Raw genomic sequence first — 57,671 nt, 5'->3', positions numbered from 1 at the left:
CTCCTACACCCATATCATCCGTAATATCGTGAATGACCCGTCAGTGGTGTTCGACGATATCGTGGTTAACGAAGAGATTTTGAAGCGCGCCACCGATATTTCATCGTTCTACGATAAGCTGATCCACGACAGCAACCTGTACCATTTGCTGGGTGAAGGTACCCACACCATTAATGGCGTGACCCATACCGTCAGCCTGCGCGCGCTGAAAAAGACCCTGTATTTGTGCCTGATGAGCGTGAACGCGCTGGAAGCGATCCGCTTCTATGTCAGCTTTGCCTGCTCGTTTGCGTTCGCTGAGCGCGAGCTGATGGAAGGTAATGCCAAGATCATTAAGATGATTGCCCGCGATGAAGCACTGCACCTGACCGGTACCCAGCACATCATTAACCTGATGCGCAGTGGCCGTGATGATCCTGAGATGGCGGAGATTGCTGCAGAATGTGAAGCGGAGTGCTTTAACCTGTTCTTGGAAGCCGCGGAGCAAGAAAAACGTTGGGCCGAGTACCTGTTCAAAGACGGCTCGATGATTGGCCTGAACAAAGACATCCTGTGCCAGTACGTTGAGTACATCACCAACATTCGTATGCAAGCGGTTGGTTTGATCATGCCATTCCCAGCGCGTTCAAACCCGATCCCATGGATCAACAGCTGGTTAGTATCCGACAACGTGCAAGTAGCGCCACAAGAAGTGGAAGTTAGCTCGTACTTAGTTGGTCAGATTGACTCCGAAGTCAGCGATGAAGACTTAGGTGGCTTCGAGCTGTGATCGCATGCTGAAACTGCACATTGTCCTGCGCCCACGGGCGCAGGACTCTCACCCATCGGAACGCTCAGCAAACCAGTCTGCACATCCGGCAGGTCATGCCCTCTTCTCGATCCCGCATCAAGGTAATATGACCTTGCTAGAAACCTTGGCATTGCACCGTCAGCCGGTGGAATCGCAGTGCCGCGCAGGGTTTTGCGGCGCATGTCGAACTCGGTTATATCAAGGCCAAGTGCGCTATCTCACAACGCCACTGGCGTTCATCGGCGAAGATGAAATTCTGCCATGCTGCTGCGTACCACAAACCGACCTTCACATCGGCCTTTACGCGGATGCCGAGAGCACCGCAGACAGCGAACTGCCAGCCACTGAGCTCAACACATTATCCGTGCACGGTTAGAGCCGTTCATCGCCAGATTTGTGTACAGTGAGTCACGCCTAGCATCCAGACGTTTGATGTTAAGCCTGAACATCCCCTTTGGGGATTGTCAGCACTTCTTGCGGCTCAATCCATTCATAGGTGCCGAAAATTTCGCGCGCTTCCAAATAGCGACGCAGCATATCCAGCAACAAGGTAGTCACCACGACACGCTGCTCTGACGCATGACGCACCCGCAGCCGGACGCGCTGTCCGTACTCGTTGCGTTTATCGGCCAGTGCGACCGCCACTTCGATATGGTTATCCACCACCAAAATGCGTGAGGTTGCTAGCCCGACATCCGCGCCAGTGCGTTCACGGCACGCTTCGGCCATCGCAATCGCATGCCCCAGCAGTTTCTGGTTATCCGGCAGACGCTGATCGGTTTGCCCAATCACCCAGCCCTGCCGTAAAGCCAGTGCCGTGCGTTTATCATCTTGCAACGTGGCAGCGACCACGCCACCAGTAAAGGTTTCTGACAGCGATAGGGTGATTTTGCTTAAAGCGAGGAAATCCCCTAACTGCTCGGGTAACGAGCCTTCACCAGAAAAAACAATGTTGTCATCCAGAATGTCGGAAATTTGGTTCATCAAACGCAGCATATGGTTATGCCGCGTGGCGGGACCGGAGACTTTGATTTCGATAAACGGCATCGCCGAGCGATAACCAAGCATCACATCGGGCGGAACATCCAAGTGTTGCAGGCGATCGGCGATCCCACTTTCACTGAGGCCAAATGAGGTGACACGCAGGCAAATCGGCGCAGGCGGCAGATTAAAGCGTTGCTGAATAATCGGCAGAATTTGCTGCTCGACCATCACTTTAAATTCTTGCGGGACACCGGGAGTAAAGAACATGACGCATTGCGGCAACGTCAGCATAAAGCCACAGGCCGTGCCCACCGGATTATCCACCAACAGCGCATGTTGCGGTAACAATGCCTGCTTGCGGTTGGAATCAGGCATCGGACGGCCCGATTTTTCGTAGCGTTGACGCAAACGCTCCAGCCAAGGGTGATTGAGCACCAAGGGTTGATTAAAGGCACGTGCTGCCGCTTCAGCACTGAGATCGTCGCACGTCGGCCCTAAACCGCCGTTGACAATCACAATATCGGCTTCATGGCTACGCGCTAAAAAACAACTTACCAGCGCATTGATATCATCACCCACTGTACTGCGGTAAGCCAAAGGCAAACCGGCTTGGTACAGCGTTTGCGCCAGCCACGCCGCGTTACTGTCTATAATTTCGCCGTGCAACACTTCGTTGCCGGTACTGATCATTTCAACTCTCAACGGCGTGCTCATGCTTTGCTCGCTTCCCTTAGACTAGGCATCCTGACATGTTTCAGCCCATTTTTGTCAGAGTTCTATCTTAACCGCCTAATAAAAAACAAAAAATTCACTTTAGTTCTGTTAACTCGGCTAAATAATAGCGTATTTATCTAACTAAGCATGGCTTTATGGCTTTTCATTAGCAATAGCCAAATTTGTATTGTTTTATTTACACTGAAATTTTTTACTGCGCGAAAATTTTCCTCAAATCCTGCCTAAAAACACCAACATGTAAACATATAATTACACTGCAAACCGGATTTGACAGCGGCGCGCTTCTTATTTAATCTGCAGAACATTAGTTTGCCATTAATCCAGACAGGCAGATTAAATTTAGCCTTTTAATGTTAAATAGCAGTTAAAACACATATACAAAAACATTTTGTCTGTTTTTTAACCTACCGTTCAATTGACATCCATACGGAGTTGCCAGTGAAAAGCCGGGTTTTAGGTAGCGTTCTTATTGTCGCAGGGATTACGATTGGGGCTGGCATGCTGGCCATGCCGTTAGCTTCCGCCGGGATCGGCTTTATCCCTACTCTGTTTATGATGTTCGCTCTGTGGGCATTGATGTGCTATAGCGCCTTGATGTTGGTGGAAGTGCATTTGTCAGCGCCGGACATTCCTGCGCTGAGTGTGTTAGCCGAGCGTTATCTGGGTAAGCCAGGGCGCTGGTTAATCAGTTTCAGCATGTTGTTTTTAATGTATGCCCTGACCGCAGCCTATGTGACTGGCGGTGGTGGCCAGTTGATGCACAACTTAGAGCGCTGGTTTGGCCTGCAATTAACACCGGTGCAAGGTGCGCTGCTGTTTACGCTACTGTTAGGTGGCGCGGTGTGTATCAGCACCCGTTTGGTCGACTCGTTTAACCGCATCTTGTTCAGCATCAAATTGGTGGCGCTGGCGCTGGTACTGCTGCTGCTGATCCCGCACGTAGAAGGCCAAAACCTGACGGCGATGCCGGTACAAAATCTGCTTCTGCTGTCTGCTTTGCCGGTCTTTTTCACCTCGTTCGGTTTTCATATCTGCACCACTACCTTGGTGCGCTACTTAGACGGTGATGCTGCGAAACTGCGGTTTGTATTTATTACTGGTAGCGCCATTCCGCTGGTGATTTATATTCTGTGGCAACTGGCTACACACGGCGCCATCAGCCAAGAAGCGTTCACCCACATCCTTGAGGTTAATCCGACGCTGAGCGGTTTGATGCAAACCGTCGACTCGGTGGTGCAAAACCGCAGTGTGGATATGGCAGTGCGCATTTTTGCCGATATGGCACTGGCGACCTCATTCCTTGGCGTGTCACTAGCACTGTTTGATTTTCTGGCTGATGCCACGCGCCGCAACAACCGCCCTTCCGGTCGGATGCAAACTGGTTTACTGACCTTTATTCCACCGGTGCTGTTTGCCCTGTTTTATCCGCAAGGCTTCATTATGGCGCTGGGTTACGCGGCAATTCCGCTGGCCATTCTGGCGCTGCTGCTGCCGGCTGCGATGGTTTGGAAAGCGCGTCGCGCGGGCAACAGTACCTACCGTGTGATGGGGGGAACCGCCGGTCTGATTTTAGTCGCTACGCTGGGTGTCTTTGTGATTGTGGTACAGCTTGCTACCGCCAGCGGATGGCTACCGGCAGTCGCCGGTTAAATATGAAAACGAGAATAACTAACGGAGTTTTACAGTGAAAAGTCGCTTGTTGGGCAGCATTTTGATTGTTGCCGGAACAACCATCGGCGCCGGTATGTTGGCTATGCCGCTGGCGTCCGCGGGGATTGGATTTGGTGCCACCTTTATTATGATGGTGGCCCTGTGGGCATTGATGTGTTACAGCGCGTTAATGTTGCTGGAAGTGCATCAATATTCCGCAGCCAATGCCGGTCTGGGATCGCTGGCGGAGCAGTGCTTTGGCGCTGCTGGTCGCTGGATTGCCAGTGGCAGCATGGCCTTTCTGATGTATGCGTTGATTGCGGCTTATATCACCGGTGGCGGCGGTCAGCTGTCACACAACCTGCAGCGTTGGGCGAGCCTTGAGATCAGCCCACTACAAGGTACTTTGCTGTTTACGCTACTGCTCGGTGGCGCAGTCTGCATCAGCACACGCGCAGTCGATGCGCTGAACCGCGTGCTGTTCTCGATTAAAGTGCTGGCGCTGATCCTGATGCTGGCGCTGATGCTGCCACATGTGGAAGGCCCAAATCTGCTGGCTATGCCCCTGCAACAAGGGCTGGTGCTCTCCGCTATTCCGGTGATTTTCACCTCGTTTGGTTTCCACGGTAGCATTCCGAGTCTGGTGCGTTACTTAGATGGTGATACACGCAAACTGCGTGTGGTGCTGATTATCGGCAGTGCGATCCCGCTGTTTGCCTATATTCTGTGGCAACTGGCGACTCACGGCTCCATCAGCCAATCTGCGATGGGCAGCATTTTGGCGGAGAATCCAAACCTGACCGGTCTGATGCAAGCCGTCGATCGGGTGGTGGCGAATCCGAAAGTGGATGTCGCGGTACGCGTTTTTGCCGATATGGCGCTGGCGACCTCATTCTTGGGCGTGACGCTGGGGATGTTTGATTTTCTGGCCGATGCGTTCCGCCGTACTGATTCCGTCGGTGGCCGTTTACAAACGGGGGTTCTGACCTTTACTCCGCCACTGATTTTTGCCCTGTTCTATCCACAAGGCTTTGTCATGGCGCTGGGTTATGCGGCAATTGCACTGGCGGTACTGGCACTGTTGTTACCAGCGGCGATGGCGTGGAAGACTCGTAGTCAGCATGCGCATGGTTACCGTGTGGTAGGTGGCGTTGCGGGTCTGGTGGTGGTGTTTACTACCGGTATCGTGATTATCGCCGTTCAGCTGGCATCTACCTTCGGTTGGTTGCCTCCGGTCGCGGGCTAATTCAGCGGATAGCGTGAACTCGCATCACGCGGTATTGTTACATTGTGCCCTAGAGGCTATCTCTATAAGCACTGAATCCGGTCATCGGCGCCATGCTGCATAATATTGCATAGTGGTCGATGGCCGGATTTGCTTTTGCTGTGCGGCATCTCATCCCTCTCTTATCGTGCGCTTTGGTCTTTCCCTATTCTTTGCAAGCAACATGCCGCGGCTACTGGCGATGTGGGTGCCTACGGAACCTTCCCTATCCCTGCCAGTATTATCTTGCTGTGTGCTCTGGCTGTTTGTTCTCTTACTCTTTGATGTTGGTATCTCTGTTTTTCTTGCCTTTGTCTCTCATGTTCTTGGCTGCCTTGTTTTTAGTGAGATTGGCTCTGCTCTCTCTTACTTGCTAAATAGCAGCAGAGTGCCGAGACGAAATCATAAGCAAAAAAAACGGCACCCCGTAGGATGCCGTTGTTCACACTGTTCAACTTGCTGACTTCCGAACCACTTTCACAGCAGTGGCGGCAGCCAAAATGCATTAATGGAACAGGGTGTAGAAGATTGCGGAGATAGCCACACAACCGATAAAGGTCACGAAGATGTTGCTTGGCGCGCCAGCATATTTCTTCATGGCTGGTACTTTGCGTACTGCATACATTGGCATGATGAACAGCAGCAGAGCGATTACCGGGCCACCCAGCATTTCAATGATGTGCAGGATGCTTGGGTTCCACGTTGCAACAGCCCAAGTGGTCAGCAGAATGAACACTGCGGTGATGCGGTTCAGAGTATTGATACCTACAGTTTTACCCTTACGACGCGCAGCTTTCAGGATCAGACCGTTCAGACCTTCGCGGGTGCCCAAGTAGTGACCCAGGAAAGATTTGGTGATAGCAACAAAGGCAATCATTGGTGCCAGATACGCGATCAGCGGGTTCTGGAACTTGTTCGCCAAGTAAGACAGGATAGAGATGTTATCTGCCTTCGCTTGCGCCAGCTCAGCTGGAGACAGGCTCAGCACACAGCTGAATACGAAGAACATAACAGTGATCACCATCATGATGTGGCTCATCATCAGGATGCGTGAGCTCTTGGCATCAGCCATTTCACCGTACTGCTGCTTTTGCTCTACGGCAAAAGAAGAGATGATTGGTGAGTGGTTGAAAGAGAACACCATCACTGGGATCACCAGCCACAGGGTTTTCAGCACGTTGCCGATACCGTTACCGCCCGCTGGCACATAATGGAAAATGGCAGTGTTCCACTCTGGGATCAGGAACAGAGACATCAGCACCAGTACTGCCACAAATGGGAATACCAGTACGCTCATAGCTTTGACGATCAGCTTTTCACCACAGGCAACAATCGCCATCAGGCCCACGATCAGGACCAGAGACAGGATCGCACGCGGAGGTGGGGTCATGTGCAGCTGGTTCAGCATGAAGCTTTCAACGGTATTAGTGATCGCCACGCTGTATACCAACAGGATCGGGTAGATCGCGAAGAAATACAGGAAGGTGATCAGGTAACCGGCAGTTGAGCCGAAGTGCTCTTCTACCACTTCAGTGATGTCGTCGCCCTGACGGCCAGAGCCAGACAGTACGAAGCGGCACAGCGCACGGTGTGCAAAGAAGGTCATTGGCAGAGCCAGAATCGCCATCACCAGCAGAGGCCAGATACCACCGATACCGGCTTCGATAGGCAGGAACAATGTACCTGCACCTACCGCCGTACCGTACAGGCCCAGCATCCAAGTGATGTCACTTTTATTCCACTTCATGGTCGCCGCATTGGCGCCTTGAGTCGTTGCTTGTTTCGCTACTGTGTGATCCATAGGTTTATCTTCAAAGTATTTATAAAAAAACGTTATCAGTAGGTTGAAACGATTCAAGCTACAACGTGAGCCAGAGTGCGATAAAAAACACATACAGTTGTGCCCTGCCTAAGCAAGGGGCAGCAAAATAACCATCCATTGGAAAATTGCTCAGAGATGAGCCTGATATTGTCTGCAACCGCTGTTCCAGCAGCTGTTATCGCCGTGTTTCAACCTCTGCGAAAAAGGTTCTTGGTTTCAGCGCTGACTGTCTGATTGATTTTTGATATGGGCTGTCAGACGCTGGAATTACTTTTGTTCACTCTGTCTGGTAGCGCAGCGTTGCGGCTGGTTATCTGCATGCACCCGAAGGAATACAAACAACGAGATGTGCAATAAGTTGCCCTACCAATAAGAGGGCGCCATTATAGCGACTGGCAGCCATTGGTCGAGTCCTAAATCACACTTTTTATAGGGGATAGGGAGATTTATAACGCAATAAAGAGAGATCGATCACATAAATTTATTTTCCCTACGCACGGGATGCGTAAACTTTCAACAGTGAAGTTGCTCACAAAATAGCTGTTGGTTTAATTTTCATCACCGACAAACGCGTCATCACCTTAGAGCGCAACGCCGGATAAGCTGAGTTCTACTGATGCCGGTGATAAAAAACGAAGCGATTGTCTAGCTTAGTGCCCTAATCGGTTCATGCCGATATGCGGAATACCGTCTTCCAAATACCCTTCCCCGCATGCCTCAAACCCGTGCTGACCGTAATAGCCTTGCAGGTGAGCTTGCGCACTCAGGTGGATAGACGCGCCCGGCCAGTGCTGTTCACACAACATGATGCCTTGCTGGATCAAATCATGACCAATGCCTTTGCCACGGTATGGCGCGCGGGTAATCACACGACCAATCACCGGCATGGATGAATCCAACTCACCATGGCCTACCGTACCCGGCGCCATAATGCGCAAGTAAGCGGCCAGTGTTTCACCGTCATAACCCAGCACATGGTAAGTCTGCGGCAGCAAATCCAACCCATCAATATCTTGATAAGCACAGGCTTGCTCCACCACGAAGACTTCCGCTCGTAACTGTAACAACTGGTAGAGTTCAGTGGAGGAGAGCTCGGCAAAGGTGCAGGCTTTCCATTGCAGCGAAGGTGAACACGACGACATTCCACGTTTCCTTATGTTCTGATCAACCATACAGTTTTTCCTGTTTTTAACGGTTTTCTCTGCCGTAGACGAGCGGAGAAATGTAACTTTTCCCTCTGAATATTAAAATTTTCATGCAAGGAAAATGCATAATAGCGCATAAATCGTGCGCCACAACCGGAAAAACATCACGCTCCGTCATGCAGTGATGTTCATATAATCAGCTGAATTCCCTGTAATATTTTGCGATACAGATAAACAAATTTACCCCCTATCCCCCTGTATATCTGCGGTAATTAAGATATGCTCACTCTATAGGCGAACCAGCCCACGGAGTATGAGCATGCAAGAGATACACATTTCCGATCAGCGTAAAGATGTGGATGATGAGCTGGTCTATCAATTTTTGTCTGGCCAAAGTGGTTGGGCGCGCCGTATTCCACGGGAAACCCTGCTGCGCGGATTGGATCACTCGCTATGTTTTACGGCACTAAAAGGTGATGAGCAGGTTGGTTTTTGCCGCGTCATTTCTGACTACGCCACCTTTGCATATCTGTGTGATGTGTTTGTGGTAGAGAGTTGCCGCGGACAAGGTATTGCCGGTTCGATGCTAGAAGCGGTGATGGAGCACCCTGATTTGCAAGGATTACGTCGCTTTGTGCTGACCACCAGCGATGCGCACGCACTGTACAACAAGTACGGTTTTGAGCCACTGGCGCGGCCACAAAGTTTTATGGAAATTCATGACCCGAATATCTATAAACGGGCGGATGACGAATGATAAAAAACGGCAGGAATTCCTGCCGTTTTTTTCGGTATTGTTCGCTACAGTTGCAGCCATACTCCGCTCACTGTTTTAGCCGGATACACCACGTATTACAGCGGCGGTGGACCACTTGCTAGCCAATCAGCAACCGCTTTACGCGCAATTTTAATGCCGCCGCCGCCAAAGCCGTCGGGTAAGCAAAAATAGTGCAGCGGACGCTGAAATCCCGCCAGATGCATTTTCGCCCACGACCGTAGCTCATCTGCCACCGCGCTGGCATCACACGCCGTATCCGACGAAGGATTAAGTTGCAACACCGCCACCGGTCGCTGCCCAAACTCCGCATCCGCAACCGGCAGAACAAACGCCTGCAGCACCTGCGGATGCAGCGCCAATCCACGCTCGATTTGCTCTGGCTGGATATTTTCGCCGCCACTGATAAACAAGTTATCAAGGCGACCTAAAATTACCAACTCGCCGTCGCGCATACAGCCGCGATCGCGAGTGGCAAACCAGCCTTGGTCGTTCGTCAGTGGCTGCAAAGCCCCATCGCGCCAGTACCCCAGCGCCAGTGGCGCACCACGCACCCACACTTCTTCGTCGCGCAAACACAGCTCACGGCGTGGCAGGCATAGCCCCACGCCAGAGCGACTGTCTGCTGCTTTCGCCGTCACCGTCGAGGCCATTTCGGTCATGCCGTAACCGCACCAGCAGTGGATCCCCGCCGCTTGCGCTTGCTGCGTCAATGCTACGGGGATCACCGCGCCGCCCAGCAACACTTGCCGCAACGATGGCAGCGACTGCGGTTGCTGCAACAAGCGGTACAGTTGGGTCGGCACTAAAGAGGCATGGCTACAGCCCTGTAGCGCCTGCGCTAAATCACGCAGTGGACGACACACCAAGGTCGCGCCACGCAGCAACCAGCGCCAGACAATCCCCTGCCCGGAGACATGGAACAGCGGCAAACTGAGCAACCAGCTGTCATGCGCGGTAAATGGCAACATCTGCAGCAGCCCATCGGCACTGGCCAAATGGCACGCCGCCGAATGCACCACGCCTTTCGGTAGGCCGCCAGAGCCGGAGGTCAAGGTCACGGTCGCCGGACGCGTCGCGTCCCACGCCACTGGGGCAGCAGCGACAAAAGGGCTGACTTCCAACGCGTTATTAGCCGCTGACGAAGCTCTGTGCTCTGCATCAACGCTAAACAGCTGCACGCTAAAGAGCAGCGGAGCCGTCAACATCTCCACGCCGGCAGAGTCAAAAGCATCGACGACCGCCGACTCAGCGTTCATCTCACCATCGATAGCGGGCATTGCAATGCCAAATCGGACATCCAACGCCGCGCACAGCGCCACTTGTCGCTCACGCGGCAGCTGTGGATTCACCGGCACCACGCGCGCACCGCATTCAATCACGGCCAGATAGTTGAGCAGCAGCGCCGGACTATTACGCCCAATCAGCGCCACCGCGCAGCCTTCTGACACGCCGCATTCAGCCAAATAGGCCGCACGCTGTGCCACACAGTGCGCCAGCTGTTGCCAGCTTAAGGTGTCAGACTCAGTGCGCAGTGCCACCGCCTGTGGCGAGTGTGTTGCCCAGTAGCGCCACGGACACACGTCCATCACCGGCAGATCGCTTAACACGGCCAGACTTTTTCCAGCTGACTCACTGACCACAGCGGTAGCGCGTTGTCTGGCCACGGACGCAACACTTGTGCTTGCATCATCGACAGCGTATCCAAGCCCGGCATGGTGTCCGGCGTCAGCCAAGCGGCCACCCGCGCCAACTGCGTTAAGCCTAAGCTTGACTCAATCGATGAACTGATGACAGCAATCAGACCGGCAGCATGCGCTTGTTCAACCAGCATCTGGCAACGTTGCAGGCTGCCCACCAGCGTAGGCTTGATCACAATCGCCGACACGCCGTCTTGCGCTTGCACCTCAAAGCCTTCATCACGCACAGTTTCATCCCACGCGATATTGATGCCGGTGTACTGCGCATAATCGAGGCTTTCTTGCGGGGTTTTGCATGGCTCTTCCAAGAACTGAATGCGCGGACGGTAATCCGGATTCACATACTTAGCAAAGCCCTCGGCTTTAGCACGAGTCCAAGCACGATTGGCATCTAAACGCAGTTTCAGATCTGGCAGCGCTTCGAGCAGCATATTCACAATCATGCCGTCGCGCACCGATTCATACAGCCCGACTTTGACCTTCGCGATCTTCTCACCCGGCATCGCGTTCAATGCGGCAAACAGATCGTCTGGATCGCCCGAGCACAATGGCACGGTGCGGTAATCACCGGCCTGTGGCAGCGAGCCATCCAGCTCGGCCAGCGCACAGCTAGTGCCAAAGGCAACCGATGGCCACTGTGGCTCAGCCGGTGTTTCACCCGCCAACCACGCAGTCAGCCACGCTTGAGTCTCTTCTTGCGCTTGTGCCAGCGTTTCGGTGCTGAAATACGGTAGCGGGGCGATTTCGCCCCAGCCTTCGCGCTCATCCTGCTGCACATGCAAAATCAAGCCTTCGCGCGTCTTAAGTGGACGGTTGCGAAGGCCGATGCCTGCCTCCATCGGCAGGCTGTAACGGTACAGAGTCGCGGTTCTCATAATAGGAATAATTATTCTAAATTACGGATTACGTTTGAATTTGCTGAAATCTGGCTGACGCTTCTCATTGAAAGCGTTGCGTCCTTCCTGACCTTCTTCAGTCATGTAGAACAGCATAGTGGCATTACCTGCCAGCTCTTGCAGACCCGCTTGGCCATCACAGTCAGCGTTCAACGCCGCTTTCAGGCAACGCAGAGCCATCGGGCTGTTACGCAGCATTTCACGGCACCAGCGCACGGTTTCACGCTCCAGCTGCTCCAGAGGAACAACAGTGTTCACCAGACCCATGTCCAGCGCTTGCTGCGCATCGTACATACGGCACAGGAACCAAATTTCGCGCGCTTTTTTCTGGCCGACGATGCGAGCCATGTAAGACGCACCCCAGCCGCCGTCGAAGGAGCCGACTTTCGGGCCAGTTTGACCAAATTGGGCATTTTCAGCCGCAATCGTCAGGTCACACATCATGTGCAGCACGTGACCGCCACCCACTGCGTAACCGGCTACCATCGCCACCACCGGCTTTGGACAGGTACGGATCTGGCGCTGGAAATCCAGCACGTTCAGGTGATGCACGCCGGAATCATCACGGTAGCCACCGTAGTCGCCACGGATCTTCTGGTCGCCGCCAGCGCAGAACGCTTTGTCGCCCTGACCGGTCAGCACAATCACACCGACGTTGTCGTCATAACGCGCATCAGCCAGTGCTTGCAGCATCTCTTTCACAGTCTGTGGACGGAACGCGTTACGCACTTCTGGGCGGTTGATAGTGATCTTAGCGATCCCGTCAGCAGATTTTTGGTACAGGATGTCAGTGTAGTCTGCGCTGCAGTCCTGCCATTCAATCGGGGCGTACAGTTCTTCTTCGCTCGGATAAAGCATCGGGCTATGTCCTGTAAGTAATGAAAAAATAAGTGGATAAAAGCATAAAAAACCGCACCGTCAGCGTTCAGAGTCGAACAGCTAAAATGGTGCGTGAAATTTCAGTTCAACGGGCGTCAGCGGTTTCTGCTGACGGCGGCGTTGATGCACGCTCGGTCGCAGACGCTTGCGCTAAAATCGCTCGGATCTGCGCCGCATAAGCGGTTGGATTGCCGTAATGAGCATTGTGTCCAGCCTGCGGGATCAGCGCGAGCGGATAACCGTGCTGACGCGCCAAGGTAACGAACTTCAAGTCAGTCTCACCACACAGATAGTGGAATGGCAACGGCAGATCGCGCAGCGGCTGGCCCATTTGTGGCTGACGCCCTAAGGAGGAGCCTTCCAGCATCATGGCTAACGCTCGGCCATCATTGGCCGCACGGCGTTGTTGCAACTCACTGCGTTGCGTTGGATTCAAATCGGCAAACACCGGTTGGCGATACCAGTCGCGCAGCACATCGGCCAACGGTTCACGGCGAAAACGCTCTGCCCAACGCCGGTCGTGGTACCAACGGCCCAGACACTGCTCTTCTTGCGGCAGGCCCGGATGCGCACCTTCCAAAATCAACCCACGCAGACCTTGCGGCGGCTGGCCATTGGCCGTTTGCGTCGCATGGTAGGCCGCAATGCGCCCGCCCATGGAATAGCCAATCAGCCAATAATCGTGAATGCCTTGCGCTGCCAGTGTCGCCGTCAGCAGGCGATTCACTTCGGCCATCGAACGCACGCTAAATCCAGTTGAACCGCCGTGTCCCGGCAGGTCAACAGTCAGCAGCGGATAGTCGGCCAATTGACCTGTCACCGCTTGCCAATCATCACCATTGCCGAGAAAACCATGCAGCCAAACCAGCCACGGTTTGCCTTGTTCACTCAGCGCCGTGTCACCACGGCGGACACAGTGCAAGGTTGATGAATTCTGAGGTGACACTTGCGCTTCAACTGATTGAGTTTTAACTGATAACGGCATCTCGCACCTGTTGCAGTAATGTCCGCAGGGTTTCAGCGCCCTCGCTGTCGGCAACTTTCAGCTCCATCAGCATGGCACCATTTTTCACATACGCCTGACGCAGCGCGGTTCCCACATCAGCCCAGGTGTACGGGCGAGCATACGCCATCCCAAACATGGCGGCAGCATGGGAAAAATCTAGCCCATGCGGCATGCGGTAGAAACGTTCACGCTCTGCTTCCGGCGCAGGTAATAGATCAAAGATAGCCCCACCGTTGTTATTAATCACGATCAGCACAAACGGCACGCCGAGATTACGCAGCAGCGCCATCGAGTTCAGATCGTACAACGCCGAGGTATCACCGACGATCGCCAGTGTTGGCTTACCACCGGCCTTGGCAACGCCTGCCGCGGTTGAGATCAAGCCATCAATGCCACTGGCACCGCGATTGCTGTAGGTCGGGTAATTTTCAGGCAAGGTGCCCAGCGCATCAATCAAACGCACAATCAGGCTGTTACCTAAGAAAACTTGGCCATCTGGCGGCAGAATTTTATTCAAGTGGTGCGCGATCGAGGCTTCACACAGCTTGGAGCCCAAGTGTTTTTGCACTTGGGTATGGGCAAAACGCGCCAACGCCGGCAACTCAATCGCCCACGGCTTACGTTGCCCTTCAGCGGGATGGGCACGAACCCAATCGGCAATACCGGCGCAAATCCGGCGGCTACGGTGATGATACGGATCTAAACGCTCGCTATGCGGCGCTACCACCCAATACTCTTGTACACACAGACTTTCCAGCCACTGGCACACCCGTTTGGAGATAAAGCGGCCACCCAGTTGGATGACAATCTCCGCCTCAGCCAAACGCTCTAGCGCATGCGGGTTACTCAGCCACAAATCGGCATACGGCAGCATCGGCGATACGCCGGATTGCACGTCAGTGATCAACGGCCAGCCCAAACGCTGTGCCCACGCCGCGACGGCGGCCCCTTCTTCGGGCGCCATTTGTCCGGCGACAATCACCCCTTTGCGCTTGCACAGGGTATCCCAATGCGGATCAGTTTCGACGGATGCTTGCGGATGACGGAAAGTTAACCATGGGGCATCACCGCCCAGCCAATCGGCCACCGGCTGCATCCACTCTTGGTACAAGCTGGTGTCATTGCCGTACAGCGGCTCGGCAAACGGGCAGTTCACATGCACTGCGCCGCCCTCTTGCGCCTGACGATGCATCGCGGTATCCAACTCGGATAGCAGCCAACGCACCGGAATATCCGGCGTAGGACGTGGCAAACTCAGGCTGACACACGGATGCTCGGCAAACATACCCGGCTGACGAATCGCTTGATTCGCGCCACAATCCACCAGCTCTGGCGGACGGTCTGCCGTCAGCAACACCAGTTTCTCTTTGGTCAAACCGGCTTCAATCAGAGCCGGATACAAATTGGCCACCGCCGTTCCGGAGGTCACGATAACCGCAACCGGCTGATTTAACGCCTTTGCCATACCGAGCGCCATATGTCCTAAACCACGCTCATCAAAATGGGTGTGGCAAGTCAATTTGGCATGCGCGGCCGCTTCCAGCGTCAGCGGTGTTGAGCGGGAACCAGGGGCAATACAGACATGGCGAACCCCCTGACGGGTAATCGCTTCCAGCACTACCCCCGCCCAGCGACGATTAAAGGCACTTGTTGACATAGTCGGGCTCCAGCAAAGTGCGCAGGCCGGCGGCTTTGCGCTCAATCTCCTGCCACTCAGCTTCTGGGTCAGAGCCGGGGACAATTCCAGCCCCGGCAAATAAATGAACTTGGTTTTGTTGGATCAACGCCGAACGGATAGCCACGGTAAACTCCGCGCGCTCACGGGAGATGTGCCCAACAGAGCCGGCATACCAGCCGCGCTCAAAAGGCTCATGTTCGTGAATAAAGCGCCGCGCCGGCTCACGCGGTAATCCCGCGACCGCGGCGGTTGGATGCAACCAAGTCAAACACTGGGCATCATCGGCTTGCCGTAATTGGGCGGTGATCCGTCGCCGCAGATGCTGCACTTTACGCAGTGCCAACACCTCTGCAGGCAAAACATCTAGATTATCCACATGTCCGCTTAAACGTGAACAGATATCTTCCACTACCAGTAGATTTTCGTGCTGATTTTTCTTATCGGAAAGCAGCCACTGAGCCAGCTGATGATCCTGAATATCATCCCCAGTACGCGACACCGTCCCAGCCAGCGCTTCGGTGTACAGCGTCTGACCACTGCGGCGAAACAAACGCTCGGGGCTGGAGCCAACAAAACCGTGGCTGTCATCCAGCGCCAACATAAAATGGAAACAGCGGTGATTCACACGGCGACTGGCGGCCAGCAATTCAGCTGGCGCCACCGGCTTATCCAGCGTCAGCGTGGTTTTACGCGCTAACACCACTTTATCAAACTCACGCGCCTCAATTGCCGCCAGAGATTTGCGGATCAGCGCAAACCAGCCCGCTTTATCGGGCGCATGGCGCGCTTGCTCCACCGTCACATCCGGCAAATTCAGCGCTCTCGACGCCACCAGCTGACACAGCTGTTGCCACGCTTGCAGGCCATCTTCTCGCAGCGAAGTGTGGCTATGCAGGTTAATGGTTAACCACGCCCCTTTGGTGGTCTGGCGCAGTTCAAAGCGCGGCAAGAAAAACCAGCCGCTCAAACAGCCATGGCTACGCGCTTGCAAGCCATCAAATGCTGTACCGCCCCACACGCGCAGTGGTTCGCTCTGTGCCTGTAAAAACTCACTGACCGCATCAGGGCGATTAAACACGCGCACTTGCCCCAGCGCGGCGACCTCTTCAGAGCCATCACGGTGCAACCAGTAGAATTTGGGAAACAGCGGCTGAGCTGACAACCAGTCAAGTAATTTGCCAGCATCTCGGCGTAGCATGGAGAACGTAAATTGCCGGATACCGGGAGAATCCGGTAACGCCGCAGAGGAAGAATCGGAATGGGTGACATCCGGTACGGCGTTATCCGCCGGGCCACAAAACAGCTGACGCAGTCTGGGCATCAGTTCATCAAGCAGGTTCAAAGTAACCTCACGCGTAAGCAATCCACTTACTCTGGTTATTTTCGCTCTCCTGATTTTCATTTTGATCCATGGAGAGTCATCACAAAACAGCCATATTGTAACGCCAAACGGCCAGTTTCAACGACCGTGGTCACACAGACTTATTCAAAGTCATAATTTTAATCTATTTTATTGCCATTTAGCACAATAAAATACCAATTAGTAACGCTTAATAGTTATCTATGCGCCGCCAGCCGCGCCACATACAGAGCGTTGCTCTGAAATCAACCAGTTAGCTTTCGCCGCTGCCGCCCACAGAGTAAAGTGCTGGAGTATCTCTCTTTATATTTAAAACAGTGGCGCGCCTTACTATGCATACTCTCAATAAGTCTACAAAACTCGATAACGTTTGCTATGACATCCGCGGCCCGGTATTAAAAGAAGCCAAACGCTTAGAAGAAGAAGGCAACAAAATTCTCAAGCTGAATATCGGCAACCCCGCGCCTTTTGGTTTTGAAGCGCCCGATGAAATTTTGGTCGATGTGATTCGCAATCTGCCTACCGCGCAAGGCTACTCAGACTCCAAAGGATTATATTCCGCTCGTAAAGCCATCATGCAGCACTATCAAAAGCGCAACATGATGGACGCCACCGTGGAAGACATCTATATCGGTAACGGGGTTTCCGAGCTGATTGTGATGGCGATGCAGGCCTTGCTGAATAATGGCGACGAAATTCTGGTGCCAGCGCCTGATTATCCGCTGTGGACAGCAGCAGTTTCCCTCTCCGGCGGCTCTGCCGTGCACTACATGTGCGATGAAGAAGCCGGCTGGTTCCCTGATTTAGACGATATCAAACGTAAAATCACCCCGCGCACCAAGGGGATTGTGATCATCAACCCCAATAACCCTACCGGTGCGGTTTACAGCAAAGAATTGCTGCTCGAGGTCGTGGAAATTGCGCGCCAACATAACCTCGTGATCTTTGCCGATGAAATTTACGACAAGATCCTGTACGACCATGCGGTACACCACTCGATCGCAGCCTTAGCGCCGGATCTGCTGACCGTTACCTTTAACGGATTGTCCAAAACCTACCGCGTGGCCGGTTTTCGCCAAGGTTGGATGGTACTGCACGGCCCGAAAAAGCACGCTAAGAGCTATATCGAAGGCTTAGAGATGCTGGCCTCGATGCGTTTGTGTGCGAACGTGCCGATGCAACACGCCATTCAAACCGCTATTGGTGGTTATCAGAGCATCAACGAATTTATCCATCCGGGTGGTCGCCTGTACGAACAGCGTAACCGTGCGTGGGAGCTGATCAACGAGATCCCGGGGATCTCCTGCGTCAAGCCAATGGGCGCGCTGTATATGTTTCCGAAACTGGATCAGAAGAAATTTAATATCCGTAACGACCAAAAAATGGTACTCGACCTGCTGCTGCAAGAAAAAGTGCTGCTGGTTCAGGGAACCGGCTTTAATTGGCCGCATCCCGATCATTTCCGGATCGTCACGCTACCGCGTGTGGATGAGTTGGAGATGGCGATCGGTAAACTGGGGCGTTTCTTCTCTACATACCACCAATAAGTACCATTAATAAGCAGCGCCGTTAATTTTCCCCTGTCACACTCATCCGGCATACATGCCTGCCCAAGCACTCCCTCACCGGAGTGCTTTTTCTTGGCCTTTTTACACCTGAGTCTGATACCAGCGCCGCTTTTGCTTCTTCGCGCCCTTTGCCGCACAATATTGTTCTGGCATCGGTTAAGGAGTAATGGAATGAACCACAGCCACTTTTTCGCCTACCTGTCGCGGATGAAACTGATCAACCGCTGGCCGTTAATGCGCAATGTGCAAACGGAAAATATCTCCGAGCACAGCTTGCAAGTCGCCTTTGTGGCTCACGCATTGGCACTGATTAAAAACAAAAAATTCGCAGGGAATGTTAACCCTGAGCGCATCGCGCTGATTGCCATGTTCCACGATGCTGGCGAAGTGTTAACTGGCGATTTGCCCACCCCAATCAAGTACTACAACCCAGAAATTGCCCGCGAATACAAAAAAATTGAAAAAATCGCCGAGCAAAAACTGGTCGGTATGTTGCCTCCCGAGTTTCAAGACGACTACCGAATGCTGATTGACTCCGATGCGCTGCAACCTGAGGAGCAACACATCGTCAAACAAGCCGACGCCCTGTGTGCCTATCTCAAGTGCATCGAAGAGCTCTCTGCTGGGAATAACGAATTTAAACTGGCCAAAAAACGGCTGAAGAAAACCTTGCGTGACCGCCACAGTGAAGAGATGGACTACTTCATGAACGTGTTTGTACCGAGCTTTCATCTCTCGTTAGATGAAATCAGTCACGATGAGCAAGGCACGCTGTAATCACGCCGAGTGAAGGCAAAAAATACAAAAAAGAACAGGAATCACCATGAAACCAATCGCTGTCCTGATGCTGTTACTGGCCCTGACCGGCTGTAAAGAGAAAGAAAAAGTGCTGAAAGTGACGTTGGATCAACCCACCCTCACCGAAACACAAATGCAAAACGTGGTCAGTGCGTGGCGCAAACTCAAAGAGATGTGCCCCGCGTTAGCCAGCAAAGACATTGTGCATGTTACCGGCGTCTTAGAAGACGAGACCACCATGCCCGGTTGGGGCGCGATGTACCCGCAGTTCAAACAATACCAGTGGGTGGGCGATATTCTGTTTCAAGCCGAAGACGGCACGCGCAAGCAGACCTATAACCTGATGTTCGGTTACGGCCAGCAACCTGCCATTTTGTATAAAGAAACCCAACTGACTGAACTGTGTCAGTGGCAAGGGAAAGTCGAGCGGTTGAACGATCAATACTGGATTTACAAGCAGTAAACGGTGTTTATCACAACAAGCTAACAACAAAAAATCCGGCACAATGGCCGGATTTTTTATGTCTCAGGCATCAAGCCCATTAGTAAGTCAGGAAGATTTCCTGAATCTTAGCTGGGTCTTGCGTTTGCGTCAGCGCCAGCTGCAGCAGAACACGCGCTTTTTGCGGGTTCAACGGGCCAGCAGCCACAAAGCCGTACTTGGCATCATCGATTTCCGCATCCAGCGTTGTGGAGCCCGTAGGCACACGGGATGAACGCACGACTGCGGTACCGTTTTTAGCCGCTTTTTCCAGCACATCAAAGGTGGTGTTGTACAGGTTACCGTTACCCACACCGGCCGTGACGATACCGTCATACTTCGCATCCACCAGCGCTTTCACTGGCTCTACCGCCATGTTGGAGTAACCGTACACGATACCTACTTTCGGCAGCTTATCCAGCTTGCTCACATCGAACTGGCTTTCGCTGGTGTGCTTGCGGGTAGGGGTACGCTGGTAATCAATCTTACCGTTATGGATGTAACCCAGTGGACCAAAGTTTGGCGCTTGGAAGGTGTTCACTTCGGTGGTGTTCATCTTCACCACGTCACGGGCACCCAGTACGGTGTCGTTCATCGCAACCATCACGCCACGGCCTTTCGAGTTGGCGTCAGCTGCCGTCACCACCGCGTTATACAGGTTGAATGGACCGTCTGCACTCATCGCAGTAGAAGGACGCATCGCTCCGACCAATACCACTGGCTTGTCGCTCTTCACGACCAAGTCCAGGAAATACGCGGTCTCTTCCATGGTATCCGTACCGTGAGTAATCACGATGCCATCCACGTCGTCCTTCGCCAGCAGCTCATTGACACGCTTGGCCAGCTTCAGCCAGACTTCGTCATTCATATCCTGAGAGCCGATTTTCACTACCTGCTCACCGGACACATCAGCGACCGATTTCATCTCTGGCACCGCAGCAATCAGAGCATCCACCCCGACTTTACCGGCGGTATAGCTGGAGTCAGTCGCAGAATTGGTGGTACTGGCACCGGCAATGGTTCCGCCTGTAGCCAGAATCGTGATATTAGGTAAATCAGCAGCAAATGCAGCACCGGAAAACCACAAAGCGACAACAGAAGCACTCAGTGTTTTTTGAAAAGTTTTACTGATAGTCATCGTGTTACATCCATTTAGTTATCGACCGCCGCTCATTATGCCGAGCACGGCCGATAAAAATGTGATTAATCGTGAAAAAAGAGGGACGAATGCAGCATAAAAATCTGAGAGTGTTACTTGCCGCACATAAAAATAACCGTCAACAGTGGTTAGCTTAGCGCCTTATCAGAAGGAAGATGTGTGTATGCGTAAAACGATCCTGACCTGTGCAGTACTGGTCAGCTGTTGGGCGGGCACGGCGTTAGCCAATACCGGCCTGCAGCAAGTTGCGGATGACACGGTCAACACCAAACAACGTGCGCAAGCCTTTGCTGCGCTCGAACCGAGCTTACCCCCAGATCCGGGGATGGCGGGCATGGTTTCTTTAGTTGGAGTCGATCTCGATGGCGATGGCGTTCGAGATGACGTTCAGCGTAAAATTGCCGCCCGATATCCGAATGCGCCCAGCAAACGAGCGGCGCTGTTGCAACTGACAAATGCCATCACCACCAGCATGCTGACCTACCATCAGGAGCTGATGGATAAAAAAGATATTAGCGTTACCGGCGAAGAGATCTCACGCGCTGCTGCGTGTGCCACATTCCAGAATGTGACGCCGGGATTTTCGCTCAAAGAACTTGAACAATGGATTGCCAACACCCCAGAGCGTCAACTGGCCTACTCAGCGCTGAATGACTATCTCGCGGTAAACGGTGATTTTTATAACTATGCTGTGGAAGGTGCCGCCAACTGCGATAGCAGTTATTACCAGCAGTTGGTACGCTGACCAAGTAAGACGTGCGTTCAACCTGCCACTGGCAGTGCGAATGCATGACAATAACGACCGGCGCTGTGATGACCGGTGTACTGACTAAACTAAACGGACTCTGTGCACATGCAAACTTTCATTCCGGGCAAAGACGCAGCCCTAGAAGATTCTATCGAGCGTTTCCAGTCCAAACTGAAAGCATTGGGATTTAATATCGAGGAAGCCTCATGGCTGAACCCTGTGCCTAACGTCTGGTCCGTTCACATTCGTGACAAAGACTGTCCGCAATGTTTCACCAACGGTAAAGGTGCCACCAAAAAAGCGGCACTGGCTTCCGCACTGGGTGAATATTTTGAACGTCTGTCCACCAACTATTTCTTTGCCGACTTCTATCTGGGCCAAGACATCGCCGACGGCGATTTTGTCCATTACCCTGATGAAAAATGGTTCCCGCTGCCTGATGACGACAGCCTGCCGGAAGGTGTGCTGGATGAAGGCCTGCGTGATTTCTACGATCCCGAAGGTGACCTGTGTGCATCAGGCCTAATTGACCTGCAATCGGGCAATGAAGAGCGCGGGATCTGCGCCCTGCCGTTTACCCGTCAGTCTGATGGCGAAGTGGTGTACATCCCAATGAACATCATCGCCAACCTGTACGTGTCGAACGGTATGTCCGCCGGTAACACCCGCTATGAAGCGCGTGTACAAGGCTTGTCTGAAGTGTTCGAGCGCTACATCAAAAACCGCATCATCTCTGAAGCCATCAGCCTGCCGCTGATCCCAGAAGAAGTTATGGCGCGCTACCCTCACGTACAAGAAGCGATTGCTACGCTGGAAACCGCCGGCTACCCAATTTTCGCTTACGATGCCTCACTGGGCGGCCAGTATCCGGTGATTTGCGTGGTGCTGTTTAACCCAGAAAATGGCTCTTGCTTCGCCTCTTTCGGTGCCCACCCAATGTTTGGTGTGGCGCTGGAGCGTACCGTAACCGAGCTGCTGCAAGGCCGCAGCCTGAAAGATTTGGATGTGTTCTTACCACCGTCATTCGACAACGACGAAGTGGCTGAGCATGCCAACTTAGAAACTCACTTCATTGATTCGAGCGGTTTGATCTCGTGGGATCTGTTCAAGACCGAAGCCGACTACGAGTTTGCGGACTGGAACTTCGGTGATGATACCGAGCAAGAGTTCGCCGGCTTGATGAGCATCTTTGCCGATGAAGGCGCGGAAGTGTACATCGCCGATTACGAGCACTTAGGCGTGTACGCCTGCCGTATTCTGGTACCGGGCATGTCTGAAATCTATCCGGTTGACGATCTGCTGCTGGCCAACAACAACATGGGCATGCACCTACGTGACATTATCCTGAGCCTGCCAGATTCCGAGTGGGAAAAAGAAGACTACATGGCCTTCTATAACCAGCTGGATGATGAAGGGATGGATGATTTCACCCGCGTACGCGAACTGCTGGGCTTTGTGCCGGGATCTAACAGCCCGTGGCATACCCTGCGTGTGGGCGAGCTGAAGTCGATGCTGGCGATGGCCGCAGGTGAGCTGGATGTGGCTCTGGAGTGGGTAGATTGGACGATGGAGTTCAACGCGTCGGTGTTCCCATCTGAGCGCGCTAACTACTATCGCTGCCTGAAAGCCTCGTTAGAGCTGTTCTTGGATGAAGAACGCCACCCTGAGCAGTATCGTTCGGCCTTCGAGCGCATGTACGGCGCCGAAACCGTTGAAGCCGCGTGGCAAGGCGTGCGTGGTGAACAGCGTTTCTACGGTCTGAATGCCGCCGACAGTACTCTGGAAGCCTTCCCGGCGCACCAAGCACTGCTGGAAGCCTATCAGAAGCTGCAAACGGCTAAGCGCACCTTCTGGAGCTAATTGAGTTAACTGCCGCTTCACTAAACATGTAGCGCAACGCAAATAAAGCAATCATGCCACATCGGCACCGTGGAACGCCTCAAGGCCAGCCTGCGGTGCCGATTTTCGTTACCACTTACAGTATTGGCTAACGATTTTGTTCTCGGCACTCTCAGCGCCATCTGTCTTTCCTGCCTTTTTTGACCTTGCTATTTTTCGGCTTTCCCTGTTTTTCCGTTTTCTATCCACCCACAATGAGCCTGCCCGTGCCCGTTCGCGCTATTTCGACTGTATTTATGCCAATATTTGCCGCAATGCCATGCATGAATGTTACCAAAGTGCTAAAATAAGCTATGCTGCACTGCCAGTATGCTTTGCTTGCCAATCAGCGAATAACGGCGCGGATTATGTCTCATAAATGCGGCAACAGTCTGATTGGAAAACACTTTTTATGACGCTCAGTTATTAAGCATATTGTTGTTTAATTTCGTAATTTAGTTACATTCAATTTTTAGAATAAACTTTCAAAAATATTTTCTTTATGTTTTTCATATAGATAAACAAAAACCCATGTTAATAACCCTGTAAATTGTGTTATATAATTTCACCATTATGATCTAGATCAAGTTTAGCTATCGCTTAATTTGCTAGTATGCTTTCGCCAATTTCATGTCACTGAGTAACCGTGTGTGAAAACAGAAAACTCATCTCATGTTGATGCTTTGCCACCTGCAACGATGGCTAAAACAGCCGAAAACGTTGGTGTCTATAAAGCGACGAAAAATCAAAACCAATCTTTCCTGCTCGCAATCATGGCAGGCGTTTTCATCTCCATCGCATTTGTCTTCTACACTACCGTTATGACCGGCACCGGCTCAGTTGCTTGGGGTCTGGCCAAAATGGTGGGTGGTTTAGCCTTTGCTCTGGGGCTGATTCTGGTCGTACTGTGTGGCGGTGAGTTGTTCACCTCAACAGTGCTGACCCTTGTCGCCAAAGCCAGTAACCGCATTACCTGGAAACAGATGTTCCGTAACTGGGTCGTGGTGTATGTCGGCAACTTCGTTGGCGCTATCTTCTTTGTCGGCCTGATTTGGCTGGCAGGTCAGCACATGGCGGCTGACGGCCAGTGGGGTCTGACCGTACTCAAAACAGCCCAGCATAAGCTGCATCACTCCTTCACTCAGGCCGTTGCGCTGGGTGTGCTGGCGAACCTGATGGTTTGTCTGGCCGTATGGATGACCTATGCAGGTCGCTCGGTTACCGATAAGATTCTGGCTATGCTGTTGCCGGTTGCCATGTTCGTGGCTAGCGGTTTTGAACACAGCATCGCTAACATGTTTATGATCCCAATGGGTATCGTGATTCACTCTTTTGCCAGCCCAGAATTCTGGACTGCAATGAACGTGGATCCCGCTCAGTTTGCGGATCTGACCGTATCTCACTTTGTCTTCAATAATCTGATCCCTGTCACTATCGGTAACATCATCGGTGGTGCCCTGCTGGTCGGAATGATGAACTGGGTTATTTTTCTGCGCGGTGAGAAGGTTTTACCGGCATCGCTGCGTACTGCGCTTTCGCAAGAAACACCACAGAATTAAGGTAGGTGCATAATGGCCGAATTAAATCCAAACTTCGCTAACGCTTGGGAAGGCTTTGCCTCCGGCGAATGGCAACACGCTGTCGACGTTCGTGACTTCATCCAGAAGAACTACACTCCGTATGAAGGTGACGAAGCGTTCCTGGCTGGTGCAACTGAAGCTACCACCAAGCTGTGGGATTCCGTCATGGAAGGCATCAAAGAAGAAAACCGCACTCACGCGCCGGTTGACTTTGATACTGACCTGCCGTCTACCATTACTTCTCACGATGCCGGTTATATCGACCAGTCTCTGGAAACTATCGTTGGTCTGCAGACTGACGCGCCTCTGAAGCGTGCGCTGATCCCATTCGGCGGCATCAAGATGGTTGAGGGTTCCTGCAAAGTTTACGGTCGTGAACTGGACCCAATGGTTAAGAAGATCTTCACCGAATACCGTAAGACTCACAACCAAGGCGTGTTCGACGTTTATACTCCGGACATCCTGCGTTGCCGTAAGTCTGGCGTTCTGACTGGTCTGCCTGATGCCTACGGCCGTGGCCGTATCATCGGTGACTACCGTCGTATCGCGCTGTACGGTATCGACTTCCTGATGGCGGACAAGTTCGCACAGTTCGGTTCCCTGCAATCTCGTCTGGAAAACGGCGAAGATCTGGAAATGACCATCCAGCTGCGTGAAGAAATCGCAGAACAACACCGCGCTCTGGGCCAGATCAAAGAGATGGCTGCTAAGTACGGTTTCGACATCTCCGGTCCTGCTAAGAACGCTAAAGAAGCGATTCAGTGGACTTACTTCGGCTACCTGGCTGCAGTTAAGTCTCAAAACGGCGCGGCAATGTCTCTGGGTCGTACCTCTACTTTCCTGGACATCTTCATTGAGCGTGACCTGAAAGCCGGTCTGATCACTGAACAAGAAGCGCAGGAAATGGTTGACCATTTCGTTATGAAACTGCGTATGGTACGTTTCCTGCGTACTCCAGAATACGATACCCTGTTCTCTGGCGACCCAATCTGGGCAACCGAATCTCTGGCCGGTATGGGTCTGGACGGTCGTACCCTGGTTACCAAGAACAGCTTCCGTTTCCTGAACACCCTGTACACCATGGGTCCATCTCCAGAGCCAAACATGACCATCCTGTGGTCTGAAGCTCTGCCAGAAGGCTTCAAGCGTTATGCGGCGAAAGTATCTATCGATACTTCTTCCCTGCAGTACGAAAACGACGACCTGATGCGTCCAGACTTCAACTCCGACGACTACGCGATCGCATGCTGCGTATCCCCAATGATCGTTGGTAAGCAAATGCAGTTCTTCGGTGCCCGTGCGAACCTGGCTAAGACCATGCTGTACGCAATCAACGGCGGTGTGGACGAAAAACTGAAGATGCAAGTGGGTCCAAAAGAAGCGCCAATGACTGACGCCGTTCTGGATTACGACAAGGTTATGGATCGTCTGGACCACTTCATGGACTGGCTGGCTAAGCAGTACGTGACCGCGCTGAACGTGATCCACTACATGCACGACAAGTACAGCTACGAAGCCTCTCTGATGGCGCTGCACGACCGTGACGTAGTACGTACCATGGCGTGTGGTATCGCAGGTCTGTCTGTAGCTGCTGACTCCCTGTCTGCTATCAAGTACGCTAAAGTTAAGCCAGTACGTGACGAAGACGGTATCGCTATCGACTTCGAAATCGAAGGCGACTATCCGAAGTTCGGTAACAACGATGCGCGTGTAGATGACATCGCTTGTGACCTGGTTGAACGTTTCATGAACAAGATCCGCGCACTGCGTACTTACCGCAACGCGATCCCAACTCAGTCCGTTCTGACCATCACTTCTAACGTAGTTTACGGTAAGAAGACTGGTAACACTCCAGACGGCCGTCGTGCTGGCGCTCCGTTCGGTCCAGGTGCTAACCCAATGCACGGCCGTGACGAGAAAGGTGCTGTTGCATCCCTGACCTCTGTTGCCAAACTGCCATTTGCTCACGCGAAAGACGGTATCTCTTATACCTTCTCTATCGTGCCAAATGCACTGGGTAAAGACATGGAAGCGCAGAAGCGTAACCTGGTTGGTCTGATGGATGGTTACTTCCACCACGAAGCGTCCATCGAAGGTGGTCAGCACCTGAACGTGAACGTAATGAACCGCGAAATGCTGCTGGACGCGATGGAAAATCCTGAGAAATATCCTCAGCTGACCATCCGTGTATCTGGTTACGCAGTGCGTTTCAACTCACTGACCAAAGAACAACAGCAAGACGTTATCACCCGTACTTTCACTCAGTCTCTGTAATCCAGACACTGACGAAAACGAGTAACGCGTTAAGCGAATAAATTAAAGGCCCCGTAAGGGGCCTTTTTTTGTCTCTGGAGCAATATGTAGCTGGCTTACTTTTGTAACAACTGACTGCGGCAGCAACTTACTACGGCAGCAAAAAGACACGACCGAGAAGCAAATCGCTATACTGAGCCTGTCGACAGTACGAAACAGAAACAAACGCATAAAATCCGCACATTTTGTACCAGATTATCCACGATTAGGCGGTTCAATTTCGCTGCCGAAATGGGATAATGAGAAAATCTAATGATGAGCTGAATCCGGCCAGCATCCACCGGAAATGGTAACCCTGTAGCGGTCTGTTGCAATACCAAACGCATCAGCACCGGTTACCCCAGCCAGACACTTTGCGGTTCCCTATTAGGTTTCGCAGTGTGAGACAACGCGAAGCAATACAACGAATTGTTTTATCTCAGTTTGTGTTGCAACGGCTTAGACCCGCGCGCTTTGTGTCACGACGGCGCAAACCTTTTTTACAGTACAGGCTGCTATTGATCAGCCTAACACGGAGTATATCCTGTCTATGTCAGTTAAAGGACGTATCCACTCTTTCGAATCCTGCGGCACCGTTGACGGTCCGGGTATCCGTTTTATCGTGTTCATGCAAGGCTGCCTGATGCGCTGCCTGTATTGCCACAATCGCGATACCTGGGATACCCACGGCGGCAAGGAAGTGACCGTAGAAGAAATCATGAATGATTTACGCTCCTACCGGCATTTCATGAAAGCCTCCGGCGGTGGTATCACGGCGTCCGGCGGTGAAGCCATTTTGCAGGCTGAGTTCGTGCGCGATCTGTTCCGTGCCTGTCAGGCAGAAGGGATCCACACCTGCCTCGATACCAATGGTTTTGTGCGCAAGATGGAGCCGGTGATCGATGAGCTGCTGGATGCCAGCAATCTGGTGATGCTGGATCTCAAGCAGATGAATGACGATGTACACCAGAATCTGGTTGGTGTCTCCAACAAGCGCGTGTTGGACTTTGCCCGCTATCTGGCCAAGCGCAATCAGCCAACGTGGATCCGTTATGTGATTGTACCGGGTTACACCGATGATGACGCCTCCGCCCATCAGTTAGGCGAGTTCACTAAAGATATGCACAATATCGAGAAGATTGAACTGCTGCCATACCACGAGCTGGGCAAGCACAAGTGGGAAGCCATGGGTGAAGAGTACAAGCTAGATGGCGTAAAACCACCGAAGAAAGAAGTGATGGAGCGCATCAAAGGCATTCTGGAAAGCTACGGTCACAAGGTTGCCTACTAACCCGCTGCGTTAACCGAATCAAACACACGAGCGCTACCCTACTACACCGCGGCGCGAGCGTGTAACGGTGACAAAAAAGCCGGTATCAAACGATACCGGCTTTTTTATACACATCGATTACTTACTGAGTATCACTTACGCATTCACAATCTGCGTAATCTCCGCCGCACTTAAGTGATACTGACGCGGGCACGCATGCCAAACTTGCAACATGCGCTGGTACTTCGCCCACATTGGCATCTGGGCATTAAAGCAATGCTCGCAGGCATCAAATTGCGGATAGCGCCCTTCGGTCTCGGTCAGGAAGCGCACATAGCCCAGCAGATGTGACTCGGATGCTGCGTCAAACCCTAAGAAATTGAGGCGACGGCGGTCGATGGTGCTGGCATCCGCCAGATTGTTAAACGACACCTGCAGCGCATGATACATCTCCATCACATCGATGATGGTACGGCAATCATCTTCACTGATCTCACCGAAGTGGCGGTCCAGCTCTCGCAACTGTAAACCGTAGCCACATTCAACAATGGTCTGCAGACGACGATACCGATCGGCCTGTGCCGGATCCAGCATCGCCATCAACTGATATTGGTTGGAGATAATAAGACGCTGCGCGTTGGTCATTTCCATCGTGTGATTCTCCGCACGTTCCGCAATTTATTTCGCGATTAAAAGAGATTTCCTAATAGCTGTATCGATTCAACAAAACAGCAGTGAAGAAATATCTTTGAAATAAAAAGTAACACGCTAGCGAAAATATTTTTTTGATTTAAACCATCTTTTCATTCTCTGCGCGAAAATAACATTCCCTCGCGCAGATCAATATGTCAGATAAGTCATTCTGTTCTGACAAAGTCGCAATAAAAATAATGATGAAAATAGAAACAACTCGTTTATTTTCGCAACGCAATTCTTGAACGTAAGGTCATTTATCGGGCATTTCGGTGCAATAAATAACAGCTGACACGTTACAGCTATTAATCATAAGCAAGACAATAGAAAACACCAACGTGTATTCATACCGTAAAAAGACCTACAGGGAAGTGAAGAGATAAGGGACATGCAGCGCGAAGCGCATAAGTATGCAGTACATTTTGTCTAAACACATAAATCAGGCAGAAAATAAGCAGAAAACAGAACAAAACTGCATAGCGCAGCAAAGTTGCCGTGCTGAACGCCACGACATTTACATAATCCGCATTTTAGTAATCAGCTAAGCCAGCAGCCAAGTCATCAATGCAGCAGCTCAGTACTCGCACGTACTCCCCCTACGGATTAGTACGTGCTTATTTACCGCTTATCAATGACTTAGCACGACTATTCAGCACGCCGCTTGCTCATGTTTGGCTCACATCCGGCAAGGTTACAGCTCATCGAGCAGAATTTGCCACTCCGGCTTTTTAAAGGCGCGGTTTAGGAGATCGGCCAGCTCTTGGTAGCGCGGCTTAGCCACTGCTGGCATCAAGGCCATACCGCCCGAGCGCATCTTGTCATAGATGTCGCGATACCAGCTGGTTAACGCTGGCGGCAACGGCGTATGCGCCCGTTTTCCCAGCCACCATAGCCCTTGAATCGGCAGGCTCAGTGCAAAAAGCCCCACAATCACGGCCATCGCCATGTTGTTTCCGCCGCCTAACGACATCTGCCACGCCACACTGAATACCGCCAGCGCCGGCATAGCACGCTGAGCAAAGCGCGTGGTTTTGATGATGCGTGGCTCAGGGAAAATCAGCCCCAATCGCTTCTCAGCTGGCCACAATTTCATGTACGTTTGCCCGTCCCGGAGCAGCTGCATCCAACCTGGATTCACCTCGTTCATAAGCCCTCCGATTCAACAAAAGTCACAAGCATTAAAATTTTTAAATAAAAATTGATTAAAATTAAGCTTCTTTATTCAATTTATTTTGTGATCTGAGCCAACACTCGGTATCCTATGCGCTCACACAAGCAGGAACAGATCAACTCAACCATAGTCGTATATAAAGAAAGTGTCATCTACTTTCTGTTGCTGAATTTATCGGTAAAAATGTTGTTTGTTTAAGCATACACATTCCTTCCGATATTACACGACGATTACGCACATATGCCTGATCTGTTTATGTAATGATAATCCGTTTAGACGTATAGGTACTTTCTCATGTCGAGCAAGCTGGTTCTGGTTTTAAACTGCGGTAGTTCCTCACTGAAGTTCGCCATCATTGATGCAGCAACAGGTGACGAATATCTGTCCGGTCTGGCCGAGTGTTTTAACCTGCCGGAAGCCCGTATCAAGTGGAAAATGGATGGTGCTAAGCACGAAGCCGAATTGGGCGCCGGTGCTGCACACGCTGAAGCTCTGAGCTACATCGTAAACACCATTCTGCCGCAAAAGCCGGAGCTGTCTGCGAACCTGACCGCCATCGGTCACCGTATCGTTCACGGTGGCGAAAGCTTCACCTCTTCTGCAGTTATCACTCCAGAAGTTATCGAAGGTATCAAGGCTGCGATCCCATTCGCACCTCTGCACAACCCTGCGCACCTGATCGGTATCGAAGAAGCGCTGAAAGAATTCCCTCAACTGGCGGACAAAAACGTAGCGGTATTCGACACTGCGTTCCACCAGACTATGCCACAAGAAGCATACCTGTATGCGCTGCCATATAACCTGTATAAAGAGCAGCACATCCGTCGTTACGGTGCCCACGGTACCAGCCACTTCTACGTAAGCCGTGAAGCTGCGAAGATGCTGAACAAGCCAGTAGAAGAGCTGAACGTGATCACTTGCCACCTGGGTAACGGTGCTTCTGTTGCAGCTATCCGTAACGGTGAGTGCGTAGACACCTCTATGGGTCTGACTCCACTGGAAGGTCTGGTAATGGGTACCCGTTCCGGTGACCTGGATCCAGCGGTGATCTTCCACCTGCACGACGCAATGGGCATGTCTGTTGCTGAAATCAACGAGCTGCTGACCAAGAAGTCTGGCCTGCTGGGTCTGACCGAAGTGACCAACGACTGCCGTTACGTTGAAGACAACTACGCGACCGCTGAAAACGCGAAGCGTGCAATGGACGTATTCTGCTACCGTCTGGCGAAGTATGTTTCTTCTTACGCTGCAGCGATGGATGGCCGTCTGGACGCTATCGTATTCACCGGTGGTATCGGTGAGAACTCTGCACTGGTTCGTGAACTGACCATGAAGAAGCTGGCTGTTCTGGGCTTCGAAATGGATGCAGAAGGTAACCTGAAAGCACGCTTCGGTAAGTCCGGTAACATCGCGACTGCCAACAGCCGTCCTGCGCTGGTTATCCCAACCAACGAAGAGCTGGTGATTGCACAAGACGCTGCACGTCTGACTGCCTAATCAACAACTCCCGCACCGTCAGCCTCGCTGGCGGTGCTTTTTTGTATTCAAGCATAACCGAAAGAGGTTTAGCCCGTGTCCCGTACCATCATGTTAGTTCCAATCGGCACCGGTGTCGGCCTGACAAGCGTCAGTCTGGGTGTTGTACGTGCGATGGAGCGCAAAGGCGTTAACGTCAACTTCTTCAAACCAATCTGCCAGCCACGCCACGGCGGCAACGGTCCTGATCTGACTACCAGCAGCATCCGTGCTAACAGCTCTGTGAAAACGCTGGAGCCGTTCACCCTGAGCTTTGCTGAGAACCTGATCGGTAGCGGCCAGACTGATGTTCTGCTGGAGCAAATCGTTGCTCGTTTCGCGGAAGAAACCAAAGATGCAGACACCGTTCTGATCGAAGGTCTGGTACCAACCCGCAAGCAGTCTTTCGCTAACAATGTGAACTTTGACATTGCTAAAGCGCTGGACGCAGAAATCGTCTTCGTTGTAGCACCAGGTACTGATACCCCAGAAGAGCTGAAAGAGCGTCTGGAAGTAGCCTGCTCCAACTTTGGTGGTCTGAAGAACAAATCCATCGCCGGCGTGATTGTTAACAAGCTGAATGCACCGGTTGACGAGATGGGCCGTACCCGTCCGGATCTGTCTGAAATCTTTGATGACAGCAACAAAGCTAAGTCTGTTAACGTAGAAGTGCTGCAGCTGTTCTCCAACAGCCCACTGCGCATTCTGGGTTGCGTGCCTTGGAACTTTGATCTGATCGCAACACGTGCTATCGACATGGCGAAGCACCTGAATGCAGAAATCATCAACGAAGGTGACATCAACACCCGTCGCATCAAGAATGTGACTTTCTGTGCACGTAGCATCCCGCACATGGTTGAGCACTTCCGCCCAGGCTCTCTGCTGGTGACCTCTGCTGACCGTCCAGACGTTATGGTTGCTGCCTCTCTGGCTGCCATGAACGGCGTGGAAATCGGTGCCCTGCTGCTGACTGGCGGCTACGCTATCGAACCACAAGTTCGCGAACTGTGTGCCCGCGCTTTCGAAACTGGTATGCCAGTATTCGGCGTGAACACCAACACCTGGCAGACTTCCCTGAACCTGCAAAGCTTCAGCCTGGAAGTACCAGTAGACGACAAAGCACGTATCGAAAAAGTACAGGACTTCGTTGCTTCTCACATCGACAGCCAGTGGATCGAATCCATGACTGCCGCATCGACTCGCTCACGTCGTCTGTCTCCACCAGCATTCCGTTACCAGCTGACCGAGCTGGCACGTAAAGCCGGCAAGCGCATCGTGCTGCCAGAAGGTGATGAGCCACGTACTATCAAAGCAGCAGCACTGTGTGCTGAGCGCGGTATCGCGGAATGTATCCTGCTGGGTAACCCAGAAGACATTCAACGCGTTGCGGCTTCTCAGGGCGTTGTTCTGGGCAAAGGTATCCAGATCATCAACCCAACTGACGTAATTGAAACTTACGTTCCACGTCTGGTTGAGCTGCGTAAGAACAAGGGCATGACTGAAGTGGTTGCGCGTGAGCAACTGCAAGACACCGTTGTTCTGGGCACCATGATGCTGGAAGCAAACGAAGTTGACGGTCTGGTATCTGGCGCAGTTCACACTACTGCCAACACCATTCGTCCACCATTGCAGCTGATCAAAACTGCACCGAATGCCTCTCTGGTATCTTCCGTGTTCTTCATGCTGCTGCCGGATCAGGTTCTGGTTTACGGTGACTGCGCGATCAACCCGGATCCAACTGCTGAGCAACTGGCTGAGATCGCAATTCAGTCCGCTGAATCTGCTATCGCTTTCGGTATCGACCCACGCGTTGCAATGATCTCTTACTCTACCGGTACTTCAGGTGCAGGTAGCGATGTAGAGAAAGTTCGTGAAGCGACCCGTATTGCGCAGGAAAAACGTCCTGATCTGATGATCGACGGTCCTCTGCAGTACGATGCCGCGATCATGGCTGACGTTGCGAAGTCTAAAGCGCCAAACTCTAAAGTAGCGGGTAAAGCGACTGTATTCGTGTTCCCGGATCTGAACACCGGTAACACCACATACAAAGCGGTACAGCGTTCTGCGGATCTGGTTTCTATCGGCCCAATGCTGCAAGGCATGCGTAAGCCGGTTAACGACCTGTCTCGTGGTGCTCTGGTTGACGATATCGTCTACACCATCGCTCTGACCGCAATTCAAGCGACTCAGCAGTAATTCGATAACGCGGCATCGCTCGGTGCCGCGTGTTGACTGCTTTTTTCGCTCGCTCAATAGACTGACGCTAAGAGATGTTTACTGCTAACCAGTTAGCATTAACTTTTACTGTTAGCTAAGCGCACAAAAAAACCGGCCTCAACGCCGGTTTTTTTATTTCTTACTGCCCAACCTATGCCGGTATCGCAGCCCAAACTCAAATATCATCTGTACCATTGCGGTTTAACCACAGATCCAGCGCCACGCGGGTATCTGGGGTAATTTCGCGGCGACGCTGATTAATCTCATCCAGCGACATCCACATCACTTCGGTGATCTCTGACTCTTGCAACGCAAATGGCCCACGGCTGATACAGCTGAATAATCCACCCCAGACTTTGCAATCCTCTGACTCATAGTAGAAGCTGCCGTGATCAAGGAATGGAATGCCGGCAATACCCAGCTCTTCTTCCGCTTCGCGCTTCGCGCCCTCGGTCAGGCTTTCCCCGGCGGAGACCACCCCACCAGCCGCCACATCCAACCATCCAGGATAGAAGTCTTTGCTGTCAGTACGGCGCTGCACCAGAATATGCCCCATGCCGTCGTGCACAATAATATAGGTCGCGCGGTGACAGAGGTTTTCCTCTCTAACCTGTTGACGCGAAACGGTATCGATCACTTTGTTATCCGCGTCAACCACGTCTACCCATTCTTGAACATGTGTATCCATCAGGCTTAATCCTTGAATGATGCTGCTCAATCGCCCAGAGTCACTGACAACAGCGGGGCTTGTGTTTCCAATTCGAGAACCTGCAACGTGTGGTCGGCATACAGACCATAACTGGCCGGGAAGCCGCCTTTCGGCAAGCTGGCTGAACCTGGGTTAAAGATCCAATTTGCGTCTTGCTGTTCCGCCAACGGAATATGGGTATGACCATAGGCCAACACATCACCACCAGCTAACGGTGGCAACGTGCTGCGGTTATACTTGTGGCCGTGCGTCAGGAAAAAGCGGCGCTCCGGTAGCAAAATCTGTTGATAGTCCGCCAACACCGGAAACTGCAACAGCATCTGATCCACTTCGCTTTCACAATTCCCGCGTACCGCAATAATTCTATCCTTGTAGGCGTTCAGCCGCTCAGCGACCTGCGCCGGCGCATAATTATCCGGTAACGGATTACGTGGTCCGTGATACATCAGATCGCCCAGCAAAATGAGCCAGTCCGCCTGATGTTGGTCAAAACGCTGCAAAACCTGCTCAGTCGCGCTGAGTGAGCCATGCAGATCAGAGGCAAATAACAGTTTCATGGGATGGGAAAATTAACGGAACAAAACCGTAGGATAGCGTACCACCGCGCCCGACGCCATCGTCAGATAAACAGAAAAGGCCTCCAACGGAGACCTTTTTTATTTCTGCCAACTATCTCAAATTACAGAGATAAAATGGTTTAATCAATCAGCTCGACGGTCATAGCCACACCTTCACCGCCACCGATGCACAGCGCGGCCAATCCACGCTTTTTCCCGTAGCGACGCAGGGCATGGATCAAGCTCACCACCACTCGCGCACCACTGGCGCCCAATGGATGGCCAAGAGCGCACGCTCCGCCATGTACGTTGACTTTATTGCTGTCTAAACCGACATCTTCAATCGCCAGCAAGGTCACCATCGCAAAGGCTTCGTTGACCTCGAACAAGTCGATATCGTCTGGCGTCCAGCCAGCCAGATCAATGGCTTTACGGATCGCGCCCACAGGCGCCACGGTAAACTCTTCTGGCGCCTGCGCATGGGAAGCATAAGAGACAATGCGCGCCAGCGGCTTACAGCCATTTTGCGCGGCATAATCAGCGGTACTCAGCACTAAAGCTGCCGCACCATCAGAAATTGAACTGGAGTTAGCCGCGGTAATGGTACCGTCTTTAGCAAAGGCCGGACGCAGACCCGGAATTTTCTCCGGTTTGGCATTGCCTGGCTGCTCATCGATACACACTTGCGTATTACCGCTACGGGTTACCACGGTGACCGGCACAATCTCTGCTTCAAATGCTCCCTGCGCAATCGCCACATTGGCTTTAGCCAGTGAGTTGATAGCAAAGTTATCCATCGCCTCGCGCGTCACGCCGCGCTTATCGGCCATTTGCTGTGCCAGAACGCCCATCAGCTTGCCGCTGTAGGCATCTTCCAGTCCATCGGTAAACATGTGGTCTTTCACTGCGCCATGCCCCATTCGCAAACCGGTACGGGCCGCAGGCATCAGGTATGGGGCTTGTGACATGCTCTCCATGCCACCCGCTACCACGACATCGGCTTCCCCGAGTTTGAGCGCGGCAGCCCCTTGCATCAAGGTTTTCATGCCGGAGCCACACACTTTGTTCACCGTGGTGCAAGGCACGCTATCCGGTACTCCGGCCGCTAATGCCGCCTGACGCGCAGGTGCCTGGCCCAATCCCGCAGGCAAAACGCAACCTAACAACACTTCATCCACCTGCGCCGGTTGAATGCCTGCACGCTCAATGGCCGCTTTCACCACTTCCGCCCCCAATTGTGGTGCAGTAAATCCGGACAGACTGCCCTGAAAACCACCCATCGGAGTACGCACAGCAGACAACACCACAATCTCTTTCGACATAGTAACCTCTTCCTTGGTTAAACACTCTTCTCTGGATGTATCAGCGCCATGGCTGACTTGTTGTTTATTTTTTATCAGCAAGTTATGACTTATAATTGACAAAAACTCGCACATCCAAAAAAAAGTTACCTACATTCCAAAATGATTGTCTGGTCGCTGGTTTTAATAAAAATTTGCCGTGCTGTGACAGCAGATGTAAACGACAAGTTGCTATTTTGACCACAAAGCACCGGCCATACACGACTCGTTACAAGACTACGTTCTAAACAGATGGGGCTTAACTCACGGCCTGATGTCCACGCGTGCACAGTTTTCTCGATTATTCGCGAGTCGGCAGCAAGATCGGCCGGCAATAGGCCTGCGTTATAACGGCAGCGCGGTGCTGTATTTGATCTGCTCCATGGCAAAACTGGAGGTAACTTCGCTCAAACCGCGCACATTGTTGACCAGCTTTTTATAAAACTCATCGAATGCTTTCATGCCGGAAACTTGCACTCGCAGCAGATAATCGTACTCCCCAGCCATGCGGTAAAACTCCATAACTTCGGGAAATTCGGTAACGTGAGCAACAAATGCTTGATACCACTCACGAGAGTGATCTTGGGTCTTTAACAGCACAAACGCGCTCATGCCGACGCCGATTTTTTCCGCATCCAGCAACGCGACACTGGCGCGGATCACACCCTCTTCTTCTAAGCGCTTCAACCGCTTCCAACAGGGCGTGGTGCTGAGGTTCACCGCTTCAGCCAAGACCTGTAAGGATAAGGTGCAATCCTGCTGCAGCATTGCCAGCAGTGCGCGGTCAGTTTTATCCAATTCCCGCTTCATATAGAAAATTATTCTCCCAATTCGGTTTTATGCGGTAATTATGGCAAGGTTTTTCCCCAACACTCAAGCTAGGATTAAGTCATAAGATCACCACTGACAGGATGATGAGCATGCCACGCCGTACATGGACTAACCGAGCCATTCAGGCCATCGAAGCCGATTTCCAGCGCTCTGCTGACACCCACCTGATTAAGCTGCCGCTGCCGGGATTACCGGGCATAGATATTTACCTTAAAGATGAGAGTACCCATCCAACTGGTAGCCTGAAACACCGTCTGGCGCGTTCGTTGTTCCTGTATGGACTGTGTAATGGCTGGATCCAAGAAGGCACCACCATTATCGAAGCCTCTTCCGGCAGCACCGCGGTTTCAGAAGCCTATTTTGCTCGCCTGTTGGGTTTACCCTTTATCGCGGTAATGCCGCGCAGCACCGCCAAGCGCAAGATTGCCCAAATTGAGTTTTACGGTGGCCGCTGCCATTTCGTGGATAACTCATCGCAAATCTATGCCGAGTCGGAACGTCTAGCTTGTGAGCTGAACGGCCATTACATGGATCAGTTCACCTATGCCGAGCGTGCTACCGACTGGCGCGGTAATAACAACATCGCCAACAGCATTTTCAATCAGATGGCGCTAGAGCCGCATCCAGTGCCGCGTTATGTGGTGATGAGTGCAGGTACCGGCGGCACCTCTGCCACCATTGGCCGCTATCTGCGTTACAAATGCCATCCCACAGAGTTGCTGGTGGTAGACCCACAAAACTCGGTGTTCTTCGATTGCTATATGCAAAATGACCGCAGCCTGACGTGCACTTGCGGCAGTAAGATTGAAGGGATTGGTCGCCCACGCGCTGAGCCATCGTTCATTTGTGATGTGATTGATGAAATGATGCAAGTGCCCGACTCGGCCAGTATCGCCACCATTCACTGGCTTGAAACCATTTTAGGCCGCAAAGCAGGTGCCTCAACCGGCACCAACTTGTGGGGCGCACTGCAACTGGCGCAGTGTATGCACCAGCGCGGTGAACAAGGTTCAATCGTGACCCTGCTGTGTGACAGTGGCGAACGTTATCTGGATACCTACTACAACCCGCAGTGGCTGTCTGAACACATTGGTGATTTGAGCGCGGATTTACACACGCTGCACAGCATTACCGGTACGCAGCCGCAGGCTTAAAATGGATAACAGGCCAGCTAAGAGAGGTATTCGAGCAGTAGAATACGTTATGCGTACTTCCGTTCTTGTCGCGTTTCTTGCCTAGCCAGTAAATCGGCACATAAAAAAACAGGCTCCGATAGCACGTACAGTTAGTCTGTATCGTTGTCATCGGAGCCTGTTTTATTTTGGCCTTTTATCTGGATGTTGCTTTTTATTTAGCCGAGTTAAACCCACCCGCCATCAAACAAAACCATCACAGACAGTACAATCTAAGAACAGCGATCATTTAGGCTCAGCGTTTGGCGAGCTTTGACTATCCGCGCTGTTAGCGATGATCGGCGCTGCCGGTTCACTATCTGCTTCTCGAATCCATGCCACCAGCAGAGTGTAAGCCACCGCCAGTACCACCGGACCGATAAACAGACCAATGATGCCAAACGCCAACAAACCACCGATAACACCGGTCAAAATCAGCATCAGCGGTAAATCTGCGCCACGCTTAATCAGCATCGGGCGCATGAAGTTATCCATGCTGCCCACCAGCAATGACCACACCAGCAAGAAGGTGCCCCAGGTGTTATCACCGGTCCAATAAATCCACGCCACCGCAGGAAATAGCACCAGTGCTGGCCCTAACTGAGCAATCCCCAGCAAGAACATCAACACCGTAAACACCATGGCATAAGGCACACCTGCGATGAACAGCCCTACACCAGCCAAACCGGATTGCACCAGCGCAGTCACCACCACGCCCAGCGCTACCGCGCGGATCGCTTGTGAGGCAAGAATCACCGCAGTATCACCACGCTCACCGGCTAAACGACGGGTAAAGCGACGAATACCCTGCGCCGCCATCTCCCCAGAGCTGTACAGCAAACCACAGATCACCACGGTGACAATGAAATGCACAATCAGCATCCCGAGATTACCGGCTTGCGAAGCCAGCCAGCCCAGCGATTTACCAACATATGGGGTGAGTTTGCTGGCCAGCGTCCGACCACCACTATTTTGAATTTGCGTCCAGAAATCGGCCAGTTTCGGGCCAATCCACGGGATCGCATCCAGGTGCGCCAGCACCGGAATATCCATGGTCGGCAGCTTGCGACTCCAGTCAATCAGCGCAGGCACGTTATCAATGACGGTACTGATGGTGAACAAAATTGGGATCACAAACAGCAGCAACAGCGCAGCCACCATCACAAAGGTCGCCAGCGAGCGTTTACCCCACAAAATCCGCTGTAATAACAGCAAAATAGGCCAGGTGGAAATCACGATCATCGTGGCCCACACCAATGCCGGTAAAAACGGATTCACGACCCAGAATGCCGCAATCAGCAGAATGCCGATAAACAGCACACTGAACACGGTACGCGTAATGTCCGGCCCGACAGGTTTGTTCAACATAAGAAACCTTACTCAGAGTTATCAGTTAACACTAACAAGCATAATACGGTATTAAAAACCATGACACGATTTAAGCGGTGCACAGCCGGTGGAAATTCTCTATCCTTACATTAACTTGTTGCAATTGAGAAACCGATACTATGTCCACAACCGTCGTCATTTTCAGTGGCGGACAGGATTCTACCACCTGTCTGGTTCAGGCGCTGACTCAATATGATCATGTGCACTGCATTACCTTCGATTACGGCCAGCGCCACCGCGCTGAAATCGATGTCGCGCGTAAGTTAGCGCAAAAACTGGGCGTCACCGCCCACAAAGTCATGGATGTCACCTTACTGAACGAACTGGCGATCAGTAGCCTAACCCGCGACAACATTCCGGTTCCCACCGAATGCAGTGACGGCGTGCCTAACACCTTTGTGCCAGGACGCAATATTCTGTTCCTGACACTGGCTGCAATCTATGCCTATCAAATTGGTGCCGAAAGCATTATCACTGGCGTGTGTGAGACAGACTTTTCTGGCTATCCAGATTGTCGTGATGAGTTTGTCAAAGCACTGCATCATGCGGTAAACCTTGGCATGGCGCGCGATATTCGTTTCGATACACCGCTCATGTGGCTGGATAAAGCCGAGACCTGGGCGTTGGCCGATTATTACGGTGCGCTGGAAACAGTGCGCCATGAAACATTGACCTGCTACAACGCCGTACAGGGCGATGGCTGTGGTGAATGTCCGGCCTGTCACCTGCGCGCGCGTGGTTTACACACCTATTTGGCCGATAAAGACGCGATCACTCGCAGCATGCTGCAAAAAACCGGTCTGCGCGCGTAAGCCTTTCTTCGCATCACGCGCAACGCCACTGAACTCAACATCACCGCGCTAAACATCACTGACTGGCGGCCTATCGGCACTCAACGCCAGTCAGTTAATTTCGCGTTTTATCTTATTTATCCACTCAGTTAGCGGCGTGACAACCAACGCAGCAATAGCCGATGCCACCAGCGATACGGTGGATGAATCAATGAGTTGAAATTCATCTTGCCGTATGACAGCACCGATTTCGGTTTCGAGAAGGTGCGAAAACCCTCAGGTCCATGGTATTGCCCCATTCCCGATGCACCCACGCCGCCAAACGGCAAGCTATCAATGGCAGCATGGAATACCGTCTCATTGATACACATCCCTCCGGCATGTGCCGTCTTGATCACCATCTCGGTCAAAAACGGCTCATCGGTCATCAGATACAGCGCCAGTGGACGTGGGTGATGATGGATATAGCGCAGGGCAATCCCTATCACGTCATAGGTTTTAATGGGCAATAGCGGCCCAAAAATCTCCTCCTGCATGACCTGCATGTCTTCGGTCACATGGGTGATCAGGTGAGGCACCATCCGCCGCGTTACAGGATCGATCGCTGGCGTTTGCAACGGAATAATTTGCGCACCCAGCGACTGGGCATCATTGAGCAAGTGCATCAGACGCTGAAAGTGCGCGTCACTGATCACCGAAGTGTAAGCCTCATTTTTTAGCGCATCAGGATACTGGCGGGCAAACGCAGCCTGCATCTCAGCAATCAAGGTGTCTTGCCGCTCTTCTGGGCACAACACATAATCCGGCGCCACGCAGGTCTGGCCGGCATTTAGCGCCTTGCCAAACACAATGGAGGGGGCAATTCGCGCAATATCAATGTCCGGAGCAATCAACACCGGACTCTTACCGCCCAACTCTAAGGTTACTGGCGTCAAATTGGCCGCGGCACTTTGCATTACTTTACGCCCCACTGCCGTAGAGCCGGTGAATAGCAGATGGTTAAACGGCAGCGCAGCAAATTCGGCGGCAATGTCAGGCCCGCCTTCCACAACGCCCACCTCTTCATCGGCAAAAGCATCACTCAGCATCTGTCGTAGCGCTTGGTTGGTTTGCGGGGTCAACTCAGAGAGTTTCAGCAAAACGCGGTTACCCGCCGCCAATGCCGTGATCAACGGTAGCAAAGCCAGATTGACCGGATAGTTCCACGGCACAATGATCCCTACCACACCGAGCGGCTGATATTCCACCCACGCCCGTGCCGGCCAAAAACTCAAGTCTACGTGGCGTTTTTCAGGTCGCATCCAGCGCGATAAATTACGCTGACTGTAACGCAGCAGTGAGTAGCTCGGCATCAGATCGGCCATCCGGCACTCCATTTCCGAGCGCCCACCGAAATCCTGCGACATGGCACTGATTAAGGCTTGCTCGTGCTGACGCAACGCCTTGCGTAGCTGCTGCAGCCAGTGCTTGCGCATTGAATAATCCGGATTCGGATTCATATCAAATGCATTTTTTACCCGGTTAAAGGCTAATTGCACGGCTCCCATAACGCAGACTCCTCGCATTCAGTCTCAGTGAGATTAATTGACTCAATTTGGTGCACAGGTGGCTGAATCATTCTGGCTGTTAGTGACCGCAGAATAACGGCGATGCAGAGGCGATTCAGGTTCGAGTGATCTCGGTTCGTGCGGCTAGCTTACGGCATAGGTAACCGCTTAGATAGCGGCTGAAATAACCAAGATTCTCGTACATCGAAACTGTGCCACAGATATCCCCATTGGCGCTACCGCTATCTGGTAACAAGCACCCCGCTTTTCTGTTTCCAGCGGTAAATTCAGTAATTTGATTGAAAAACAACACGTTATTACAAAACCATTCGCCATATTATTCTATAGAATGGTCAGGAGTGTACGACTATTGGCAAGCTATAACGTAGCGTCATAACCGCCACGGACTTCTCCAAGTATACGTGCTAATCTCAAAGACCGAGACGCCAGTGAATAATTTAAAGTGACAAATAAATAAACTTCGTCGCAAGGATTGCATCGATTGGCACACAACCACCGCCCGCATCAAGCACCCACGGTTAGCACGACGACCGGAACTGCACGCACGCTCATGCGCTTCTTATCCAGAAGGATGCTAAAGTCATCCCATCGTGCTCTATACGGGTATTTGCTGCTCGGTAGCGTTGTGCTGATCGCTTTGCAAACCGTGTCCCCTGTCATTGGGCAAGTTTTGCAATGGCAAGCATCTGATGCAGTAAATCTGCAAACCTGGTGGCGGCCTTTTACCGCGCACCTCGTACACACTAATCTAACGCACTTACTGATGAATCTGCTGGGGTTATGGCTGCTCGTCTGGGCGGCCTATCCTTTACTGCGCGCTCGGCAAGCCATTACGCTTTATCTGCTGTGCTGTGTGGCTATCGGGCTGACATTACCGGCTAGCGGCCTTGGGAGTTATCGCGGATTATCTGGCGTGCTGTACGGAATAGTAGCGTGGTTAAGTGTGGCCAGTTGGCGCTGCCCTGGTGTTGCTATCTTGCCCAGTTGGCTGACCGGCGGACTACTGGCGCTGCTGTTATGGCCAGATAGCCAGCACGATGCGTTTACGGCGCATTTGATACAAGCACGCGTCGCTCATCTAGCCCATTTTTCTGGAGCGCTCTGCGGTGCGCTTTACGGCATGCTATGCCGACTACCGACTCAAACGAGCTCACGGCGCAATTAAGCAAAAACGAAGCAGCATCTACGCAAACAGTAAACGACAACCGCCTCGCAATTTACAGGCTGAGCCGCTCACGGTTCTTTTTCAAAATCCCTTCGCCGATACCTTTCACTTCCAACAACTGTCGCACATCAGAAAACGCGCCATGGCGCGTGCGATATTCAACAATTGCCTCCGCCTTACGCCGACCAATACCAGATAGCCCCTGATCCAACTCATCCACCGAAGCGGTATTGATATTAACTGGCGGCATCGCCGGTTTTGTCTTCGCGCTCGCAGCAGAATGCGCTGAATTTTCAACCGTAGATGCAACGCCAGCCGTAGCCGGCTCCGCGGCCACATTTTCAATCGGCAAGCCGTTGATAATATAGCGCTCCGCGCTTTGCGCACTGAACGTGAATAGTGGCAAACCGGTAAGCAGCAATAGTGCTACGGTAAAGGCAGGTTTCCTTGCATTGAACACGTGAGTCCATTCCTTTCTATGTACTGAAGATGTCGGTGACTTGAAATTGTCTTGGTGCGTCATACGGTATGCAAATAGATTCACTTGAACAATTCGCGCACACAGAAAAAGCAAAGAGCCGCAAAAGCGGCTCTTTGTGGTTACATCTTGTTGCAGTCAACGCGGAATATTACTCGGTTTCTGCCATGTTACCGTATTTGATGTCAGCATCAGCGCGCAGGCTAGCCAGCATCGCTTCGAAGGTCACAGTCATATCGGCATTCAGCTGCTGCTGAGCGAAAATTTTCTCCAGCTCAGGATTTGGCGTGCTCTGCACACCCAGCAGTTCAACCAGAACTACATCCCCTTCGCCGTTTTCACTGATGCCATACGCCGGCTTGCCTTCGGCTGGTTTTGCCAAGCCAAACACAGTGTTAACCAGTTGCTGGTCTGGTGAATTACGCTGCAAAGTCTCTTCAGCGGCGAAAGTCACACCTGCGGCTTTCAGCGCTTCGTCACCTTTACCCGCACGCAGTTCAGTCAGCAGCTGTTCAGCTTGCTTACGAGCAGCCACTTGCGCCTTCTGGAACTTCAGCAGCTGAGCAATTTCAGCGCTAACTTGTTCAAACGGCTTACGTGCTTCCTCTTTGTGCTCAACCACTCGCACCACAAAAGCGTGGCTGTCGTCGACAGAGATCACGTCAGAGTTGCTGTTACCGGCAATCAGATCATCACTGAAGATAGCTTTCGTCAGTGCAGGGAAGTTCAGTGCGGCAGGCACATCCTGCTGGCTGAACAAACCGGTTTCCTGAATCTTCAGGCCAGTTGCGCTGGCGACGTCATCCAGTGAGTCCGGATTTTCGAATGCTTTGTCACTGGCTTTTTGCTGCAGAGCATAAAACTCGTCAGTCGCTTTGGTTTGACGCAGCTGCTTAGCCACTTCATCACGCACTTCAGACAGTGGGCGAACCTGCGCTGGCTGGATATCATCCAAACGAATGACATGATAACCAAACTGCGTTTTCACGATCCCAGAGATATCGCCTTTTGCCGCCAAGGCAAAAGCCGTTTGCTCAAACTCTGGCGCCATCACACCTTTTTCAATCCAGCCCAGATCGCCACCGTTACGGCCAGAGAACTTGTCTTCAGACTTGGTTTTGGCCAACGTCGCAAAGTCAGCACCGTGCTTAAGCTCGGTTTCGATTTCCTGCGCAGCTTTCTCGTTGCTAACCAGAATGTGGCTCAGCTTACGACGCTCAGGCTGGCTGAAGTGAGATTTGTTGTCCTGATAGTACTGAGCAATTGCGGCATCATCGATTTTCACCGCGTCTTGCAGCGCTTTCGCATTCAGCTCTACATAACGAACTTTGACCTGCTCCGGTGACATGAAGCTGGTTGGATTCGCATCGTAATAGGCTTTCTCTTCCTGCTCAGTCACAGTTTGCTTGGCTTCCAGTGGCTTAACCGCCAAGGTAGCCAGACGCACCTTACGCTCTTGTGTCAGCAGGGCGAATGTTTGCTCGCTCTCTTTTGGCAGCACAAAGTCTGTCGCAGTAAAGGCTGACAGCAGTTGCTGGCGCACCATTTGCTGACGCATGTATTGGCTAAAAGAGTCCGGCGTAAAGCCAGCACGTTGGATCAGCTCCAGATACTGGGCATTATCAAAACGGCCGTCTTTTTGGAATTCAGGCATGTTGACGATGCTTTGCTTGATTTGATCATCACTGACACGCAGGTTCAGTTTTTTTGCATATTTATCAAGCAGCACGTCATCGATCAGACGGTTCAGTACGTCTTTGCGTACCATGTTCAGGTACTTAGGGTCTGCAGCTAAGGTATTGAAATTATCCCCGAGGCGTTGTTGTAAGTTATTACGCTCACTTTGATACGCCTGCTCGAACTGCTGGTTGGTAATTTCCTGGCCATCCACTTTAGCAACATAGTTGCCGGAGGAGCTGAGGAAGCCCTGCACACCGGTCAGAACGAACGACAGAATAATGATACCGAGCACAACTTTCAGCGCGATGCTATGTTGAGCGCTGCGCAATTTGTCCATCATGAGTTGACAATGCTCCGTCTTGTTACGCTGTCAAATAAGAAAAAAAGCGCATCATAGGATGCGCCTTGAAATCAGTGCCACTGTATGTTGGTTGTTAATTGACGCGCCAACACCCGGCATTGAGATTAATTAGCCATTAACGGCATCTTTCAGTGCTTTACCCGGACGGAACGCTGGCACTTTAGCCGCAGCGATGGCAATTTCCTTGCCTGTCTGTGGGTTACGACCTGTGCGGGCTGCACGCTCACGCACGGCGAAAGTACCGAAACCTACCAGAGCCACATCATCACCGGCCTGCAGTGATTCGGTTACAGACTCAATTAAAGCATCTAACGCACGACCTGCTGCGGCTTTAGAAATGTCAGCATTCGCCGCAATCTTGTCAATCAGTTGAGACTTATTCACTCTTCATCCCCTCTAAGAATCTCATATCGTGCCCGGTGATGTCCTTCAGGGCTACGATGGCGCTTTTATATCAGTCTTGATACTGCTTGGCAAGCTGACATCACGCCGGTCTGTTTAAGTTGCAAGCCACGTAGCACAAGGGCTGAGCAGCTTTGACTGTAATACGGTAACGGGACAAAAAAAGACTGGCAAGGTCATCTGACCCTGCCAGTCTCACATTTATCTACGCTTCTTGCAGCAGATCACGCTTTCGCCGCTGGCAGCTCTGCGCCGAACGGGTTATTTTCCAGCGCCAGAGTCAGAACCTGATCGATTTTGCTGACCGGATGGATCTGCAAATCGGCAATCACGTTCTCTGGGATCTCTTCCAGATCGCGACGGTTCTCTTCTGGGATCAGCACCACTTTCACGCCACCACGGTGAGCGGCCAGCAGTTTCTCTTTCAAACCACCGATTGGCAGCACCTGACCACGCAAAGTGATCTCACCCGTCATCGCCACATCCGCACGGACCGGATTGCCGGTCAGGCAAGATACCAGTGCGGTGCACATGGCAATACCAGCACTTGGACCGTCTTTTGGCGTTGCCCCTTCTGGCACGTGAACGTGGATATCACGTTTTTCATAGAAGTCTGGATTAATGCCCAGCTTCTCGGCACGTGAACGCACCACGGTCATCGCCGCCTGAATGGACTCTTGCATCACCTCACCCAACGAACCGGTGTAGGTCAGCTTGCCCTTGCCCGGCATAGAGGCCGTTTCGATGGTCAGCAGATCGCCGCCCACTTCAGTCCACGCCAAACCGGTGACCTGACCAATATGGTTTTCACCATCGGTGCGGCCATAATCAAAGCGCTGCACGCCCAAGTACTCTTTCAAGTTCTTGTCGTTGATGGTAATGCTCTTCAGGCTCTTATCCAGCAACAGGTTCTTCACCGCTTTACGGCACAGTTTAGAGATTTCACGCTCCAAGCTACGCACGCCAGCCTCACGGGTGTAGTAGCGAATAATGCCAATCAGGGCACTCTCTTCTACCGTCAGCTCGTTTGGCTTCAGCGCATTGCGCTCAATTTGTTTTGGCAGCAGATAGCGCTGAGCGATGTTCAGTTTCTCGTCTTCGGTATAACCAGACAGACGGATCACTTCCATACGATCCAGCAAAGGACCAGGGATGTTCATGGAGTTCGAGGTCGCCACAAACATCACATCGGACAAGTCGTAATCCACTTCCAGATAGTGATCGTTGAACGTTGAGTTCTGCTCTGGATCCAACACTTCCAGCAAGGCCGAGGCCGGATCGCCACGCATGTCGGACGCCATTTTGTCGATCTCATCCAGCAGGAACAGCGGGTTTTTCACGCCCACTTTGGCCATTTTCTGGATCAGCTTACCCGGCATAGAGCCGATGTAAGTCCGACGGTGACCGCGGATCTCAGCTTCATCACGTACGCCGCCAAGCGCCATACGCACATATTTACGACCAGTCGCCTGCGCGATGGATTGCCCCAGAGAGGTTTTACCTACCCCTGGTGGGCCAACCAGACACAGGATTGGACCTTTCACCTTGTTGATTCGGCTTTGTACCGCCAAATATTCCAGAATGCGCTCTTTAACACGCGCCAGACCGTAATGGTCTTGATCCAGAATCTGCTGCGCTTTCGCCAGATCTTTTTTCACTTTGCTACGCTGATGCCAAGGCACCTGCAGCATCCAATCAATGTAACCGCGCACAACGGTGGCTTCGGCTGACATTGGTGACATCATTTTCAGCTTTTGCAGTTCGGCTTCGGTTTTTTCCTTCGCCTCTTTCGGCATTTTCGCCGCATCGATCTTCTGCTTTAAGCCTTCAAACTCATCAGGAACATCTTCCATCTCGCCGAGTTCTTTCTGAATCGCTTTCATTTGCTCATTCAGATAGTACTCACGCTGGCTCTTTTCCATCTGCTTTTTCACGCGGTTGCGAATACGCTTTTCCACTTGCAGCAGATCGATTTCAGATTCCATCATCGCCATCAAATATTCCAGACGCTCAGAGACGCTGGTAATTTCCAGCACCGCTTGCTTGTCTTTCATCTTCAATGGCATGTGCGCGGCAATGGTGTCCGCCAGACGCGCTGCATTGTCGATACCGGCCAGAGAAGTCAGCACCTCAGGCGGGATCTTTTTGTTCAATTTGATGTAGTTTTCGAACTGAGCGGTGGCGGTACGTACCAGCACTTCCTGCTCAGCTTCGTCGACCGGCTGCGTCGTCAGGAAATCAACCTGCGCGACAAAAAACTCATCACTGTCAGATACCAAATTAATTTTGGCGCGCTGCTGACCTTCAACCAATACCTTAACGGTACCGTCAGGGAGTTTCAGCATCTGCAAGATGGTCGCAACCGTACCGACCGGATGCAGATCCGCCGCAGTCGGCTCCTCGGTGCTCGCATCTTTTTGCGCCACCAGCAGGACCTGCTTGTCATTTTCCATTGCTGCTTCTAAACAACGGATGGATTTTTCCCGCCCTACAAACAGGGGAATGACCATATGCGGATATACCACCACATCACGCAACGGCAGAACGGGAACATCAATTCGCTCGGAACGCTCCAGGTTCATAGAACTCTCTCTTAAAGACTTAGCTTCCGCCAAAATTTAGTTGTTATCTGAATATATGGGGACGGAAAAACCAGATTCAACGTCTGACACTATAACTTAGTAAAGAAAAAGGGAAGGTTACCCTTCCCTCTATATTACGCTGTTTCTGCAGACATTTTCTGTCTAAATCACCGCCAAGCGGGATTAATCTGCATTCGATGCCTGAGCTTCCGGTTTGGAATAAATCAGGATCGGTGAAGCGTTACCGTTAATAACCGCGTCGTTGATAACCACTTTCTCCACACCGCTCAATGTCGGCAGGTCATACATCGTATCCAGCAATACGGCTTCAACGATAGAGCGCAGACCACGCGCACCGGTTTTACGCGCCAGTGCTTTCTTCGCAATGGCGATCAGCGCATCTTGCTGGAATTCCAGCTGTACGCCTTCCAGATCAAACAGCGCTTGATACTGCTTGGTCAGTGCGTTCTTCGGCTCTTGCAGGATCTGAATCAGTGCCGCTTCATCCAGCTCAGTCAATGTGGCGACAACCGGCAGACGACCGATAAATTCCGGGATCAGACCAAACTTGATCAAATCTTCCGGCTCGACCTGAGTAAACAGCTCACTCAGACCAATCTTGTCATCTTTACCTTTCACCTGCGCACCGAAACCGATACCCGTACCGGTATTCAGACGCTGCTCAACCACTTTATCTAAGCCAGCAAATGCACCGCCACAGATGAACAGGATCTTAGAGGTATCAACCTGCAAGAACTCCTGCTGTGGATGCTTACGACCACCTTGTGGTGGAACGGCCGCAACAGTACCTTCAATCAGCTTCAGCAGGGCCTGCTGCACGCCTTCACCGGATACATCTCGGGTGATTGACGGGTTGTCAGACTTGCGGGAAATCTTGTCAATTTCATCAATGTAGACAATACCGCGCTGGGCTTTGGCCACATCGTAATCGCATTTTTGCAGCAATTTCTGGATGATGTTTTCTACGTCTTCACCCACATAACCGGCTTCGGTCAGTGTAGTGGCATCGGCCATGGTGAAAGGAACATCCAGCAAACGAGCCAGTGTTTCGGCCAGCAAAGTTTTACCACTACCGGTAGGACCGATCAGCAGGATATTACTCTTGCCCAGCTCCACACCATTGTTGGTATCGCCATTACGCAGGCGCTTGTAGTGGTTATATACCGCAACAGCCAGAACTTTCTTGGCATGATCCTGCCCAATCACGTAATCATTCAGATGGTTACGGATCTCGTGGGGAGTCGGCAGTGCACTGCGATCACGGCGTGGTGACAGTTCTTTGATCTCTTCGCGGATGATGTCGTTACACAGATCGACACATTCATCGCAGATATACACGGACGGCCCGGCAATCAGCTTGCGCACTTCATGCTGGCTCTTGCCGCAGAAGGAGCAATACAACAATTTGCCTGACCCGTCTTTGCGCTTATCTGTCATTCGTAAACCTCTTATCGGGGCTCAGCCCCGGAACCTGATAAACCTGTTTTCAGTGTATATCAGCCCCCGGAATGTTGCCGCTATTACTCGCGATGGCTGAGTACTGCATCAACCAGACCATATTCCACCGCTTCTTCAGCCGACATGAAATTATCGCGGTCAGTATCGCGTTCAATTTTGTCCAGTGGCTGTCCGGTATGCGCGGCCAGCATTTCATTCAGTTTCTGTTTGGTTTTCAGAATCTCTTGCGCATGGATCTGAATGTCAGAAGCTTGTCCCTGGAAACCACCCAGAGGCTGGTGGATCATAACGCGGCCATTCGGTAAACAGAAGCGTTTCCCTTTAGCACCACCGGCTAACAGGAATGCGCCCATCGAACAGGCCTGTCCCATACATACGGTGCTCACGTCTGGCTTGATGAACTGCATGGTGTCATAGATAGACATACCGGCAGTCACCGAGCCACCTGGTGAGTTGATGTACAGATAGATATCTTTTTCCGGATTCTCTGACTCAAGGAACAGCAGCTGAGCCACGATCAGGTTCGCCATATGATCTTCCACCTGACCGGTCATAAAAATGACGCGCTCTTTTAGCAGGCGGGAATAAATATCATAGGAGCGTTCGCCGCGTGATGTCTGCTCAACAACCATCGGCACTAAAGCCATACGGGTGGTGAAATCATCCTGTTTTGCGTTGTATGACATTGCCTTCTCCCCATAGAAAAATGGCCCGAGTGATGCTTCACCCGAGCCATAGATAGCAGAAGAGCCGAAATTAAGTCAAATACTTAGGTCGGCCCATAGTTCTTAGGCTGCCGGTGCTTGGTTCATCAGCTCATCAAAAGTTGCTGCTTTTTCAGAAACTTTTGCTTTTGCCAGAACAGCATCAATTGCTTGTTCTTCCAGAGCAACATTGCGCATGTTGTTCATCAGTTCTTCGTTCTTCTCGTAGTAAGCAACGACTTCTGATGGATCTTCGTATGCGGAAGCCATGTCAGCGATCAGTGCTTTAACGCGCTCATCATCAGCCTTCAGTTCGCTGGACTTGATTACTTCACCCAGCAGCAGGCCGATTTGTACGCGACGACGAGCTTGTTCTTCGAACAGTTCACGTGGCAGTTCGAATGCTTTGTTAGCCTGAGCACCGAAACGCTGAGCCGCTTGCTGACGCAGAACATCAATCTCACCATCGATCAGAGCAGCAGGAATGTCAAACTGGTTTGCTTCCAGCAGACCTTCCAGAACCTGAGTCTTCACGCGGTTTTTCACTGCGTTGGTCAGTTCACGGGTCATGTTCTTACGGATTTCAGCCTTCAGGCCTTCCACAGAACCGTCCGCTACACCGAAACGCTGAACGAACTCTGCAGTCAGTTCTGGCAGTTCACGCTCTTCAACTTGCTTCAGAACGATAGCGAACTGAGCAACTTTACCTTTCAGGTTTTCAGCGTGGTATTCAGCTGGGAAAGTCACTTCGATAGTGAACTCTTCGCCCGCTTTGTGACCTACGATACCTTCTTCGAAGCCAGGAATCATACGGCCCTGGCCCATTGCCAGTACGAAATCAGTCGCTTTACCGCCTTCGAATACTTCGCCGTCTACAGAGCCGGTGAAATCGATGGTTACGCGGTCTTCAGCTTCTGCAGCGCGATCAGCTGCTTTCCAAGTTGCTTGCTGCTTACGCAGAACGTCGATCATGTTGTCAACGTCAGCGTCGGTCACTTCAACTACCGGCTTTTCAACTACGATAGATTCCAGACCCTGCAGAGCGATCTCTGGGTACACTTCAAAAGTAGCAGTAAAAGTGAAATCCTGACCTTCAGTCGCTTCACCTGGAACGAAAGTTGGCGCGCCAGCCGGATTTACTTTCTCTTTGATGATAGCTTCGATGAAGTTGCGTTGCATTGCTTCACCCAGTACATCTTGGCGTACGGACTGACCATAGCGCTTGGCTACCAGGCTCATCGGTACTTTACCCTTACGGAAGCCATCTACACGTACGTTCTTTGCAACGCGCTGCAGTTCGTTACGAACAGCAGTTTCAATAGCATCAGCTGCTACAGTGATGGTCATGCGGCGCTCAAGGCCTTGAGTAGTCTCAACGGAAACTTGCATCTTTTACCTCAAAAAAATCCTCAGTGCTCGGAATTGCTGAGCGGTGTGGTTGTAGCGTTACACTCAATAAAACTCAACGACACAATCAGTCGCCGAACACAACCGATATATCCTGTTATCGGAACGTCCCGAGTACAGTTTGGAAAACTAGACGGGGCATTATAGCGGTGCTAGGGGGGGGAGTCGAGTTAACAGAGGGCAACAGATGTGCTTGCGCTCAATTTTCCCGCAACCTGTCGCAGTTTAATTGTCTGTAAACTTGTCTAAACGCATCAGTTATTAACACGCAGAGGGAATGTGAATATCAGATACACTGTGATTTACAGAAATTAACGGTTTATCTCTGCTGTTCTGTGCATATTCACTGAGCGTTATCGCTGCACCATTGGTATAAAAAACCCCGCAGTAATAAGCGGGGTTTCCAAAACTGTATGCTCGCGCTAACAGCGACCAAGAAAGAAAAAAATATTCTCAGTTGCTTTCGCCAGCGGTCACATTCACTGGGATACCAGAGCGGCGCGCCACTTCTTTCTCAGCATCAGTGCTGTTAGTCAGTGGGCTCAGAATGAAAGATTGAACCGGCTTGGTGAATGGAATCACCATAGTCTGTGGGTCATCGCTTTCATTCTTAGACAGCGGCTGGTGTACTTCGATATAACGCTGGCCATTTGGCTCGACAGAAACTTTGATTGGCTCGTTCACCACCTGCACACGGGTACCTACTGGTACGGTGTTGAACAGGGTTTCGATGTCATCTGGGCGCAGACGGATACAGCCGGCGCTCACGCGCATGCCGATACCGAAGTTAGCGTTAGTGCCGTGAATCAGGTATTCGCCTTTACCGTGCGCCAAACGCAGGGCAAACAGACCCATTGGGTTTTCTGGACCGGCCGGTACTACGGCTGGCAAGGAGATACCTTGAGCTGCGTACTCTTTACGGGTATTCGCTGTTGGCGTCCACGTAGGGTTAGCACGCTTGGAGATAATGCTAGTCACCATGGTTGGTGTCGAGCGGCCCACACGGCCGATACCAATTGGGTAAACCTCAACGGTATTAGAGCCTTTTGGATAGTAGAACAGACGCAGTTCTGCCAAGTTCAGAACGATACCTTCACGTGGTGTATCTGGCAACAGCATCTGAGTTGGGATACGCAGGGTCATCCCTTTTTGTGGCAGGAACGGATCCACATCAGGATTCGCTTCCAACATCGCAATCAGACCTACTTGATAACGAGCCGCAATCGCTTCGAGCGACTCACCGTTACCTGGAACAACATAGGTTTCTTCAGTACCAACCAGGCGGCTACCCGCTGGCGGCAAAGGATAAGACGCAGCCAGTGCCGAAGGCACTGTCATCATTGCCAGCGCAGACACCAGCAGGCCGGCAAATACACGAACAGCTTTCATTGATGACCCCAAAAGAGCCTAGTTTCATATCAGTATGGACAATCCATACCATATGGCTAGTGCGAAATTAACAAGATTGTAACCAGAGGCGTAGCATAGGATCAGACCTGAACCGGTCTGCGGCTAACAACATCAGGGGCACATATTAAATTATGTCTACAAAAAACAATAAACCTTTTGTTCAGATTTTTTTGATCTTTGCTTTTACATCATGTGATTACGCAACACTGCGCCCCTATCCGGCCTAACCAACGTAAAAAAGCCCGCTAAGCGGGCTTTTTGTATCTCTGATTCACTGAATCAGAAGGATTAATCAGTACAACCTGACATCAATTAGGCGATATCTTCCGCCACTTCCGGCTCAGCATCTTCCACGCTGTCACCGGTGGCCATCTTGTCGACACACATCGCCAGCGCACCATCACCGGTTACGTTACATGCAGTACCGAAACCATCTTGTGCCAAATGCAGCGCAATTTGCAGACCAAGCATCGCTTCGCTAAAGCCGAGCATGGTACCCAACAGACCCAGTGCCGCCATCACTGCACCACCCGGCGCACCTGGCGCAGCCACCATGGTGATACCCAGCATCATGATAAATGGCAGCATCTCACTCAAAGATGGCAGGTGAGCATAACCGCTCATCAGCATCACAGCGCAAGCTACAGTCACGATACTGATAGCAGAGCCTGCCATGTGGATGTTTGCACACAGTGGTACCACAAAGTTCGCAATGCCTTTGCTGGTTCCGGCCACTTGCGCTTGGCGCAGCGTTACTGGCAGGGTTGCTGCAGAAGACATGGTACCCAGCGCGGTAAAGTAAGCCGGCATCATGTTTTTCAGCAGGAAAAGCGGTGAACGCTTAACGATAGCGCCAGTGGTAATGAACTGGAATGCCAGCCACAACCAGTGCAGCACAACCACCAGCACCAGTACCAGACTGAATGTCTTCAATGTGGCGAACACGGTGCCCTGTACGGTCATATCGGCAAAAACACCGGCGATATAGAACGGCAGCGCCGGGATCATGCACTTGCTCAGCAGCAGTTCAATGATGTCACGGCCTTGGTCGCTCAGCTTTTTCATTTCGCTGCTGCCGGTGGACACAATGCCCAGACCGAACACGAATGCCAACACTAACGCACTCATCACGCCCATCACTGGCGGGATTTGCAGAGTCATCAGCGGCTCTAACTTACGTACCGGCTCCGCCAGCGTACCAGCATGGCTCAGCAATGATGGCAGGATCTGGATTGAAGCAAAGTAAGCCAAGAAACCCGCACCTACCGTGGAGGCATAGGCCAAGCCAACGGTTTTGCCGAGCAATTTACCGGAGTTCTTCGGCAAACTGGCAATACCGCTGGTAACAAAAAACAGGATCAATAGCGGGATGGTAAAACCAATCATCTGGCTGATCAGCACCTTGGCGGTGATCAGTACACGGATAAACAGATCTGGTGCAAAAAGGCCGCAAAGTACACCGAAAGCAATACCTGCCAGCAAGCGTAAAATCAACTTCATCGTTCCCTCTCTAATAATAACAGCATGTGGGGCATCGGATTTAGGGCGCCTTTTTAGCATGCAGGAAAAATTAAATCTGCCTTAAATAGTGAAAAAATTCGGTTTAATCATAAAGTTTATCACTAAACGCTAAATATGAACGTTTCAGCTCAAATTTATGAAGATTTTAAACCGTGTTTATATTGCATTTAAAAAAGGCCGGCTGGCCGCCCCATAGGCCATCGCTAGTCACCGTGTCATATAAAACAGCTTCATATGTAACACGATGTACGAACCCAGCATGAATATAAAAAAAGCCAGCATAACTATGCTGGCCTGAACGGTGGGATGCGTACAATCTAAATGCCGATTAACGTTCCCAGTAGGACTCTTCCAAGCTGTCTTCACGCTCTGGCAGACCACGAGTCAAACGTGGTGAGTGCTGGTTCAACACTTGATAGCTCACGCGGTTAGCGTATTTGCACAGTTGCGCCAGTGAGGAATAGCTCATAAAGGTGCGCATATGCTTGCTGGAGTTCGGAACGTTATTACGGTGATACTGATTTGCCGCCATGTCATGCAAAATCGATGACAGCGCGGCATCACCGGCACCGTTGGTGTTCATGATTTTTTCTGGGCCGCCCATGTACGGGGAGATGTGCGAGTAAATCCGCTTTGGATTTTCACACGCCTCACGATGCATCGGACGGCTGAACTCGTACAGGTTAAACTCTGGGATCACCCCTGGCAGCAGCGGATGCTGGGTCTGACGCAGCGTGCTTTCATCGGTATAACCGGCCATGTACAGGCCGACAGGACCGGCAGTACACAGCACCAGATCAACCCAATCCAGCGCCTTATCAGAGGCCGCCAGCGGATCTTCGATACCGGTCAGCGCTGCCGCTTCTTCTTCATTCATCGCCACCACATCAATGTGATCACGCAGGAAGTCACGCCACCACTGAGGGTTTTCTTCAATCAAGATCTTGGTGCCCAGCGTCAATACCACAGGTACACCGTACTGCTTGGCATAACCGATAGCACGCATAGTAGCGTCAGACATCGGCTCACCCGGCTTGCAACGCAGCAAGTAAGAGGTCAGCACCAGCGCGGAAGCGCCAGCAATCACTTCTTCGGGAATGCTTTCTGGATTCAGGTGGTTCATCATGCCCGGGCTGATCGCAAATGTACGTTCGCCATTTTCGGAGATCAGCGCAAAGCAGCGACCAATAGGGCCATCAACCGGTTGCAGGTAGTCCAGATCCAAGCGGCTGGAGGTGTTGCACAGATAACGGTACGCATAGCCACCGATTTCGATGTGACTGCACATCACGCCCAGCATGATGGATTTGTCATCGGCCAGAACGGAGTAGTTGTGCAGCGTATTGCCGATCGTACCGCCGGCAAATTCGTGGGTGATCAGATCACGCTCTTTCAGTTCTTTGTACAGGGCTTCAGCAACATCATCTTCAATCAGTGAAGAGTGACCTTTGCTCAGGTTGTAACGGCTAAGAAAATCCTCATCGACTCGCGCTTCAATATCAACCAGCGTCTGGTCAATACCGACCACATAGGCGGTGCTGATTTCACTTTCAGCAGCTCGCATCTGGTTGATTAACAGCGGATCGCGGGCACTGACAGGAAAGTAATGCTTGGATTTACGTTGACCGGGAAATTTCATCGTTCAGATCCAGAAAGAGGCGTTGGACAATCAGCTAGAACGCGAATTCTATCACAGAAAGCTGCAAACAAAATGATGAAAGCACGGATCGCGCAACAAGCTAAACCAAGGCAAAGGCCGTACAGACGCTGTCAGACCCGATACGGGGACGCTCACATCCCCTCTTCACTTTAATCCCCAACGCTTGATTGTTCACCTATACCGCACTTAGGGCTGCGCGATACCGTTTTTACACTACATCTCGTTCTGTACGAGGTGATACATCAGCTCAATGTGTGCCCGATCATCATTGAGTGCCGCCACATAAGTAAACTGCTCGCCGCCGGCTTGCAAAAACGTATGCTGATTTTGCTCAGCAATCTCTTCCAAAGTTTCCAAACAGTCCGCCGCGAAACCCGGACAAACTACGGCAATCTTGCGCACGCCCTGCGC

General features: G+C 51.8%; 46 protein-coding genes and 1 pseudogene (2 of these 47 cut by a window edge). 18 read left to right on the top strand and 29 right to left on the bottom strand.

Annotated features, from left to right (window positions below):
- Nucleotides 1-769, top strand: the 3' portion of a protein-coding gene (gene nrdB, locus L975_RS06775) for a class Ia ribonucleoside-diphosphate reductase subunit beta (RefSeq protein ID WP_010864042.1). Its footprint begins 362 nt before the window's first position; 769 of the gene's 1,131 nt are visible here — the last part of the coding sequence; its start codon lies off the left edge, out of view; its stop codon occupies nt 767-769.
- 4 nt (nt 770-773) lie between these two features.
- Complete coding sequence (gene yfaE, locus L975_RS06770; protein ID WP_072033026.1) at nt 774-1,166, top strand: class I ribonucleotide reductase maintenance protein YfaE; 393 nt, start codon at nt 774-776, stop codon at nt 1,164-1,166.
- A 59-nt stretch (nt 1,167-1,225) separates the two neighbouring features.
- Here the strand turns inward: yfaE and L975_RS06765 are convergent, their stop codons facing one another.
- On the bottom strand, nt 1,226-2,488 hold the full coding sequence (locus L975_RS06765) for a CinA family nicotinamide mononucleotide deamidase-related protein (protein ID WP_047707839.1): 1,263 nt from the start codon (nt 2,486-2,488) through the stop codon (nt 1,226-1,228).
- 459 nt (nt 2,489-2,947) lie between these two features.
- Here L975_RS06765 and tyrP (L975_RS06760) point away from each other — a divergent pair, with 459 nt between their 5' ends.
- Together tyrP (L975_RS06760) and tyrP (L975_RS06755) are read left to right on the top strand one after the other, a co-directional pair.
- Complete coding sequence (gene tyrP, locus L975_RS06760; protein ID WP_039045657.1) at nt 2,948-4,159, top strand: tyrosine transporter TyrP; 1,212 nt, start codon at nt 2,948-2,950, stop codon at nt 4,157-4,159.
- Between the two features lie 34 nt (nt 4,160-4,193).
- Complete coding sequence (gene tyrP / locus L975_RS06755; protein ID WP_047707837.1) at nt 4,194-5,405, top strand: tyrosine transporter TyrP; 1,212 nt, start codon at nt 4,194-4,196, stop codon at nt 5,403-5,405.
- A gap of 523 nt (nt 5,406-5,928) precedes the next feature.
- On the opposite strand, the gene L975_RS06750 is transcribed toward tyrP (L975_RS06755), so the two are convergent.
- On the bottom strand, nt 5,929-7,224 hold the full coding sequence (locus L975_RS06750; RefSeq protein ID WP_047707889.1) for a serine/threonine transporter: 1,296 nt from the start codon (nt 7,222-7,224) through the stop codon (nt 5,929-5,931).
- 671 nt (nt 7,225-7,895) lie between these two features.
- Nucleotides 7,896-8,387, bottom strand: coding sequence for a GNAT family N-acetyltransferase (locus L975_RS06745; protein ID WP_052181318.1), 492 nt, complete (start codon nt 8,385-8,387; stop codon nt 7,896-7,898).
- Between the two features lie 322 nt (nt 8,388-8,709).
- Between L975_RS06745 and L975_RS06740 the strand changes: the two genes are divergently transcribed.
- Nucleotides 8,710-9,147, top strand: a complete 438-nt coding sequence (locus L975_RS06740) for a GNAT family N-acetyltransferase (protein WP_010864049.1) — start codon at nt 8,710-8,712, stop codon at nt 9,145-9,147.
- Between the two features lie 95 nt (nt 9,148-9,242).
- Here L975_RS06740 and menE read toward each other — a convergent pair whose 3' ends face one another.
- The 6 genes from menE to menF all read right to left on the bottom strand — a co-directional run bounded on the left by menE (nt 9,243) and on the right by menF (nt 16,645).
- Nucleotides 9,243-10,754 carry an o-succinylbenzoate--CoA ligase gene (gene menE / locus L975_RS06735; protein ID WP_052181324.1) on the bottom strand — a complete coding sequence of 504 codons (1,512 nt, stop codon included), beginning with the start codon at nt 10,752-10,754 and terminating at the stop codon, nt 9,243-9,245.
- Between the two features lie 14 nt (nt 10,755-10,768).
- Nucleotides 10,769-11,740: an o-succinylbenzoate synthase gene (gene menC, locus L975_RS06730; protein WP_047707834.1), complete on the bottom strand. Its 972-nt coding sequence runs from the start codon at nt 11,738-11,740 to the stop codon at nt 10,769-10,771.
- A 21-nt stretch (nt 11,741-11,761) separates the two neighbouring features.
- Complete coding sequence (gene menB, locus L975_RS06725; protein ID WP_010864053.1) at nt 11,762-12,619, bottom strand: 1,4-dihydroxy-2-naphthoyl-CoA synthase; 858 nt, start codon at nt 12,617-12,619, stop codon at nt 11,762-11,764.
- A gap of 106 nt (nt 12,620-12,725) precedes the next feature.
- Nucleotides 12,726-13,625, bottom strand: a complete 900-nt coding sequence (gene menH, locus L975_RS06720) for a 2-succinyl-6-hydroxy-2,4-cyclohexadiene-1-carboxylate synthase (protein ID WP_072033025.1) — start codon at nt 13,623-13,625, stop codon at nt 12,726-12,728.
- Nucleotides 13,609-15,303, bottom strand: coding sequence for a 2-succinyl-5-enolpyruvyl-6-hydroxy-3-cyclohexene-1-carboxylic-acid synthase (gene menD / locus L975_RS06715; RefSeq protein WP_047707832.1), 1,695 nt, complete (start codon nt 15,301-15,303; stop codon nt 13,609-13,611). The genes menH and menD overlap by 17 nt, the downstream gene beginning before the upstream one ends.
- Nucleotides 15,284-16,645 carry an isochorismate synthase MenF gene (gene menF, locus L975_RS06710; RefSeq protein ID WP_081995630.1) on the bottom strand — a complete coding sequence of 454 codons (1,362 nt, stop codon included), beginning with the start codon at nt 16,643-16,645 and terminating at the stop codon, nt 15,284-15,286. Before menF ends, menD begins: the two co-directional genes overlap by 20 nt.
- 371 nt (nt 16,646-17,016) lie before the next feature.
- On the opposite strand from menF, the gene L975_RS06705 reads away from it, so the two are divergent.
- The 3 genes from L975_RS06705 to L975_RS06695 all read left to right on the top strand — a co-directional run bounded on the left by L975_RS06705 (nt 17,017) and on the right by L975_RS06695 (nt 19,513).
- Entirely contained in the window at nt 17,017-18,231 is a 1,215-nt protein-coding gene (locus tag L975_RS06705) for a pyridoxal phosphate-dependent aminotransferase (RefSeq protein WP_010864057.1), read from the top strand.
- A 192-nt stretch (nt 18,232-18,423) separates the two neighbouring features.
- Nucleotides 18,424-19,029 (top strand): 5'-deoxynucleotidase, encoded by a 606-nt coding sequence (yfbR, locus tag L975_RS06700; protein WP_010864058.1) that lies wholly within the window; start codon nt 18,424-18,426, stop codon nt 19,027-19,029.
- Between the two features lie 46 nt (nt 19,030-19,075).
- Nucleotides 19,076-19,513, top strand: coding sequence for a hypothetical protein (locus L975_RS06695; RefSeq protein ID WP_047707829.1), 438 nt, complete (start codon nt 19,076-19,078; stop codon nt 19,511-19,513).
- A gap of 79 nt (nt 19,514-19,592) precedes the next feature.
- Here the strand turns inward: L975_RS06695 and ansB are convergent, their stop codons facing one another.
- Entirely contained in the window at nt 19,593-20,669 is a 1,077-nt protein-coding gene (gene ansB, locus L975_RS06690) for an L-asparaginase 2 (RefSeq protein WP_010864060.1), read from the bottom strand.
- Nucleotides 20,670-20,853: 184 nt separating this feature from the next.
- Between ansB and L975_RS06685 the strand changes: the two genes are divergently transcribed.
- The 5 genes from L975_RS06685 to pflA all read left to right on the top strand — a co-directional run bounded on the left by L975_RS06685 (nt 20,854) and on the right by pflA (nt 28,479).
- A complete protein-coding gene (locus L975_RS06685; protein WP_010864061.1) occupies nt 20,854-21,435 on the top strand; it encodes a hypothetical protein in 582 nt (193 codons plus the stop codon).
- Nucleotides 21,436-21,543: 108 nt separating this feature from the next.
- Complete coding sequence (gene ycaO, locus L975_RS06680) at nt 21,544-23,298, top strand: 30S ribosomal protein S12 methylthiotransferase accessory factor YcaO (RefSeq protein WP_047707828.1); 1,755 nt, start codon at nt 21,544-21,546, stop codon at nt 23,296-23,298.
- A 668-nt stretch (nt 23,299-23,966) separates the two neighbouring features.
- Nucleotides 23,967-24,875 (top strand): formate transporter FocA, encoded by a 909-nt coding sequence (focA, locus tag L975_RS06675; RefSeq protein ID WP_010864063.1) that lies wholly within the window; start codon nt 23,967-23,969, stop codon nt 24,873-24,875.
- Between the two features lie 12 nt (nt 24,876-24,887).
- On the top strand, nt 24,888-27,170 hold the full coding sequence (gene pflB, locus L975_RS06670; RefSeq protein ID WP_010864064.1) for a formate C-acetyltransferase: 2,283 nt from the start codon (nt 24,888-24,890) through the stop codon (nt 27,168-27,170).
- Between the two features lie 568 nt (nt 27,171-27,738).
- On the top strand, nt 27,739-28,479 hold the full coding sequence (pflA, locus tag L975_RS06665; protein WP_010864065.1) for a pyruvate formate lyase 1-activating protein: 741 nt from the start codon (nt 27,739-27,741) through the stop codon (nt 28,477-28,479).
- 135 nt (nt 28,480-28,614) lie between these two features.
- On the opposite strand, the gene L975_RS06660 is transcribed toward pflA, so the two are convergent.
- Together L975_RS06660 and yfbV are read right to left on the bottom strand one after the other, a co-directional pair.
- Nucleotides 28,615-29,109: a YfbU family protein gene (locus tag L975_RS06660; protein ID WP_047707826.1), complete on the bottom strand. Its 495-nt coding sequence runs from the start codon at nt 29,107-29,109 to the stop codon at nt 28,615-28,617.
- A 733-nt stretch (nt 29,110-29,842) separates the two neighbouring features.
- Entirely contained in the window at nt 29,843-30,298 is a 456-nt protein-coding gene (gene yfbV, locus L975_RS06655; RefSeq protein ID WP_010864067.1) for a terminus macrodomain insulation protein YfbV, read from the bottom strand.
- A 318-nt stretch (nt 30,299-30,616) separates the two neighbouring features.
- Between yfbV and ackA the strand changes: the two genes are divergently transcribed.
- Nucleotides 30,617-31,819 carry an acetate kinase gene (gene ackA / locus L975_RS06650; RefSeq protein WP_010864068.1) on the top strand — a complete coding sequence of 401 codons (1,203 nt, stop codon included), beginning with the start codon at nt 30,617-30,619 and terminating at the stop codon, nt 31,817-31,819.
- Between the two features lie 90 nt (nt 31,820-31,909).
- On the top strand, nt 31,910-34,033 hold the full coding sequence (pta, locus tag L975_RS06645; protein ID WP_218185573.1) for a phosphate acetyltransferase: 2,124 nt from the start codon (nt 31,910-31,912) through the stop codon (nt 34,031-34,033).
- A gap of 196 nt (nt 34,034-34,229) precedes the next feature.
- On the opposite strand, the gene yfcD is transcribed toward pta, so the two are convergent.
- From yfcD to L975_RS06625, 4 genes are all read right to left on the bottom strand, one after another.
- Nucleotides 34,230-34,742 carry an NUDIX hydrolase YfcD gene (gene yfcD / locus L975_RS06640; protein ID WP_010864070.1) on the bottom strand — a complete coding sequence of 171 codons (513 nt, stop codon included), beginning with the start codon at nt 34,740-34,742 and terminating at the stop codon, nt 34,230-34,232.
- A 26-nt stretch (nt 34,743-34,768) separates the two neighbouring features.
- Nucleotides 34,769-35,320, bottom strand: a complete 552-nt coding sequence (gene yfcE, locus L975_RS06635) for a phosphodiesterase (RefSeq protein ID WP_039045652.1) — start codon at nt 35,318-35,320, stop codon at nt 34,769-34,771.
- 140 nt (nt 35,321-35,460) lie between these two features.
- Nucleotides 35,461-36,642 carry a thiolase family protein gene (locus L975_RS06630; RefSeq protein WP_047707822.1) on the bottom strand — a complete coding sequence of 394 codons (1,182 nt, stop codon included), beginning with the start codon at nt 36,640-36,642 and terminating at the stop codon, nt 35,461-35,463.
- A gap of 363 nt (nt 36,643-37,005) precedes the next feature.
- Nucleotides 37,006-37,470 carry an Lrp/AsnC family transcriptional regulator gene (locus L975_RS06625; RefSeq protein ID WP_039045650.1) on the bottom strand — a complete coding sequence of 155 codons (465 nt, stop codon included), beginning with the start codon at nt 37,468-37,470 and terminating at the stop codon, nt 37,006-37,008.
- Nucleotides 37,471-37,580: 110 nt separating this feature from the next.
- On the opposite strand from L975_RS06625, the gene L975_RS06620 reads away from it, so the two are divergent.
- The gene (locus L975_RS06620; RefSeq protein WP_047707821.1) at nt 37,581-38,645 is read left to right on the top strand and encodes a PLP-dependent cysteine synthase family protein; all 1,065 of its coding nucleotides are present in this window, start codon (nt 37,581-37,583) and stop codon (nt 38,643-38,645) included.
- A 264-nt stretch (nt 38,646-38,909) separates the two neighbouring features.
- Here L975_RS06620 and ydiK read toward each other — a convergent pair whose 3' ends face one another.
- Nucleotides 38,910-40,031: an AI-2E family transporter YdiK gene (ydiK, locus tag L975_RS06615; protein WP_047707820.1), complete on the bottom strand. Its 1,122-nt coding sequence runs from the start codon at nt 40,029-40,031 to the stop codon at nt 38,910-38,912.
- Nucleotides 40,032-40,171: 140 nt separating this feature from the next.
- Here ydiK and queC point away from each other — a divergent pair, with 140 nt between their 5' ends.
- The gene (queC, locus tag L975_RS06610) at nt 40,172-40,864 is read left to right on the top strand and encodes a 7-cyano-7-deazaguanine synthase QueC (RefSeq protein ID WP_047707819.1); all 693 of its coding nucleotides are present in this window, start codon (nt 40,172-40,174) and stop codon (nt 40,862-40,864) included.
- Nucleotides 40,865-40,992: 128 nt separating this feature from the next.
- On the opposite strand, the gene L975_RS06605 is transcribed toward queC, so the two are convergent.
- Nucleotides 40,993-42,390 (bottom strand): coniferyl aldehyde dehydrogenase, encoded by a 1,398-nt coding sequence (locus L975_RS06605; protein WP_081995628.1) that lies wholly within the window; start codon nt 42,388-42,390, stop codon nt 40,993-40,995.
- Between the two features lie 571 nt (nt 42,391-42,961).
- On the opposite strand from L975_RS06605, the gene rrtA reads away from it, so the two are divergent.
- Nucleotides 42,962-43,576, top strand: a complete 615-nt coding sequence (rrtA, locus tag L975_RS06600) for a rhombosortase (protein WP_081995627.1) — start codon at nt 42,962-42,964, stop codon at nt 43,574-43,576.
- Between the two features lie 52 nt (nt 43,577-43,628).
- Here the strand turns inward: rrtA and L975_RS18555 are convergent, their stop codons facing one another.
- From L975_RS18555 to hemH, 11 genes and pseudogenes are all read right to left on the bottom strand, one after another.
- Nucleotides 43,629-44,036, bottom strand: coding sequence for a helix-hairpin-helix domain-containing protein (locus L975_RS18555; protein WP_047707814.1), 408 nt, complete (start codon nt 44,034-44,036; stop codon nt 43,629-43,631).
- 169 nt (nt 44,037-44,205) lie between these two features.
- Nucleotides 44,206-46,074, bottom strand: a complete 1,869-nt coding sequence (ppiD, locus tag L975_RS06590) for a peptidylprolyl isomerase (protein WP_047707813.1) — start codon at nt 46,072-46,074, stop codon at nt 44,206-44,208.
- Nucleotides 46,075-46,203: 129 nt separating this feature from the next.
- Nucleotides 46,204-46,479: a nucleoid-associated protein HU-beta gene (gene hupB / locus L975_RS06585; RefSeq protein ID WP_010864081.1), complete on the bottom strand. Its 276-nt coding sequence runs from the start codon at nt 46,477-46,479 to the stop codon at nt 46,204-46,206.
- A gap of 242 nt (nt 46,480-46,721) precedes the next feature.
- Nucleotides 46,722-49,079 (bottom strand): endopeptidase La, encoded by a 2,358-nt coding sequence (gene lon, locus L975_RS06580; protein WP_010864082.1) that lies wholly within the window; start codon nt 49,077-49,079, stop codon nt 46,722-46,724.
- Nucleotides 49,080-49,262: 183 nt separating this feature from the next.
- The gene (clpX, locus tag L975_RS06575; protein WP_010864083.1) at nt 49,263-50,537 is read right to left on the bottom strand and encodes an ATP-dependent protease ATP-binding subunit ClpX; all 1,275 of its coding nucleotides are present in this window, start codon (nt 50,535-50,537) and stop codon (nt 49,263-49,265) included.
- Between the two features lie 83 nt (nt 50,538-50,620).
- A complete protein-coding gene (gene clpP / locus L975_RS06570) occupies nt 50,621-51,244 on the bottom strand; it encodes an ATP-dependent Clp endopeptidase proteolytic subunit ClpP (RefSeq protein WP_010864084.1) in 624 nt (207 codons plus the stop codon).
- 102 nt (nt 51,245-51,346) lie between these two features.
- Nucleotides 51,347-52,651 (bottom strand): trigger factor, encoded by a 1,305-nt coding sequence (tig, locus tag L975_RS06565; protein ID WP_010864085.1) that lies wholly within the window; start codon nt 52,649-52,651, stop codon nt 51,347-51,349.
- Between the two features lie 489 nt (nt 52,652-53,140).
- A pseudogene (locus L975_RS06560) lies at nt 53,141-54,010 on the bottom strand (L,D-transpeptidase family protein); the annotation flags it as partial.
- Nucleotides 54,011-54,391: 381 nt separating this feature from the next.
- Nucleotides 54,392-55,579: a dicarboxylate/amino acid:cation symporter gene (locus L975_RS06555; protein ID WP_047707811.1), complete on the bottom strand. Its 1,188-nt coding sequence runs from the start codon at nt 55,577-55,579 to the stop codon at nt 54,392-54,394.
- Between the two features lie 349 nt (nt 55,580-55,928).
- On the bottom strand, nt 55,929-57,239 hold the full coding sequence (locus L975_RS06550) for an inosine/guanosine kinase (protein ID WP_010864088.1): 1,311 nt from the start codon (nt 57,237-57,239) through the stop codon (nt 55,929-55,931).
- A gap of 234 nt (nt 57,240-57,473) precedes the next feature.
- Nucleotides 57,474-57,671 carry the end of a ferrochelatase gene (hemH, locus tag L975_RS06545; RefSeq protein WP_047707809.1) on the bottom strand. The gene runs 786 nt beyond the window's last position, so only the last 198 of its 984 coding nucleotides appear in the window; its start codon lies beyond the right edge, outside the window — the gene reads right to left on this strand; its stop codon occupies nt 57,474-57,476.

Source organism: Plesiomonas sp. ZOR0011 (genome assembly GCF_000800945.1).
In the GTDB taxonomy this organism is placed as follows: domain Bacteria; phylum Pseudomonadota; class Gammaproteobacteria; order Enterobacterales; family CAMTGL01; genus Plesiomonas; species Plesiomonas shigelloides.
This window is presented reverse-complemented; position numbering and strand designations above follow the sequence as displayed.

Excerpts from the sequence above, each read along its gene's own strand:
- L975_RS06550 (WP_010864088.1), bottom strand. The coding sequence starts at position 57,239 with ATGAAATTTCCCGGTCAACGTAAATCCAAGCATTACTTTCCTGTCAGT.
- L975_RS06740 (WP_010864049.1), top strand. The coding sequence starts at position 8,710 with ATGCAAGAGATACACATTTCCGATCAGCGTAAAGATGTGGATGATGAG.
- clpX (WP_010864083.1), bottom strand. The coding sequence starts at position 50,537 with ATGACAGATAAGCGCAAAGACGGGTCAGGCAAATTGTTGTATTGCTCC.
- menF (WP_081995630.1), bottom strand. The coding sequence starts at position 16,645 with ATGCCCAGACTGCGTCAGCTGTTTTGTGGCCCGGCGGATAACGCCGTA.
- menE (WP_052181324.1), bottom strand. The coding sequence starts at position 10,754 with ATGGACGTGTGTCCGTGGCGCTACTGGGCAACACACTCGCCACAGGCG.
- L975_RS06685 (WP_010864061.1), top strand. The coding sequence starts at position 20,854 with ATGCGTAAAACGATCCTGACCTGTGCAGTACTGGTCAGCTGTTGGGCG.
- yfcE (WP_039045652.1), bottom strand. The coding sequence starts at position 35,320 with ATGAAACTGTTATTTGCCTCTGATCTGCATGGCTCACTCAGCGCGACT.
- rrtA (WP_081995627.1), top strand. The coding sequence starts at position 42,962 with ATGCGCTTCTTATCCAGAAGGATGCTAAAGTCATCCCATCGTGCTCTA.
- ackA (WP_010864068.1), top strand. The coding sequence starts at position 30,617 with ATGTCGAGCAAGCTGGTTCTGGTTTTAAACTGCGGTAGTTCCTCACTG.
- L975_RS06620 (WP_047707821.1), top strand. The coding sequence starts at position 37,581 with ATGCCACGCCGTACATGGACTAACCGAGCCATTCAGGCCATCGAAGCC.
- L975_RS06705 (WP_010864057.1), top strand. The coding sequence starts at position 17,017 with ATGCATACTCTCAATAAGTCTACAAAACTCGATAACGTTTGCTATGAC.
- ansB (WP_010864060.1), bottom strand. The coding sequence starts at position 20,669 with ATGACTATCAGTAAAACTTTTCAAAAAACACTGAGTGCTTCTGTTGTC.
- menD (WP_047707832.1), bottom strand. The coding sequence starts at position 15,303 with ATGTCAACAAGTGCCTTTAATCGTCGCTGGGCGGGGGTAGTGCTGGAA.
- yfbV (WP_010864067.1), bottom strand. The coding sequence starts at position 30,298 with ATGAACGAGGTGAATCCAGGTTGGATGCAGCTGCTCCGGGACGGGCAA.
- yfbR (WP_010864058.1), top strand. The coding sequence starts at position 18,424 with ATGAACCACAGCCACTTTTTCGCCTACCTGTCGCGGATGAAACTGATC.
- ycaO (WP_047707828.1), top strand. The coding sequence starts at position 21,544 with ATGCAAACTTTCATTCCGGGCAAAGACGCAGCCCTAGAAGATTCTATC.
- pta (WP_218185573.1), top strand. The coding sequence starts at position 31,910 with ATGTTAGTTCCAATCGGCACCGGTGTCGGCCTGACAAGCGTCAGTCTG.
- yfcD (WP_010864070.1), bottom strand. The coding sequence starts at position 34,742 with ATGGATACACATGTTCAAGAATGGGTAGACGTGGTTGACGCGGATAAC.
- ydiK (WP_047707820.1), bottom strand. The coding sequence starts at position 40,031 with ATGTTGAACAAACCTGTCGGGCCGGACATTACGCGTACCGTGTTCAGT.
- yfaE (WP_072033026.1), top strand. The coding sequence starts at position 774 with ATGCTGAAACTGCACATTGTCCTGCGCCCACGGGCGCAGGACTCTCAC.
- clpP (WP_010864084.1), bottom strand. The coding sequence starts at position 51,244 with ATGTCATACAACGCAAAACAGGATGATTTCACCACCCGTATGGCTTTA.
- menB (WP_010864053.1), bottom strand. The coding sequence starts at position 12,619 with ATGCTTTATCCGAGCGAAGAAGAACTGTACGCCCCGATTGAATGGCAG.
- queC (WP_047707819.1), top strand. The coding sequence starts at position 40,172 with ATGTCCACAACCGTCGTCATTTTCAGTGGCGGACAGGATTCTACCACC.
- L975_RS06625 (WP_039045650.1), bottom strand. The coding sequence starts at position 37,470 with ATGAAGCGGGAATTGGATAAAACTGACCGCGCACTGCTGGCAATGCTG.
- L975_RS06555 (WP_047707811.1), bottom strand. The coding sequence starts at position 55,579 with ATGAAGTTGATTTTACGCTTGCTGGCAGGTATTGCTTTCGGTGTACTT.
- L975_RS06765 (WP_047707839.1), bottom strand. The coding sequence starts at position 2,488 with ATGAGCACGCCGTTGAGAGTTGAAATGATCAGTACCGGCAACGAAGTG.
- L975_RS06750 (WP_047707889.1), bottom strand. The coding sequence starts at position 7,224 with ATGGATCACACAGTAGCGAAACAAGCAACGACTCAAGGCGCCAATGCG.
- L975_RS06630 (WP_047707822.1), bottom strand. The coding sequence starts at position 36,642 with ATGTCGAAAGAGATTGTGGTGTTGTCTGCTGTGCGTACTCCGATGGGT.
- L975_RS06605 (WP_081995628.1), bottom strand. The coding sequence starts at position 42,390 with ATGGGAGCCGTGCAATTAGCCTTTAACCGGGTAAAAAATGCATTTGAT.
- L975_RS06695 (WP_047707829.1), top strand. The coding sequence starts at position 19,076 with ATGAAACCAATCGCTGTCCTGATGCTGTTACTGGCCCTGACCGGCTGT.
- L975_RS06745 (WP_052181318.1), bottom strand. The coding sequence starts at position 8,387 with ATGTCGTCGTGTTCACCTTCGCTGCAATGGAAAGCCTGCACCTTTGCC.
- menH (WP_072033025.1), bottom strand. The coding sequence starts at position 13,625 with ATGCCGTTATCAGTTAAAACTCAATCAGTTGAAGCGCAAGTGTCACCT.
- ppiD (WP_047707813.1), bottom strand. The coding sequence starts at position 46,074 with ATGATGGACAAATTGCGCAGCGCTCAACATAGCATCGCGCTGAAAGTT.
- tig (WP_010864085.1), bottom strand. The coding sequence starts at position 52,651 with ATGCAAGTTTCCGTTGAGACTACTCAAGGCCTTGAGCGCCGCATGACC.
- lon (WP_010864082.1), bottom strand. The coding sequence starts at position 49,079 with ATGAACCTGGAGCGTTCCGAGCGAATTGATGTTCCCGTTCTGCCGTTG.
- menC (WP_047707834.1), bottom strand. The coding sequence starts at position 11,740 with ATGAGAACCGCGACTCTGTACCGTTACAGCCTGCCGATGGAGGCAGGC.
- pflB (WP_010864064.1), top strand. The coding sequence starts at position 24,888 with ATGGCCGAATTAAATCCAAACTTCGCTAACGCTTGGGAAGGCTTTGCC.
- L975_RS06660 (WP_047707826.1), bottom strand. The coding sequence starts at position 29,109 with ATGGAAATGACCAACGCGCAGCGTCTTATTATCTCCAACCAATATCAG.
- pflA (WP_010864065.1), top strand. The coding sequence starts at position 27,739 with ATGTCAGTTAAAGGACGTATCCACTCTTTCGAATCCTGCGGCACCGTT.